The following is a 57,422-nucleotide window of genomic DNA, read 5'->3' on the forward strand; positions in this document are numbered from 1 at the left end:
CGCACGATGAGTACCGGACCGCTGCGCTACCTGGAAGCGCGGACGCGGCAAGGGCCGGCGGGCAACAATTGCGCCCGTTTGCCTATCGACATATTGACATAAAGATGTCTTTATGTGACCTGACGGCTTTGTCGCCGAAAGGACGTAAAATGTCGCAAAACGCCTCCTCCCTCGACGCCCTGTTTGGGGCCGTGTCCGCCAGGCCGGACGGTTCGGAGATGATGGCCGCGCTCAAGGCTGCGGCGCGCGAACGAATTCTCGTCCTTGATGGCGCGATGGGCACCCAGATCCAGGGATTGGGCTTCGATGAGGACCATTTCCGCGGCGACAAGTTCACCGGCTGCGCCTGCCACCAGCAGGGCAACAACGACCTTTTGATCCTGACCCAGCCCAAGGCGATCGAGGAAATCCACTACAAATACGCCAAGGCCGGCGCCGACATCATCGAGACCAACACGTTTTCGTCGACCTCGATCGCCCAGGCCGACTACGGCATGGAAGACATGGTCTACGAGCTCAACCGCGACGGCGCGCGGCTGGTGCGTCGTGCCGCGATCCGCGCCCAGCAGGAGGATGGCAAGCGCCGCTTCGTTGCCGGCGCGCTCGGGCCGACCAACCGCACCGCCTCGATTTCACCCGACGTCAACAATCCCGGTTATCGCGCCGTCAGCTTCGACGACCTGCGCATCGCCTATGGCGAGCAGCTGCGCGGCCTGATCGACGGCGGTGCCGACATCATCCTGATCGAGACGATCTTCGACACGCTCAACGCCAAGGCGGCGATCTTTGCCTGCGAGGAAATCTTTATCGAGAAGGGCGTCCGCCTGCCGGTGATGATCTCCGGTACGATCACCGATCTTTCCGGCCGCACGCTCTCGGGCCAGACGCCGACCGCCTTCTGGAACTCGATTCGCCACGCCAACCCCTTCACCGTCGGCCTCAACTGTGCGCTTGGCGCCAATGCCATGCGGCCGCATCTCTCCGAATTGTCCGACGTCGCCGAGACCTTCATCTGCGCCTATCCCAATGCCGGCCTGCCCAATGCCTTCGGCCAGTATGACGAGAGCCCGGAATTCATGGCCGCCCAGGTCGAGGAATTCGCGCGCGAGGGTCTGATCAACGTCGCCGGCGGCTGCTGCGGTTCGACGCCGGAGCATATCCGGGCCATCGCCGAAGCCGTAGCCAAGCATCCGCCGCGCCAGATACCGGAACTGAAGCCGCAGATGCGGCTGTCGGGCCTCGAGCCGTTCACGCTCACCGACGAGATCCCGTTCGTCAATGTCGGCGAGCGCACCAACGTCACCGGCTCGGCCAAGTTCCGCAAGCTGATCACGGCGGGAGACTATGCGGCCGCCCTCGAGGTGGCGCGCGACCAAGTCGCCAATGGCGCCCAGATCATCGACATCAACATGGACGAGGGCCTGATCGATTCGAAGAAGGCGATGGTCGAGTATCTCAACCTGATCGCCGCCGAGCCCGACATCGCGCGCGTGCCGGTGATGATCGACAGCTCCAAATGGGAGATCATCGAGGCCGGCCTGAAATGCGTGCAGGGCAAGGCGATCGTCAACTCGATCTCGATGAAGGAGGGCGAGGAAGCCTTCCTGCATCACGCCCGGCTCTGCCACGCTTATGGTGCTGCCGTTGTCGTCATGGCCTTCGACGAGCGGGGCCAGGCCGACACCAAGGCGCGCAAGGTCGAGATCTGCACCCGCGCCTACAAGCTGCTCACCGAGCAGGCTGGCTTCGCGCCTGAAGACATCATCTTCGATCCCAACATCTTTGCGGTCGCCACTGGCATCGAGGAGCACGACAATTATGGCGTCGACTTCATCGAGGCGACGCGAGAGATCACCCGCACCCTGCCGCACGTCCACATCTCGGGCGGCGTGTCCAACCTGTCCTTCTCGTTCCGCGGCAACGAGCCGGTGCGCGAGGCCATGCATGCCGTGTTCCTCTACCACGCCATCCAGGCGGGCATGGACATGGGCATCGTCAATGCCGGGCAGCTGGCGGTCTATGAATCGATCGATCCGGAGCTGCGCGAAGCCTGCGAGGACGTCGTTCTCAACCGCCTGCCCAAGGCCGGCGGCACCGCGACCGAACGCCTTCTCGAGCTGGCCGAGCGCTACAAGGGCACGGCCGGCAAGGAAGCCAAGGAGCGCGATCTCGCCTGGCGCGACTGGCCGGTCGAGCAGCGCATCAGCCACGCGCTGGTCAACGGCATCACTGAGTTCATCGACGCCGACACCGACGAGGCGCGGCTGAAGGCGGAACGTCCGCTGCATGTCATCGAAGGGCCGCTGATGGCCGGCATGAACGTCGTCGGCGACCTGTTCGGCGCCGGCAAGATGTTCCTGCCGCAGGTGGTGAAATCCGCCCGCGTCATGAAGCAGGCGGTTGCCGGGCTCCTGCCGCACATGGAGGCGGAGAAGGCTGCCAACGCCGCCAAGGGCATCGACGATGGCGAGCGCCAGACCGCCGGCAAGATATTGATGGCGACGGTCAAGGGCGACGTCCACGACATCGGCAAGAACATCGTCGGCGTCGTGCTCGCCTGCAACAACTATGAGATCATCGATCTCGGCGTCATGGTGCCGGCAACCAAGATCCTGCAGACCGCGCGGGAGCAGAATGTCGACATCATCGGCCTGTCCGGCCTGATCACGCCGTCGCTCGACGAGATGGCCCATGTCGCGGCCGAAATGGAGCGCGAGGGTTTTGACATCCCGCTGCTGATCGGCGGTGCCACCACCAGCCGCGTCCATACGGCGGTCAAGATCCACCCGCGCTACGAGCGCGGCCAGGCCGTCTATGTCACCGACGCCAGCCGCGCGGTCGGCGTGGTGTCCAACCTGTTGTCGGCCGAGGCGAAACAGGGTTACGTCGAAACCGTACAAGCGGAGTACAAGAAGGTCGCCGATGCGCACGCCCGCTCGGAGGCCGACAAGCAGCGACTGCCGCTGGCCAAGGCCCGCGCCAATGCGCACAAGGCCGACTGGACCGGCTACACGCCGCCGAAGCCGAGCTTCTTCGGCACGAAGGTGTTCGAAAACTGGGATCTCGCCGAGCTCGCCCGCTACATCGACTGGACGCCGTTTTTTCAGACCTGGGAGCTCAAGGGCCGCTACCCCAAGATCCTCGAGGACGAGAACCAGGGTGCGGCTGCGCGCCAGCTGTTCGAAGACGCCCAGGCGATGCTGAAGAAGATCATCGACGAGAAGTGGTTCGCGCCGAAGGCGGTGATCGGCTTCTGGCCGGCCAATACTGTCGGTGACGACATCAGGCTGTTCGCCGACGACAGCCGCTCGAAGGAACTCGCGAGCTTCTTCACCCTGCGCCAGCAATTGACCAAGCGCGACGGCAGGCCGAATGTCGCGCTGTCCGACTTCGTAGCCCCTCTCGACAGCGGCAAGGCCGACTATGTCGGCGGCTTCGTGGTAACCGCCGGCATCGAGGAGGTGGCGATCGCCGAGCGCTTCGAGCGCGCCAACGACGACTATTCCTCGATCATGGTCAAGGCGCTGGCCGACCGCTTCGCCGAGGCTTTCGCCGAGCGCATGCACGAGTGCGTCCGCAAGGAGTTCTGGGGTTATGCGACGGACGAAAGCCTGTCGGGCGACGAGCTGATCGGCGAGGCCTATCACGGCATCCGCCCGGCGCCCGGCTATCCGGCGCAGCCCGACCACACCGAAAAGACGACCTTGTTCCGCCTGCTCGACGCCGAGAACAATGCCGGCGTGACTTTGACGGAGAGCATGGCGATGTGGCCGGGCTCGTCGGTCTCGGGCCTCTATCTCTCGCATCCGGAAAGCTATTATTTCGGTGTCGCCAAGGTCGAGCGCGACCAGGTCGAGGACTATGCCAAGCGCAAGGGCATGTCGGTTGCAGAGACGGAGCGCTGGCTGGCACCGATCCTCAACTATGTGCCTGCCGCCTTCGCCGAGGCGGCGGAATAGTCGGAGCAGCTTTAGGCGCTTGACTTGTCAATGCGCGCCTATAGCTTGCCGCGTGGTTATGGTTCTCCCGCCTCTCGGCGGGAGCTAAGAGGGAATTCGGTAGAAGCCGAAGCTGCCCCGCAACTGTGAGCGGTCAGGGCATGGTCCCGAAAAGTGGTTTCCGCTTTTCGGAAACGATCATGCCCAATGGTGAATAGCCACATTGCCCACCACGTCACTGGCATGGAGCCGGGAAGACGGGCGATGAAGCAACGACCCGCGAGCCAGGAGACCTGCCTGACCAAGTGAGGTTCCGTGGGCGGGGTGTACCACAGGAGCGCGGATTGAAACGGTAGCCATCCGGCACCGGCTTTGGCCTGCGTTGCTGCAATCCCGCTACGGCTGGTCAGGGATTGCAGGTGTCGAACTCAAGCGAAAACAACTCCGCGCCGCAAAGGCATGTGCTGCTGGTCGCCAAGTCGGCCTTTGCCGCTGCGCCCTACAGGCAGATGCAGCGCCTTGCCGAGCTTGCGGCCACGCTGCCAGGTGTCGCCGGCGCCAGCTTCGGCTTCACCGAGCAGGGCACGCCGTCGCTGCGAGAGGCGCTCGGAGCCCTGCGTGAGGCCAGCGCCTCCGACATTCTCATCCTGCCGCTGATGCTGCCGATCGAGCCGAGCTTCACCGCCTGGCTCACCAAGTCGCTGCGTCGATGGCAGGCCGAGGATGGTGCGCAATGGCCCAATGTCCGCATCGCACAGGGCCTCGCCGAAAGCCCGCTCTTGGCAGCCCTCATGGCCGGGCTTGTCGAAACAGCAGAAGTCGCAGCCCCTGTTCCGCCTGCCGAAAAGCTGGCGCCGGAGGGGTCGCTGATCCCGGCCCAGAAGCGCCGCGTGCTGGTCTGCCAGGGCGGCCCGTGCAACGCCGCCGGCGCCGATCTCATCTGGGGCCACCTGCGCAACCAGCAGGACCGCCAGAAGCTGCGCACGACAGGCGACGGCACCATGAGCTGCAAGTCGACCTGCCTCGGCCCCTGCAACCTCGCCCCCGTCATCCAGGTCTTTCCCGAGGGGACCTATTACGGCGGCGTCACCGAGGCCGCCATCGACCGCATCGTTGCCGAGCACCTGCTCGGCGGCCGTGTGGTCGATGAGTTTGCCTACGAGCCAACCGGTCGCAAGCAGACGCTGCGCGCTGCCGCTCCTGTCAAACCCTCGCTGGCCAAATCCTAGCGGGACGTTCGTCAGGCCATTTCGTGCGTGGCGCGGCCCAAGCCGTGGCGCGCCTGTCGCGTCTCGCGCGGAAGCTCGCCGAATTCATGCCTGTATTCGGCGGCGAAGCGGCCGAAGTGGGTGAAGCCCCATTTCAGAGCGACATCGGTGACGGTGGCTTCGCTCGCCACCAGGTCGAAGCGGGCGCGGCGCATGCGTTCTCGCGTCAGCGCGCGCAGCGGCGAGATGCCAAAGGCATTCCTGTAGGCAAGTTGCAGCGTCCGGGGCGCGACACCAGCGGCGCCGGCGATCTCGTGCAGCCCGATGGGCAAGGCGGCATGGGCGCGGATGAACTCCTCGGCGCGCTTGAGATGGCGAGGTGCCGCACCTTGCCTCCGGTCGTCGAAGAACAGGCTCATGTTGCTGGGCTGGCTGCGCAGGAACAGTTCCAGGAGGTGCTGCTCGTACAGAACGTTCTGGATGCCCGATCCCGCTGAAGCCGTCTTCCTCTCCGCGGCTTGGAACAGTGAGTTGGCGAGGCGCCGCCACGCCTGCATCTCGGGCCTCGAAAAATCCACCAGCGGATCGAAGATCAGCGGCCCCGGTATGTCGCGGTCGAGCAGGCGCATGGCAAAGGCGTGCAGCGGCGCCTTGCGCACCTGGATGAGCAGTTGCGCGCAGCCCTGCCACCACTTCATCCTCGTCGCCAGGTCGGCGTTGAGCACGGAGGCGATGCTGCGGTTTGTGATGAATTCGCGCGAGCCGTTGCGGACGGTCGCCGTGCCCGAAACCGGCATCTGGATCAGATAGAAGTCGCCAAGTTCGCCGGGGTCGATCAGCACGTCGGCGCCATAGCTGATGTAATTCAGCGAGATCATCTCGCCGGGGGCATGATTGTGTGTGACACGAAAAGATTTTCGATCACCGATGATGTCCAGTCGGTGATTGCAGAACTTCTGGGCGACCCGCTCCCTGGCGCAGTCGAGATCGTTCGACTGAAACAAGACATGATCGGAAAGCGGTACCCTTCGAATGGACGCCTCTTCCATCAGCATCCGGCCAGACTAGCACCGATCCTCCTGCTGCCAACGAAAATGAACGGCAATGCATCCACCCTGCTGCATTTTTGCGTTTTCTGGATAGTCGCCGCGCATTCCGGCTAGTTCATTGACGATGTCTGCAGCACTCTTCGGGGTGGAACAAATGAAAGGGCCGCCATGGGCAGGTCCTTCGAACAGAGGGAGCTTATGATGAGCAAGGAACTCGCCAAGGGCATTACGCGCAAGGGCGACGGCTATGCCGGCAAGACCTGGAATATCCTTGGACAGGTCTATTTTCCGAAGGCGGTTTGCGATGCCACCTTCGCCTTCGAGACCAACAGCGAGCCGGGTCAGTTCGTGCCCGTGCACATCCATCCGACCCAGGAAGAGTTCATCCTCGTGCAGGAAGGCGAACTCGATCTCAAGCTCGACGGCGAATGGGTCAAGGCCAAGGCAGGCGACCTGGTGCGCATGCCCAGAGGCATCCCGCACGGCTACTTCAACAAGTCGGACAAGCCGACCAAGGCACTGTTCTGGGTGTCGCCGGCGGGCATGCTGGAAGAGCTGTTCAACAAGCTCGACAATCTCGCCGACCCGGCCGAGGTGGTGAAGGTCTCGGCCCAGCACGAGGTCAACTTCCTGCCGCCGGAAGCCAACGACTAAGCCGCCGGATCACACGCCGCTGACCGTCCTGGCGCACGCGACATCCGTCGCGTGCGAAGGCGAGCCTGCGTCCTGGCTGACAAGGAAAAGCAAATGGTCGACAAGAAGAAAGTCTGCGTCATCGGCGCTGGCGTGAGCGGGCTCGCGGCTGCTCATGCCTTCAGGCAACGCGGTCACGAGGTGCACATCGTCGAGCGCGGCAATGATCTGGGCGGGGTCTGGGAGCCGTCGCGCTCCTATCCCGAGGTGCAGACGCAAAGCCCGAAGGATCTCTATCGCTACACCTCGATGCCGATGCCGGACGACTATCCGGAATGGCCCAAGGGCACGCAGGTCCACGCCTATCTCAGGACCTATGCCGAGCGGACCGGGCTGGTGCCGCTCATCCGCTACGCCACCAAGGTCGTTTCCATGCAGCGACGGGAAGGGGCCAAAGGCTGGAGCGTCGAGCTTGCCAGCGACGGCAACGCAGTCAGCGAGGATTTTGACTTCGTTGCGGTCTGCACCGGAAATTTCAGCGAAAAACGCGAGCTCGTGCATCCGGGCCAGGATGATTTCACCGCGGCCGGCGGCCAGGTGCTTCATTCCTCGGAATACACCGATTCCGCAACCGTGAAGGGCAAGCGCGTCGTCGTGCTCGGCTTCTCGAAATCCGCCACCGACATCGCCGTCAATGCGGTCAATTCAGGCGCTGCCGACGTCAACATCGTCTATCTCGAGCCGGTCTGGCGCATACCGTATTTCATTGGCGGGCTGATCAATTTCAAGCGCATCCTCTATGTCCGCGCCCAGGAGGTGATGTTCCCCAACTGGGACCAGCCGCTGCTGGCGCGGCTCGCGCACACTGTCGCCAAGCCGTTCGTCTGGGCCAACTGGCGGGCGCTGGAAAGCCTGCTCTCGATCCAGCTCAAGTTGAAGAAGACAGGGCTCAGGCCGAGGAAGCCGATCGAAACCACGATCAACTGTTCGGTCCCGATCGTCACGCCGGGTTTCTTCGACATGGTGGCGGACGGACGCATCAAGGCGATCCAGGGCACCATCTCCGGCTACGAGCAGGGTACGGTGATTCTGTCGGGCGGCGAGCGGGTGGCGGCCGACATGGCTATCCTCGCGGTCGGCTGGAAATCCGGCGTGCCTTTCCTGCCGCAGGAATACCAGCGTAAGCTGGTCGAGCCGGACGGGCAGTACAGGCTCTACCGGGTCATCGCCAATCCCGACCTGCCCGACATGGGCTTTGTCGGTTTCAATTCGTCATTCTGCACGGTGCTGAGCGCTGAGCTGGCCGGTAACTGGCTGGTGCGCTACGCCGACGGCATGCTGGGCCGCCAGCCTTCGAGACAGGAAATGAACGACAACATCGACATGATGCTGTACTGGAAGCGCAACGAGCGCCCGGCGGCGGGCGTCTATGGTGGCCTGTGCGTGGCGCCGTATCATTTCAAGCATTTCGACGAGTTGCTGGCCGACATCGGCGCCAGGAAACGGCGACGCAATGCGCTGGCCGAAAACTTCGCGCCACCGAACGCCGATGCCTATGCGGGCTACCTGGCAAGCGCGCCGGACTATCGCGCGGCGTAGACCAGGAAAGGACCGCGCGGCTGCCGTGGTCGTCGATCGTAGTCGTATGGCCACGGGCGTCGTACTGGGGCCGATTTTATCTTGCGATATCAGGGAGTTCGGATGGTGGGCGTGACAGGGATTGAACCTGTGACCCCTGCAATGTCAATGCAGTGCTCTCCCGCTGAGCTACACGCCCATCCGATGGGGGCGGATACACCATTTTTGATCCGGCGCGTCAATAGCGTGTTTGGCGGAAAAATGCGCCGGATCATCAATTCCCTAGACGACGCTAGGGAAACGCCTCAGGCGGCGTGCAGCATCTTCTCGACCTCGTTGACGAGATCGCGCAGATGGAAGGGTTTCGACAGCACCTTGGCGTCGCGCGGTGCCTTCGAATCAGGGTTGAGCGCCACCGCGGCAAAGCCGGTGATGAACATCACCTTGAGATCGGGATCGATCTCGGTGGCGCGGCGCGCCAGCTCGATGCCGTCCATCTCCGGCATGACGATGTCGGTCAGCAGCAGCGAAAAGGGTTCCTCGCGCAGCCGCTCGTAAGCGCTCGCGCCATTGTCGAAGTCGCTCACCTGGTAGCCGGCGCGTTCCAGCGCCTTGACCAGGAAGCGGCGCATATCGTCGTCGTCTTCTGCCAGAAGAATGCGTGCCATCAGTTTCCCGTCCGAATTAGCGGTCGAAGCCGCCCCCCATCAGGGGCTTCGTTAACCATCTTGTATATGAGTTCGGGACGGTAAACATCAAGTGAATGCGCTGCCGGATTGGTGACGCAAAGGCACGATCGGGGCGGCTTTTCCACATTTCGAATGCTGGACACCAGCGGCCGCAGGTGGCACCTTCGAACAATGAGTGAGTGCATTTCGCAGGTCCGTCAACAAAGATGACGCCAGCCGAAGATTTCTCGGTGCTGCCGCCGTTCGAAGTCAGGACGAGCGCAGAGCAGCGCGTGCCGTTCGTATTCAACTCGCCGCATAGCGGGCGGTGCTATCCCGAACGCTTCCTCGCCATGACCCGGCTCGATTCGACGTCCATCCGGCGCTCCGAGGATTGCTACGTTGACGAGTTGTTCGGTGCTGCCGTCGCACTCGGCGCACCCATGCTGACGGCACATTTTCCGCGCGCCTATCTCGATGTGAACCGCGAGCCGTGGGAGCTCGACCCCAGGATGTTCGCGGAACCTGTGCCGCCTTTCGCCAACGTCCGCTCGGCCCGTGTCGCCGGCGGGCTCGGTACCGTGCCGAAGCTGGTGGGCGAGGGGCTGGACATCTATCCGGGCCGGTTGCCGCTGTCGGAGGCGGTCGACCGCATCGAATGCGTCTACAAACCCTACCACGAGACGCTGAAGCGGCTGGTCACGCGCACCCATGCGCGGTTCGGCTATGCCGTGCTGGTCGATTGCCATTCGATGCCGGCCTCCGTCCGCATCGGCGACAGCGGCATGCGGCCGGACTTCATCGTCGGCGACCGTTTTGGCACCTCGGCCGCGTCGGAGCTTTCCGAACGGGCCATCGGGCTATTGGCGGCGATGGGTTATACCGTGGCGCACAATAAACCTTATGCCGGCGGTTTCATCACCGAGCACTATGGCCGGCCGGCGCGCAAGCTGCATGCGCTGCAGATCGAGATCAATCGCGGGCTCTACATGGATGAGCGCACGTTCCAGAAATCGGCGGGATTTTATGCGCTGGCCGACGATCTGGCGCGGTTTTCCGCCGATCTGATGGCGGTTCCGGATCATCATTTCCTCGACCTGCCGCTGGCTGCGGAGTAGCAGCGCAGGCCGAGCAGGTTAAAAAAAGACCGCTCCGGAGAGCGGTCGAAGTCTAGGGAGGAAACGCCCAAGGAGGGCATGGACAGGAAACCCTGTCCGAAGTCGAGATTATTGTGCGCTGCACAAAAGTCAAGGCGCCTTGGGATTCTTTAAATCAAGTTGATGTGGTTATTGCCGGCGAGGGCCGCGGCGTGTCATCCACGCAACAGTCAGAGATGGGGTGAATGATGGTCGACGCCGAATTCATGCGACGGATCGCACGTGCTGCCGCAGCCGAAACGCTGCCTCGCTTCCGCCGGCAGGGTGCAGTCGCAAACAAGCTCGCTGGCGGTTTCGATCCCGTTACCGAGGCCGACCAGGAGGCCGAACGCGCCATCCGCGCGCTGATCAACGCCGAATTCCCCGGCCACGGCATCCTCGGCGAGGAGCATGGCAGCGAAAACATCTCCAACAGCCATGTCTGGGTGATCGATCCGATCGACGGCACGCGCGCCTTCATCTCCGGCCTGCCGGTCTGGGGCACGCTGGTGGGCTTGACCGTCGATGGCGACGCGGTGGCCGGGCTGATGTCGCAGCCCTTCACCGGCGAGTTGTTCTACGCCGACGGCAACGGCTCGCACTACGAAGGGCCGGGCGGTCCGCGCAAACTTTCGGTGCGCAAGACGACCAGCCTGTCGGACGCGACGATGTTCACCACCACGCCGGCGCTGTTCAAGGGCGAGATGCGCAAGCGCTATGACGAGCTTGAAAGCAAGGTGCAACTCGCCCGCTACGGCACCGACTGCTACGCCTTTGCCATGGTGGCGGCGGGGCAGGTCGACATCGTCGTCGATCCCGGCCTCAAGCCCTATGACATCGTGGCGCTGATCCCTGTCATCGAGCAGGCTGGCGGCATCGTCACCACCTTCGATGGCGGCCCGGCGGAGAATGGCGGCGACGTCATCGCGGCGGCGACGCCGGAACTGCACAAGGCGGCGATGGCCGTGCTGGCGGGATAGTCCTGCCTATGCGTCGGCGGTTGCCGGCGTTCCGGGCACGAAGGCGGTGAAGGCTGCGAGCAACTGCTCGCGGTAGATGTCCGCTTCCTGCAGGATTTCGTGACGCGCGCCGTCGATGGTCAAAAGCGATGCCACGCGGCATTGGCTGGCAAACTGCTCGACGTCGCGCGACGACACCACTTCGTCGGCACCGGCGTTGACGATCAGCATCGGCACCTTGAGCGCTGCCATGAATTGTGGCTCGCGCACGGCCTCGGACGCCTGCGCTGCGGCGCGCATCCAGGCGATGGTCGGCCCGCCGACGGACAGCTCGGGATAGGTCTCGTAGAGCAGCATGTTGCGGCGATAGCGGCGCTCGTCGCTGGTCAGCTTGTTGATTTCGAAAGGCGTGCCTTCCCTAGGCCGCGGGCCCCATGCGGCGTAGAGCCGGCCGAGGCCGAGCCAGCAGAGCAGGGTGCCGATGCGGCTGATCGCCTTCATCGACAGCGGCGCGCCGATGACCGACAGGAACGGCGCCACCAGCACCATGCGCTGGACGCGGTTGACCATCGAGGGTGCGGCGAGAAGGGCGATCAGCGCCCCGCTCGAATGGGCAAGCAGGAAGAAGGGGCCGCGGCAGTCGGGCAGCACGATCTGCTCGAAGAAGGCTTCGAGGTCGCGGACATAGTGGTCGAAGCTTCTGACGTAGCCGCGATGGCCGTCACGCAGCAGCCGCTCGGACGCGCCTTGGCCGCGCCAGTCGAAGGTGGCCACCGCATGGCCGCGCACGGTCAGGTCGCGGATGGTCTCGAAATATTTCTCGATGCACTCGTTGCGGCCGTTGAGCAGGATCACCGTGCCCTTGAAGGGATGGGAGGTCGCCGGAAACAGCGCATAGCGCAGGCGCTTGCCGTCATGGGCGACAAAGTCGCCGGAGGTGGCCCTCTCAGGAACCGGATTGCCGGGGATTTCGTGGAACAGGTCCGTCATCAGGCGCTTCGGCTTGGCACTCGCTGCCGTGGGATCAGGCGATACGAGGGTGATAGAAAGGCGGGCCGAGAAAATCAAAGGAATTTCGTGGGCGAGGCGGAATCGAATGAGGCCGGAGGCAGCTTGCGGGATGCCTCCGGCCTCTGTCGTTCCGGGAGGAAGGGACGTTACAACCCGGCTCGGCCTCGTCGGCGGCATTCTGTGGTGCCGCCTGTTCTTCAACTTGGGTGCACTCTAGACGGGGCGACCTGAACGGATGCCGAAGGCCCGGTTCATCTTCGGTTCATCGACGGGCCGGTGAAAAGCTATTGGGAAAACGTCTTGAAATGGCTTCGGGTGGCACCCAAATGTCTCCTTGCGGCGCCCAATATCGGGGCCGCTGATCACCGCCGGGGCGCCAGAATGGGCTTCGGCACAGATCATGCGCAAAACCTTGTTGCTCACTGGAGAACACCCATGCGTCACGTTGATTTTTCCTCGCTCCACCGCTCGACCGTCGGCTTCGACCGGCTGTTCAGCATGCTTGACGGCCTTGGCCAGCCCGAAGGCGGGCAGACGACCTATCCGCCCTACAACATCGAGCGCACCGGCGAGGACGCCTATCGCATCAGCATGGCGGTTGCCGGCTTCTCGGAAACCGAGATTTCGATCGAAGCCCATCGCAATGTGCTGACGGTCAAGGGCGAACGCGGCAATGAAGGCACCGGCGAAGGTTCGGAGCTGCTCTATCGCGGCATCGCTTCGCGCGCTTTCGAGCGCCGATTCCAGCTCGCCGACCATGTCGAGGTCGTGGGCGCGGCCCTCAAGAACGGCCTGTTGCACATCGATCTGAAGCGCAACATTCCTGAAGAGCACAAGCCGCGCAAGATCGAGATCTCCGCTGCGCCCGCCAAGGCCAAGCAGATCGAAGCCAACACCGTCAACTAAGACAACTCCTCCCAAGGAGAAAAGGCGGCGCCCTCGGGTGCCGCCTTTTTCATGTTCAGCTGCCGGCTTCAGCGCTTGATCGCCGGGATCAGGTCGGCAAGCGAGATATTGCCGTAGCTCGACATCACCCTTGTCTCGGCGTCATCGAGAATCGTGCCGAGCGCAGCATTTACCGAGCGTTCAACCGGACAGTCGGGATGATCCGCCGTGATGCCCAGCGCAAAGAGGGATGGGCTTCCCAGCGCCCGGTGCACGTCGAGGACGGTGATGTCCTCCAGCGGGCGCGCCAGTTTCCAGCCGCCGTTCGGTCCGCGAGCGGCTTCCACATAGCCCTGTTTTCTCAAACCGGCCATCATGCGCCGAACCACGACCGGGTTGGTGCCGAGCATCTGCGCGATGGTTTCGGACGTCGCCCTTCCGTCGTGCAGATCGATGTGGATCAGCATGTGGAGCATGCGGGATAGACGGCTGTCTTGCGTCATTGGCGGACCCGACCGAGCGTTTCAGGGGAAATCATAACAAGAGGGGTTACAATCTCTTGCCTTCTGATAGAATGTAACTTGAAGAGTTACCTTCTGCAAGCCAAGGCCATAAGCAGGCGAACCTTCGCCCGGCGTGTCGTTGCGCTGGCAGCGGCGACCATGTTCCCGCAGCGATCCCTTGCCGGATCACCAGGACCTGAGAAGGAGACTGCAATGCCGCAATTGCCCTATCGATTCCTCGACGTGAATGGCCTTCGCATGCGCATCGCCGATCAGGGCCAGGGCCAGGGCCCGCTGGTGCTGCTTTGTCACGGCTTCCCGGAAACCGCCTATTCCTGGCGCCACCAGATCGCCGCGCTGGCGGCTGCGAACCATCGTGTCGTAGCCCCCGATCTCCGTGGCTTCGGCGGCACTGACAGGCCAGCCGACTCGGCCCAATATTCGATCATGCATCTGGTCGCGGACATGGTCGGCCTGCTCGATGCGCTTGGCGAAGAGAGAGCGGTGATCGTCGGCAATGACTGGGGAGCGACCCTGGCCTGGCAAGCAGCCCTTCTGCGCCCCGACCGGTTTCATGCGGTTGCCGCCATCGGCGTTCCGATGATGGGACAGCCTCCCGTGCCGCCCACGCGCATCTTCCCGCAAACCGACGATGCCATCTTCTATACGCTCTATTTTCAGCAGCCCGGCGTGGCAGAAGCCGAGTTCGAACGGGACATCGGCCTGACGCTGCGCAAGATCCTGTATGCGGCTTCGGGCGATGCGGGCCCGAGGCTTGAAGGCGATGGAACGCCAAATCCCTTCGCCATGGTGAGCCGTGAACAGGGGCTGCTGGCGCCGCTGCCAACACCCGATGCCCTACCGTCCTGGCTGAGCGTGGCCGATCTCGACGCCTATGTCGGCGACTTTCAGGCCAGCGGGTTCCGGGGCGGGTTGAACCTCTACCGCAATCTAGACCGCAACTGGGAAATGCAGCATGCCTTTTCGGGGCTCAAGGTTGCGGTTCCGGCGCTCTTTCTTATCGGGGAGCGCGACGTCGGGCTGCAGATTCCGGGCATGCGCGACATCATTGCAGCAATGCCCAGCCTCGTGCCACTGCTACGTCAGCCGATCTACCTGCAGGGCAGCGGTCATTGGGCTCCGCAAGAGCGGCCGGACCTCGCGTCGGAGGCGCTGCTGTCGTTTCTCAAGACCCTGTGACACAGGCCATGCTTGCGAAGGCTGTAGAAGCGAACGGCGCACCTCGGCAAGCCGTCCGGTCACACGTCAACTCCGCAACAATTCACCGAAGCGACCGATCTCGTCGGCCGTCGTGGCAAAGCTGGTGACGAAGCGGTAGAGCGTTTCGTCCTCGCCCAACTGTCCGTCGAAGCCGGCCGGCGCGTGCCAGTCGTAGAAGGCAGCGCCCGCAGCCAGCGCCTTTTTCGCCACATCGGTCTTGATCACCGCAAAGACTTCATTGGCCTGCGGCTGCCAGGCGAGGCGAGCGACCGGCGAGCTTGCGATGGTCGCGGCCAACTCGGCCGTCATTTCATTGGCGTGGCGTGCCGTATCCAGCCACAGGCCGCCGTCGAAATAGGCGTCGAACTGGGCGGAGATGAAGCGCGACTTGGAAAACAGCTGGGCCGCGCGCTTGCGCAGGAAGGCCATTTCCTTGGCACGGTCGAGATCGAACAGCACAACCGCCTCGGCGCACCAGCAGCCATTCTTGGTGCCACCGAACGAGACGATGTCGACGCCGCGCTTCCAGGTCATCTCGGCCGGCGTGGTGTCGAGCGATACCAGCGCATTGGCGAAGCGGGCACCATCCATATGCAGCGGCAGCGAATACTGCCTGGCGATGGCGGAAATGGCCTTGATCTCGTCGAGGCCGTAGACGGTGCCGACCTCGGTCGACTGGGTCATCGAGATCGCCATCGGCCGGCCGGCATGGACGAATTCTGGCGCGAAACGGTCGACCGCGCGTTCGAGGGTCCTGACGTCCATGCGACCGAGCGCCCCGTCGATGGCATGCAGCCTGGAGCCGCCGGTAAAATATTCGGGCGCGCCGCATTCGTCTTCGATGATGTGAGACTCGCGATGGCCGAAGGAAATGCCGCCGGGGCGGTTGTAGGCGGCCAGCGCCAGCGAGTTCGCCGCGGTGCCGGTGGCGACGAAGAACACCGCCACCTCGCGTTCGAATATCTCGCTGAAACGCGCGTAGACAGCCTGGTCGAGATCGCCGTCGCCATAGGCCCGGCTGAAGCCTGCCGCGCTGGCGTGCAGCCGTTCGGCGATCTTGGGGTGCGCGCCGGCCCAATTGTCAGATGCGAAGAACATGTTATCCGTCCGTGATATGGCTGTCGAAGACTGCGTGGCAAGGATGGCCCGAGCTAGAGCGGGTTTTGCCGTTTTCGGCAAGTCCGGGGCCTGGAAATCGGTTGAGACAGGCGGGAAGAACGCTTTTGACCGGTTGTTCAAAAGTTACGCCAGGCATGAGTTCGACGAAACTTTCTGTCTTTGACGATGCGGAAAATTGGTGAATCGGTCTTGTGTGTATTCAAGAATTCTGTCATACGAAATTTAGGACAGCAGTGCTGTCTTATTTATCTGCCCAAAGCGAACCGGATATGGCGTATGATAATGCCACGTCCGTCTGCCGCCGCGAGCTAGGGTCAGAGGTCGTGCCGGAGTGCATTTGGCCTTGTCTGCCCCGACTGGCGGTTCGGTGCCGGCCAACGGCACTGTGCCGCACGCATATCGAAAGCATATCTGATCGTGAGCGGACCGGCACGTTGCCGTCCAAAATTGAACTGCCCGGATCGGGCCGTAGTGGAGAGAGAGACGATGACGGAGTTGACGCCATCTGTGACGACGGGTTTTGTGCCGGCCGCGCAGACGAAAGCGGCCAACAAGAAAACCGATCATCTCCGAACCACCACCGGCTATGCAGCGCATGGCCTCTACGATCCGCGCAACGAGCATGACGGCTGCGGCGTCGGCTTTATCGCCCAGATGAAGGGCATCAAGTCGCACCAGATCGTCAAGGACGGGCTGTTCATGCTCGAGAACCTGACGCATCGCGGTGCTGTGGGCGCGGACCCGCTGGTCGGCGACGGCGCCGGCGTGCTGGTGCAGATCCCCGATAGCTTTTTCCGCGAGGAACTGGCCAAGCAGGGCATCGAACTGCCGGCAGCAGGTCAGTACGGCGTCGGCCATTGGTTCATGCCGCAGGACGCGGCGATGCGCGACCACATCGACGACATCATCCGCGAATCGGCGCAGTCGGAAGGGCTGCCGCTGATCGGTTTCCGCGACGTGCCGGTCGACAATTCGTCGCTGTCGAAGGCGCCCGAGATCGTCGCTGCCGAACCTCATCACCGCCAGGTGTTCATCGGGCGCACGCCCGACATCGACGATGACGAGGAATACGAGGCCCGCCTTTATCTGCTGCGCAAGGTCATTTCCGGCCGCATCTATGCCGAGAACGCCAACAAGGACATTGGCGCCTACTGCGTGTCGCTGTCGGCGCGCACTATCGTCTACAAGGGCATGTTCCTGGCCAACCAGGTCGGCGTCTATTACAAGGACCTCAACGATCCGCGTTTCGAGACGGCGCTGATCCTCGTCCACCAGCGCTTTTCGACCAACACCTTCCCGTCGTGGAAGTTGGCTCACCCGTACCGCATGGTCGCCCACAACGGCGAAATCAACACGGTGCGTGGCAACAACAACTGGATGGCGGCGCGCCAGGCTTCGGTCGACAGCGAGCTGTTCGGCAATAACATCTCCAAGCTCTGGCCGATCTCCTATGAGGGGCAGTCGGACACGGCCTGCTTCGACAATGCGCTCGAGTTCCTGTTCCAGGGCGGCTACAAGCTTGCGCACGCCATGATGATGCTGATCCCGGAAGCCTGGGCCGGCAACAAGTCGATGGATGCCGACCGCAAGGCGTTCTACGAATACCACGCCGCGCTGATGGAGCCGTGGGACGGCCCGGCAGCGGTGTGCTTCACCGACGGCCGCCAGATCGGCGCCACGCTCGACCGCAACGGCTTGCGTCCGGCCCGCTACATCGTCACTGACGATGACCGGGTGATCCTGGCCTCGGAGGCCGGCGTGCTGCCGGTCGCCGAAAAGCACATCGTCAAGAAGTGGCGCCTGCAGCCCGGCAAGATGCTGCTGATCGACCTGGTCGAGGGCCGCATCATCTCGGACGAGGAGATCAAGTCCGAGATCGCCACCAAGCACCCTTACAAGAAGTGGCTGGCCAACACCCAGCTGATCCTTGAAGAGCTGAAGCCGGTCGAGCCGCGCGAGCTGCGCAAGGACGTCTCGCTGCTCGATCGCCAGCAGGCCTTCGGCTACACCCAGGAAGACACCAAGCTGCTGATGTCGCCGATGGCGACGACCGGACAGGAAGCTGTCGGCTCCATGGGCACCGACACGCCGATCTCGGCGATGTCGGACAAGGCCAAGCTGCTCTACACCTATTTCAAGCAGAACTTCGCCCAGGTCACCAACCCGCCGATCGATCCGATCCGCGAGGAGCTGGTGATGAGCCTGGTGTCGTTCATCGGCCCGCGCCCGAACATCTTCGACCTGGTCGGATCCTCGCGTCGCAAGCGGCTCGAGGTGCGCCAGCCGATCCTGACCAATGCCGATCTGGAGAAGATCCGCTCCATCGGCCACACCGAGGACCGGTTCGACACCAAGACGATCGACATCACCTATTCGGCGGCCGAAGGGGCTGCCGGCATGGCGGGTGCCATCGAGCGGCTGTGCGAGCGCGCGGAAGCTGCGGTCGCCGGCGGCTATAACATCATCATCCTGTCCGATCGGCAGATCGGGCCTGACCGCATCGACATCCCGACGCTGCTGGCAACCGCTGCCGTCCACCACCACCTGATCCGCAAGGGCCTGCGTACCTCGGTCGGCCTCGTGGTGGAATCGGGCGAGCCGCGCGAAGTGCATCACTTCTGCTGCCTGGCCGGCTACGGCGCCGAGGCGATCAACCCGTATCTCGCCTTCGACACGCTGACCGACATGCACAAGCGGGGCGAGTTCCCGCCTGAGGTCGACGGCTCGGAAGTCGTCGGCCGCTATATCAAGTCGATCGGCAAGGGCATCCTCAAGGTCATGTCCAAGATGGGCATCTCGACCTACCAGTCCTATTGCGGCGCTCAGATCTTCGACGCCATCGGCCTGAAGACCGACTTCGTCGAGAAGTACTTCACCGGCACCGCGACCAACATCGAGGGCGTCGGCCTGGAGGAAATCGCGGCCGAGACCGTCAGCCGCCACGAGGCTGCCTTCGGTCCCGACCCGGTGCTGCGCAATGCGCTGGAAGTCGGCGGGGAGTACATGTACCGCATGCGCGGCGAGGCCCACATGTGGTCGCCAGACGCGGTTGCATCGCTCCAGCATGCCGTTCGCTCAGGTTCGTGGTCGACCTTCAAGGAGTTCTCGGCCCAGATCGACAGCGAAACGGCGCGTGCCCAGGCCATCCGTGGCATGTTCCACATCAAGCCCGCGGAAGAGAGCGGGCGCAAGCCGGTTTCCATCGACGACGTCATGCCGGCAGCCGAGATCGTCAAGCGCTTCTCGACCGGGGCGATGTCCTTCGGCTCGATCAGCCGCGAGGCGCATTCGACGCTCGCCATCGCCATGAACCGGATCGGCGGCAAGTCGAACACCGGCGAAGGCGGCGAGGAGCCGGATCGTTATCTGCCGCTGCCCGACGGTTCGGTGAACCCGGAGCGTTCGGCGATCAAGCAGGTGGCCTCGGGCCGCTTCGGCGTGACGACCGAATATCTGGTCAACTCCGACATGATGCAGATCAAGGTCGCCCAGGGCGCCAAGCCCGGCGAGGGGGGCCAGCTGCCTGGCCACAAGGTTGACGCGACGATCGCCAAGACCCGCCATTCGACGCAAGGGGTCGGCCTGATCTCGCCGCCGCCGCACCACGACATCTATTCGATCGAAGATCTGGCGCAGCTGATCTACGACCTGAAGAACGTCAACCCGGCGGCCGACGTTTCGGTCAAGCTGGTGTCGGAAGTGGGCGTCGGCACGGTGGCGGCAGGTGTCGCCAAGGCGCGCGCCGACCACATCACGATCTCCGGCTATGATGGCGGCACGGGCGCTTCGCCGCTCACCTCGCTCAAGCATGCCGGCAGCCCGTGGGAAATGGGCCTTGCCGAGACGCACCAGACGCTGGTGCTGAACGGCCTGCGTTCGCGCGTCGCGCTCCAGGTCGACGGCGGCCTGCGTACCGGCCGCGACGTCGTCATCGGCGCGCTGCTTGGCGCCGACGAATTCGGCTTCTCGACCGCACCGCTGATCGCGGCTGGCTGCATCATGATGCGCAAGTGCCATCTCAACACCTGCCCGGTTGGCGTCGCCACCCAGGACCCGGTGCTGCGCAAGCGCTTCAAGGGCACGCCCGAGCACGTCATCAATTACTTCTTCTACGTGGCGGAAGAGGTGCGCGAGCTGCTGGCCAAGATGGGCTTCACCCATCTCGACCAGATCATCGGCGACGCGGACCTGCTTGAGAAGCGCGAGCTGATCAACCACTGGAAGTCGCGCGGGCTCGACTTCTCCAAGGTGTTCTACAAGCCGGACGCGTCGCGCGAGGCGTCGCACTGGACCGAACGCCAGAAGCACCCGATCGACGACGTGCTCGACCGCAGGCTGATCGCAGAAGCCAAGCCGGCGCTCGAAGCGCGTCAGCCGGTGAAGATCGAAGCCACGATCCGCAACGTCGACCGTTCGACCGGTGCGATGCTGTCGGGCGAGGTCGCCAAGCGCTTCAAGCACAAGGGCCTGCGCGAGGACACGATCTCGGTCAAGCTGACAGGCACCGCCGGCCAGTCCTTCGGCGCGTTCCTGGCACGCGGCATCTCTTTCGAACTCGTCGGTGACGGCAACGACTATGTCGGCAAGGGCCTGTCGGGTGGCCGCATCGTCATCCGGCCGTCCGAGGATTCCAAAATACTCGCCGAGGAGTCGATCATCGTTGGCAACACCGTGCTCTACGGTGCGACCGAGGGCGAGTGCTACTTCCGCGGCGTCGCCGGCGAACGTTTCGCCGTGCGCAACTCGGGCGCGGTCACCGTCGTCGAGGGCGTCGGCGACCATGGCTGCGAATACATGACCGGCGGCGTCGTCGTCGTCATCGGCAAGACCGGGCGCAACTTCGCGGCCGGCATGTCCGGTGGCGTGGCCTATGTGCTCGACGAGGACGGCGATTTCGCCGAACGCTGCAACATGGCGATGGTCGAGCTCGAACCGGTCCCCGAAGAGGACGACATGCTCGAAAAGCTCCACCATCATGGCGGCGACATCGCCCATATGGGCCGTGTCGACGTCTCGGGCGACATGACCCGCCATGACGAAGAGCGGCTGGTTCAGCTGATTTCGAACCACATGCACTACACCGGTTCGACCCGTGCCAAGCAGATCCTGGACGACTGGGCGAGCTACCGACCCAAATTCCGCAAGGTCATGCCGGTGGAGTACCGCCGCGCGCTGATCGAGATGGAGCGCATGAGGATGAACGTCGCGGCGGAGTGACCGCGACCGTCCGGCCGGCGCGGCGCCCGCAACGGGTGCTGCGCCATCGCATGCTTCATTTGAAGTGGTGGAATGAGACGCCCGCGCCGAGACGCTGGGCATGACTGACGAGAGTTACGATGGGCAAGGTTACAGGTTTTCTCGAGATCGACCGGCAGGTGCACAAGTACCAGCCGGCTTCCGACCGCATTCGGCATTTCCGTGAATTCACGCTGCCGATGTCGGACAAGGAAGTCGAAAAGCAGGCCGCGCGCTGCATGGATTGCGGCATCCCGTTCTGTCACGGCCCGACGGGCTGTCCAGTGCACAACCAAATCCCCGACTGGAACGATCTGGTCTACAATGGCGACTGGGACAATGCGATCCGCAACCTGCATTCGACCAACAACTTCCCCGAATTCACCGGCCGCATCTGCCCCGCGCCTTGCGAGGAAGCCTGCACGCTGAACCTCGAGGACATTCCGGTCGCCATCAAGACGGTCGAGCAGGCGATTGCCGACAAGGCCTACGAGACCGGCTACATCAGGCCCTATCCGCCGGAAAAGAAGACCGGAAAGAAGGTGGCTGTCATCGGCTCGGGTCCCGCCGGCATGGCGGCGGCCCAGCAACTCGGCCGCGCCGGCCATGACGTCCACGTCTATGAGCGCGAGAGCCGTCCCGGCGGCCTGCTGCGCTTCGGCATCCCGGACTTCAAGATGGAGAAGCACTATATCGACCGCCGCGTCGAGCAGATGGCGGGCGAGGGCGTCACCTTCCATTGCGGCGTCAATGTCGGCGTCGACAAGAAGGTCGGCGAATTGCTCGCCGAATTCGACGCCGTGCTCTATTGCGGCGGCTCCGAGACGCCGCGTCCGGCGGGTATCCCCGGCGACGATCTCCTGGGCGTGCATGACGCGATGCCTTATCTCGTCCAGCAGAACAAGCGCGTCGGCGGCGAGGACATCCAGTCGGTTGCCTGGCCGTCCGAGCCGATCGTCGCTGGCGGCCAGCACGTCGTCGTCGTCGGTGGCGGCGACACCGCATCCGACTGCGTCGGCACGGCGTTCCGCCAGGGCGCGGTCCGCGTCACCCAGCTCGACATCCGGCCGCAGCCGCCGGAAAAGGAAAACAAACTCGCCGTGTGGCCCTATTGGGCGACCAAGATGCGCACCTCGTCGTCGCAGGCCGAAGGCGCGCAGCGCGAGTTCCAGGTGGCGACGCTGGAGTTCATCGGCGAGGAAGGCCAGCTGACCGGCGTCAAGTGCTGCGAAGTCGACGACAAGCGCAAGCCGATCCCCGGTACCGAGTTCGTCATCCGCGCCGATCTCGCCTTCATCGCCATCGGCTTTGCCGGTCCGATTTCCGGCGGCCTGGTCAAGGAACTTGAAGGCAAGCTCGACATCGCCACCGACAGCCGCCGTTCGACCAACGTTTCGGCCAACGAGCAGGACTACAAGACCAATGTCGACAAGCTCTATGTCGCCGGCGACGTGCGCCGCGGCCAGTCGCTGGTCGTCTGGGCGATCCGCGAAGGTCGCCAGGCCGCGCAGTCGATCGACCTGGCGCTGATGGGCTCGAGCGTCCTGCCACGCTGACGACGGTTCGATCGAAACAAAAAGGCGCCGCGAGGCGCCTTTTTCATATCTGGGGATTTGCAAGCCTACCGCTTGATCGCGGTCGTCGTTTCAGTGCCCTGCGCTGTCGGCAGCGGCTTGGGCGGCCAGGAGAAATCATCGGCGCGTCCAGGCGGAGCCGCAGGCGCTATTCCCTGCACGGCGAGCTTCTCGCCGGGCGAGCGCGGATCGCCTTTGGGTGCCGCCTGCGCGCCCATCAACTCGGTGCCGCCATCGAGCTCGGGATCGGAAAGCGAGACCGGCACGGTGCGGTCGATGTTGACCGGCACGTTGAGCTCGCCGGGGGTCGCCTGCGGCAGGCTCGCCGGAACGACGGTCTCCGTCCCTTGCGGTGTGATGCCGAGCAGCTTGTTGAGCGGCTTTTCGGCAAAGAAGGCGAGCTTGCGCTTGCCGGCGCGGGTGACGTTGATGCCGTCGTCGGAACGCAGCCGCACCGGCTGGCCGTTGATGTCGGGTCCCGAGGTGACGAAAGCGCCGTTCTCATCGACGAAACCGTCCCAGACATCGACGAACTCGCTGCCGGCGGCCTCGGTCGCGGCACGGTAGATATCGTTGAAGGCCAGCATGTCGGTGCTCATCTTCGACGATTTGAACGCCGGCATGCCGACCCACAGGAACGGAACCTTGGTCTCGGCGATGGCCTTGGCGAGCTTTTCGGTGCGCGCGGTGTATTCCTTGGTCCAGCCCGGGCTCATCGGAGGCTCGCGATTGTCGGCGACCCGCATCTGCTGGCGGTCGTTGGAACCCATCATGACGATGACAGCGGCCGGCTTTTCCTGTTCGATCAGTGCCTTGGCCTGCTCGGGCCAGTTGTAGTGGTCCTCGCGCACGAAGCCCGACGACCCATTGGTCCTGTCGATAACGCGGATCTTGGCGTTCTCGGCAAAGACGGTGCCCAGTCCTTCGGCAAGACCGCCCCCGAGGAAGTCGCCGATGACCAGCACGACACGTGCGTCGGCTGCCTTCTCGATCACAGGCACGGCGGGCTCGGCAGGACGGCTGACATTGCCGACAGTTGCCTTCGGCTTGCGTGGCGTCTTGCGGATCTTCTTGCGCGGCTGGCCCTGCGGCTGCTCAAGGATGTACGGGTCGACGCGCGGCTCGCGGCGCGGCATGAACAGGTCGCGCAGCGACCAGCGCCGCAAGATGCCTTCCTGGGCAACGGCCGGGGAGGGCATCGTGCTCGCAATGGCGGTCAACGCGACCGCCACCGCGACCAGCGGCATCGTCAGGCGCAGAGCGAGTTTTCTCGAAAGACGCGACGATGCCAACAGCAACCTCCGATTGCTAATTCCGCCTCAGCCATTTGAGCACTTCCATGCTCGGATGGCCGTCCTGCGTCAAGCCCAGCTGTGCCTGGAAAGACTTGATCGCCGAGCGCGAACCCTCGCCGATCTTGCCGTCCGCCTTGCCGTCGTAATAGCCATGCGCCGACAGCCGCTTCTGCAACTCCTGCTTCTCTTCGAAGCTGAGCTTGGTGAAGGGGCGCTTCCAGTCCTGGACCAGACCGCCATAGCCGGCGATTTCGTCGGCAAGAAGGCCTACGGCCAAAGCATATTTGTCGGCGTTGTTGTAGCGCTTGATGACCGAAAAATTCTTGGTCATCAGGAAGGCTGGACCGCCGCGGCCGTCCGGCACCTTGAGGGTGGCGACATCCGACCCGCGCTTGAAGGCCTTGCCATTGGCGCGTTCGACGCCGAGCGAAGCCCACTTGTCGAGCGTCAGAGAGCCGGTCGGGAACTTGCGGCCCTCAGGCAGCACGACCTCGTAGCCCCAGGTCTTGCCACCCTGCCAGCCGTTCTTCTTCAACAGGTTGGCGGCGGTGGCGAGCGCGTCGGGTATCGAGTTCCAGATGTCACGCTTGCCGTTGCCATCGGCGTCGACGGCATAGGCCTGGTAACTGGTCGGAATGAACTGGGTGTGGCCCATGGCGCCGGCCCACGAGCCCACCAGGTGGCTTTCGTCGATGTCGCCGCGCTGAAGGATCTTGAGCGCCGCGATCAGCTGGGTCCGGGCGAACTTCGCGCGCCGCTGGTCGCCATAGGCGAGCGTCGAGAGCGAGCGCACGACATTGCGCATCACCTTGTCGTTCTTGAGAATCTCGCCGTAGTTCGATTCCATTGACCAGATGGCAAGCAGGATGTAGCGGTCGACGCCATAACTGGCCTCGATACGGTCGAGCCACGGCTTCCACTTGCGGGCCATCTCGCGGCCGACCGTAATCGATTGGTCATGGACGCGATTGTCGAAATAATCCCAGACGGGCGCGGTGAATTCGGGCTGGAAGCGGGCCTTTTCCAGCACTTCGGGGTCGGCCGAGGTCACGCCGCGAAAGGCGCGGTCGTAGGTCGAGCCGGAAATCCCGTTGTCTGCGGCGACGGAGCGGAAGCTCGCCACCCAGCGCTGGAAGCCGGCTTCGGCCGCCGCCGGGCCGGCAGGCAGCATCAACGCCAGCGAAAGGCCGGCGATTGCAGCGGCGCTGGCGAGGCCTTTGGCGGTCTTGCGAAGGGGCATTCTTTCCTCCTTGGAGAGATCAGAAATACGATTCATCGCCGATGCCGGTTATCAATCAGTTTACCATAGCCCCCTTGGGGAACGAAAAGCGGCTTTGGCGATTGTTTCCCGACTGGCTAGGACAATCAAGATCGCGTGATCGCTGCTCTTGTCCGCTGCCGGCGAATATGTGAACGCATTCAGTATTCATCAATTCGGGTGTGGCAGTATCCCTGCCCGATACTCGCAATCTTCCATCGGATGACCAAGCAATGAAAAGAGTTCGCAAGGCAGTTTTTCCGGTCGCGGGCCTCGGCACGCGTTTTCTGCCTGCCACCAAGTCGATTCCCAAGGAAATGCTGACGGTCGTCGATCGTCCAGTGATCCAATACGTGGTCGATGAGGCACGCGAGGCGGGAATTGAACACTTCATCTTCGTCACCGGCCGCAACAAGGCAGTTATCGAAGATCATTTCGACGTCCAGTTCGAACTTTATGACACGCTGGTACAGCGCGGCAAGAACGAGCAGCTGGAGCGCCTGCAGCGCCTGCAGCCAGGCCCTGGCCAGACCTCGTTCACCCGCCAGCAGGTGCCGCTCGGGCTTGGCCATGCGGTGTGGTGCGCGCGCGAGCTGGTCGGCGACGAGCCCTTCGCATTGCTTCTGCCCGACATGATCATGCAGTCGGAAAAGAGCTGCATGCGCGAGATGGTCGAGCTCTATGCCGAGACCGGCAACAACATCATCGCCGTGCAGGAATGCGACCCTGCCGAGGCGCACAAATATGGCATCGTCGGCAAGGGCAAGGCTGTCCACACCGGCTTCGAGATCGAAGGCATGGTGGAAAAGCCGAAGCAGGGGACGGCGCCTTCGAACCTCTTCATCAACGGCCGTTACATCCTGCAGCCGGAGATCTTCGACATCCTGGCCAAGCAGGAGCGCGGCGCCGGCGACGAGATCCAGCTTACCGATGCGATGCTCAAGCTCGAGAAGCAGCAGTCTTTCTACGGCTATCACTATCGTGGCCGCACCTTCGATTGCGGCTCACCGGAAGGATTCGTCGAGGCCAACGTCGCCTTTGCGCTGTCGCGCACGGATATCAACGAGCGCATGGCGGGTGTCATCGAGGGCCTGCTCAACGAGATGAAGCCGGGTCGCTGACTTCGCTTCAGATGTCGCCCGCGCGCCAGGTTTGGACGCGCGGGGCGATGGCCATCGGCGTCAGTGCCGTGTAGACATCTCCTGCCAGGTGCCCGCAGCGATGCGGGAGAATCGGGAACACGGTGAAAATCCGTGGCGTGCCCAACGCTGTAAGAGGGACCGCATCGGCAAAAGCCACTGTTCGTTGAACGGGAAGGCGCCGAAGGCGGGTTGAACTCGAGCCAGAAGACCGGCCCGGCAGAAATCGTCCATCGCATGGTCAAGCGGCGGAAACCGATTGCTCGCCAGGGGACACGCGATGCCGGCCGACCATACCCATGCCAGTTCAGGCTGTTTCGACACGGCAGCGCAGGATGCCGTCTACCGCGCCATCTTCACGAGGCGCGACGTGCGTAGCCATTTCCTGCCCGACCCGCTCGACGACGAGGTACTGGCGCGCCTGCTGATGGCAGCCCATCACGCGCCGTCGGTGGGTTTCATGCAGCCGTGGAACTTCATTGTCATCCGCGATCTTCAGCGCAGGCAGAAGGTCCGCGACCTGTTCCTGGCCGCACGCCAGCAGGAACTGCCCCATATCGCCGAGGAGCGGCAGGCGCTGTACCGCAAGCTCAAGCTCGAGGGCATCTGCGAGAGCCCGCTCAATCTCGTGGTCACCTGCGACCGCAGCCGCTCGCAGAACTCGCCGCTGGGGCGATGGCACAATCCCGAAATGGACCTCTACAGCACCGTCTGCGCGGTGCAGAATTTCTGGCTGGCGGCGCGGGCCGAAGGCGTCGGTGTCGGCTGGGTCAGCATCATCGACCGCGAGGCGCTCAAGCAGGTGCTAGCCATTCCCGAACATGTCGTGCCCGTCGCCTATCTCTGCGTCGGCCGGGTCAGCGAGTTTGCGCTGCGGCCTGATCTCGAACGGCATGGCTGGGGCAACCGGCTGCCGCTTGCGGAACTGGTCATGAGCGAGATCTTTGGCGGCGATGGCGAGAGCGGGTTGAAAGAAACCGTCACTGGCCTGTGCGCTGGTCGAACCGCCGCTTGACGTGGCTGGTGACGGCGGACCTCGATGCCCTCTTGCTGGCTCTCGACCGCTTCTGGCTTCTGTCGCGTCGCGGCATGGATTGCCGACACACTCTGCTCGTTCCTGGCTGGCGAGGTCGGAATGTCGGATTGCAGGAAGTGCTTTCGCAAGAGTCCGCATGGGATTCCCTTTGGCGAGTGCGCGTAGAGTGACCGCCCGCTTCAACGCACCGTCGGTTCAAGCTATTCTAAAAGAGCTGGGGGGGAGGATTTGCATCATGGCGAAGCTCGTTTTTGGAATGAACCAGTCCTTGGACGGCTACGTCGACCACATGGCGTTTGGGCCAAGCCCAACGCTTTTCCATCACTTCATCGAGCAGGCGCGCGACCAGGTGGGTAGCGTGTACGGTCGCCATTTGTACGAGGTCATGCGCTATTGGGACGAGGATCATCCCGAGTGGGACGCTGCGAGGCGCGACTTTGCGGCTGCCTGGCGGAGCCAGCCGAAGTGGGTCGTGTCGCGCTCTTTGAAGTCAGTCGGCCCCAACGCCACGCTTGTCGACAATGACATCGAGGCGACGATACGTGGGCTCAAGGCTCAGATCGTCGGGGAGATTCAAGTTGGCGGACCAGACTTGGCACGAAGCCTAACCGACCTTGGTCTTGTTGATGAGTATCGCATCTACCTCCACCCCGTCGTGCTCGGTCGCGGCAAGCCATTCTTCGCCGGCCCGCGGCCCCGGCTCCGCCTTGTGGCCAGCGATCCAATTGGCGAGGACGTGATCAGGTTGACGTACGTTCCTGCTTGACCTCGAGACGGACTGCGCCGATGCGTCAGGTCCGCTTTGGGTCGACGCACGTCATATCGCTGTTGGCTACCCAAACCTGTTGTTCGACAGGCTCACCATGAGGATTTTGGGTTGCATCCCGCCAGAGACGCGCAGCTCCTAGCGCTGCACCCTCAGCCCGACGAAGACGCTGTTGGTCTTGCTGTCGCGGCCGGACAAGGTGCTGTCGAAGGTTTCGTGGCGTAGCCTACCGGTGAGGCCGGCATAGCGGTTGAGCCACCAGGTCAGGCCCGCCTCGGCGCTCAGCCTCAGTTCATGGTCGTCCCTGCCGGCATAGTCTCGCCAGCCCATGCCGGCTGCGGCAAAGCCGGTGAGGTTGGCGCGGATCTGGCGTTCGACGCTGAGGCGACCGGAATAGAGCACCGAGCCGCTTTCGCCCGGTGTCGTCGAGCCTTCGACCAGGGTGGTTCCGTTGAGCGCGACGATGGTGCCGCGCATCGGCGACCAGCGGAGATCCGCGGCGATCGTCGCCGCCGAGATGGTTTCCAGCCGGTCATCGTCGAAATCCTCGGAGAGCCAGCCAGCGGAAATCTCGCCGCCGAATTTTTCGCCCATGTCGAGTTCGACGCCGGCACGGGCGCCGATCCGGTTCGAGGAGCGCTCGAAGCCGGCGGTGTCGAACCGGAGGTCGTGGACGCGGCGGCCATATTCGATTTCGCCGAAGGGCGTCAGCGCCGGCGAAATCTCGTAGCCGGCACGGAAACGCCCGGCATAGAGCGTAGAGTTCCTGTCTTCCTGTGAAAGCGTAGTGCCGTCCGACAATTCGGCGTCGCCGTAGCTTTCCCTGGTGGCTTCGCCTGTCACGGCGAAGCGGAATTTACCGACGTCCTTCTCCAGGCCGACGCTGCCGTCGATGGTGTGGCGCACCGGGCGCGAGGCGGTGTCGACGATCACCACCGGCGAACTCGCCGATTCCGGGCGGATGTCGTAGCCGAGGGAGGCTATGGCGCGGATATCGTCGGCAAAGTCGAGCTGCAGGCGGCCGTCGATGCCGGCTTCTGTGTCCTTGACCTCCTGGCCCGAGACGGATTTGCGGAAAATGCCGTAGGCGTCGATGGTCGCCGAGTGGTTGTCCCAGTCCGAGGCCGCGTTCAGGCGCAGCGTGGTTTCCGACAGCACTGCCGACTTGCCGTCCGAACTCGAATCGGCGTTGGAGGTGGCGGTGACGCCCTGTTCGAGACTCGGCTTGAGCACGAAGGTGCCGAAGCGGATGCCGGTCGGCTCGAACGGATTTTCGTCCGGCACCGGCCTGCGGCCCTCGATCGCTCCCTGGCGTTCCGATTCCGGTCCGTTTTCTTCCTCGGTCAGCGAATCGACGGTCCCTTGGCGCACCGTGCCGGTGGTCAGATCCTCGTCCGGCTCAGGCGTGGCCGTCCTTGGAGTAGCTGCCCGTCCGGGGGCGGCAAGCTTTTCGCGCGCGTCCCTGGCGCGCTGGAGCGCGGTCGTCGGCGGACGAATGGAAGATCTTGCGCCGGTAGCGGCCGCATCTGCGTTTGGCGGCTCGCTGAACAGTTCGTCCGAGATCGTCGGATCGTTCTGCTCCGGCAAGGCGCCCGGACTGATGGGCTGGTAGGTGGCGGCCTGGTCCTGGACTTCGGGCGTGGCCTGCTGGGCCGGTCGCGTGCGCAACAGGCCGGCGGTGTCGCCCTCGCTGATGGCGCCCCGCAGACCTGCTTCCTGGGCATGCACCGGCAGGGCGCAAAGCAGGGTTGCCGCGCTTGCCGTTGCCAGCAAGAAGCGCAATCCCGCACCGCTCATCCGCCTGTTTTGCCCTGCCCTGCCCTGCGCCATCTTCACCACTGCTTCGCCGACGCATGAGCGCCGCACTTACCAACTGGTAAATCGCCATGGTTAACGGAGCGTTTCCGGCTGCCGCCGCAGGCCGCCATGTCGGGCGGATAATCGTGGACAGGGGCCGTGCGACGCGCTAACGCATGCGCCATGCACGCTGGATCGCTGAAAAAAGAGCCGGACCGGCAGGCGTCGATCGCCTCCGCGCTCCGCACCGTCGCCACCGAGCAGGTCGGCATCGCCGCGCTTGCGGCCGCGCTCGAAGGGCCGCTGGCGGAGCCCTTCGCCCGGGCCGTGTCGATCCTCGGCCAGCTGAACGGCCGCGCCATCATCACCGGCGTCGGCAAGAGCGGCCATATCGGCTCCAAGGTGGCTGCAACCTTGGCATCCACCGGAACTCCAGCCTATTTCGTCCATCCTTCCGAAGCCATCCATGGCGATCTCGGCATGATCACCAAGGACGACGCCATCGTCGCCATCTCATGGTCGGGCGAGACGGCGGAACTCAAGGGCATCGTCGGCTATTCCCGGCGGTTCTCGATCCCGCTGATTGCTATCACTGCCGGCGACACGTCGGCACTGGCGCGTCAGGCCGATGTCGTGCTGTCGCTGCCGCGCACGCCGGAAGCCTGCCCGCACGGGCTTGCGCCCACCACCTCGACGCTGCTCCAGCTCGTCGTCGGCGATGCGCTGGCGGTGGCACTGCTGGAGGCACGCGGCTTCACCGCCGACCATTTCCGCACCTTCCATCCCGGTGGCCAGCTCGGCGCCAGCCTGATGCCGGTCGGCGACCTGATGCATAAGGGTGACGAAATGCCGATCGTCGCGATCGGCACCAAGATGCCCGAGGCGGTGAAGACGCTGTCCAAGAAGCGTTTCGGCTGCGTCGTCGTCGTCGACGAGCAGGGCAGGCTTGCCGGTATCGTCACCGATGGCGACCTGGCCCGCAATCTCGACCGCAATCTCGCCGAGACCAATGTCGAGGACATCATGACCCGACAGCCGAAGACGGTGCCGCCACAGATGCTGGCGGGCACGGCGACGGCGATGCTCAACGAGTACAACATCAGCGCCATCCCCGTGGTCGAAGGCGACAAGCCTGTCGGCATCGTCCACTTCCACGACCTTCTGAGGATCGGCGCGGCCTGAGCCGCGCCACCGCCTCACACAGGCTCGACGACAAGCTCCAGGTCGGTGTCGGCGGCAGCGGTGACGCGTACCTGCGTGCCCACGGGTAGGTCGGGGCCTGACACTCGCCACATCGTGTCGCCGAGCTTGATGCGGCCGCGCCCTTCCTTGATCGGCTCGGTCAATGTCGCGGTGCGGCCGATCATCTGGGCGCCGCGCCGGTTGAGCAGCGGCTGGTCGGAGGGGTCTTCGCGGTCGCGGACGATCTTCTTGCCGATGTAGGCAGAGGCGAGGGCGAGCACGAGGAAGACCAGGACCTGGACCTGCCAGCTCCAGAACGCCACATCCCAGAGCAGCAGCGAGGCCGAGCCGACGATCAGCGCGGCAATGCCGATCCACAGCAGGAACACGCCCGGGGCGAAAATCTCCAGGCACAGCAGGATGAAGCCGAGCAGCATCCAGTTCCAGGGACCGAGTTCGGCAACGATGCTTGCGATCATGTGCGGTTCCTCAATTCACCCAGGCCCGGCTTGCCGGCTCAGGTCTGCTCGGGCGGAATCCTGGGCGTGCGCGAGGCCTGGCGTTGAGCTCCGGCGGTGCCGCCGTCGCGGAACACCTCCTTGGCGATCTCGCCGATGCCGCCGAGCGTGCCGATCAGCGACGATGCCTCCATCGGCATCAACACCACCTTGCTGTTCGATGCCGAACCGATCTTGGCCAGCGCCTCGGTGTATTTCTGGGCGACGAAGTAGTTGATCGCCTGGACGTCGCCCTTGGCGATGGCTTCCGACACCACCTGGGTGGCGCGGGCTTCGGCTTCGGCGGCGCGCTCGCGGGCCTCGGCGTCGCGGAAGGCGGCTTCCTTGCGGCCCTCGGCTTCCAGCACCTGCGCCTGCTTCATGCCCTCGGCTTCGAGGATCTGGGCGCGCTTGTTGCGTTCCGCCATCATCTGTCGGCCCATCGACTCGATGAGGTTCGCCGGCGGGTTGATGTCCTTGATCTCGACGCGGGTGATCTTGATGCCCCAGGGGTGCGCCGCTTCGTCTACGACACGCAGCAGCCGCTCGTTGATGGCGTCGCGGTTCGACAAAAGCTCGTCGAGGTCCATCGAGCCCATCACGGTGCGGATGTTGGTCATCGTCAGGTTGAGGATGGCGTTCTGCAGGCCGGCCACCTGATAGGCGGCCTGCGGAGCGCTGAGCACCTGATAGAAGGCGACCCCGTCGACGGCGACCATCGCGTTGTCCTTGGTGATGATCTCTTGCGTCGGCACGTCGAGAACCTGCTCCATCATGTTCATCTTGGCGCCGATGCGGTCGATGAAGGGGATGATCAGGTTGAGGCCGGGCGTCAGCGTCTTGGTGTAGCGGCCGAAGCGCTCGACCGTGTAATTGTAACCTTGCGGGACGGTCTTGATGCCGGCAAACAGCAGCAACAGAACCAGTACGACAAGGACCGGAATGACCACGTCGAAGCCGCTGAAGTCCATTCGAAACACCCCCGCAAGTTGAGCGCGCGATTCACAAGTCGCGCCGCATGCGCAAAAAGACTTAAGGGCGTTTCGGCGGCGTTACAACAAGGGAACCGCTAAATGCTGCCCGGCTCAGCGCCGGAAGCCGAACAGGCCGGCGTCGGTATCTTCGTTGCCGCACAGGGCGGCGCTGACGATCTCGGCGGCAATGCGCGAATAGGTGATGCCATTGCCGCCATAGCCCATCACGGCGTGGATGCGCGGCTGCCGGGGAAGTGTCCCGATATAGGGTAGGCCTGTCGCGGTGGTGCCGAACGAGCCGGTCCAGGCGAATTCCGGCGTGGTGTCGAGTTGGGGCAGGAGCCGCTTCAGCTTGGCGGCGATGCGATCCGATTTTTCGGCGATCAGCGCATCGCGACGTGCCTCGTCGGTGAACTCCTCGTCCTCGCCGCCGCAGATCACCCGGCCGTCGGACGTCGCGCGCAGATAGAGGTACGGATCGGACGCTTCCCAGATGAAGGCGGCGCCCGGCCAGAGCGCGCGTTTCTGTGGCCGCGTGGCGATGGCCCAGGTCGAGATGATCTGGTGATCGGTCCCCGCCTGGAAGCCAGCGACGAGTTCGTAGCCAGTGGCGAGTACCGCATGGCTTGCGGTGATCGTCGGGCCGTCTCCGGTGGTGACCGTCACCTCGTCGCGGCTGGTGGCAATGCCGGTGGCCTCGGCCGGTGCGTAGAAGCGCGCCTTGCGTTGGCGTGCCGTCAACAGTAGGCCTGCGGTCAGCTTGCGCGGATCGAGCGCCAGATTGCCATGGCTCAGGATCGCGCCGTCGCGCGCGATGCCGAACCGTTCGCGCAACTCGGCCTTGGGCAGATAGGTCGCATGGATGCCGGCAAGCCGGCGCGCTGCCGCCTCGATGCGCAAGCTGTCCGCATCGAGCGTGTCGCCGGCAAGGTAGAGCGACTGCCTGGTCTCGACGTTGCATCGGATGCCGAGTTCGTCGATGCGCGCCTTGAGGTTCATCACCGCCAGCCGGGATCGCCGCCAGGCGCGCTCGGCGCGGTCCTTGCCGATGCGTTGCGCAAGCTTGGAGAGCGGCTGGTCGATCTCATATTGCACCAGCGCCGTGGTTGCCGAGGTCGAGCCCAACAGCGGGCCGCGGCGGTCGATGCAGACCACGGACATGCCGGCATCCGTCAGCGCTTCCGCCACCATGGCGCCGCTGATGCCCATGCCGACAATGGCGACGTCCGCCTTGATGTCGCGGACGAGCCTGCCGGTCGCAACCGTCGGCGCGCGGTAGGCGTACCAGACGGGCCGTCCGGTCCTGAGGTCGAGCTTGCGGGTCACGAGTAGCGGGTCTCCCTGGCCCGCGTTCAACGCCGCGCGCCGGTGGAGGTTCCGCCCTTTGCTGTCAGACCCAGCCCATCAGTTCGCGCCGGGTGATCGCCTCGATCACGGCCATGCCTTCGGCGCTGTCGTTGAGGCAGGGGATGTGGGAGAAGTTCTTGCCGCCGGCATGGTGGAAGATCTCGGCGTTCTCGCCGGCGATCTCCTCCAGCGTCTCGATGCAATCGGACGAGAAGCCTGGATTGACGATGGCGATCGACTTCACGCCTTCCTTGGCCAGCCGCTCGACCGTCTTGTCGGTGTAAGGCTGCAGCCATTCCTGCGCGCCGAAGCGCGACTGGAAGGTGGTCATCAGCTTCTTGTCGCTCATGCCGAGGCGTTCGCGCAGCAGCCGCGTCGTCTTCACGCAATGGCAGTGATAGGGGTCGCCGCGCTCGAAATACGGCTTCGGGATGCCGTGATAGGAGGCGAGGATCATCTCCGGCTCGAAGTCGAGCGAAGCAAGATGCTGTTCGATCGAGCGCGCCAGCGCCTCGATATAGACCGGCTCGTCGTAGTAGGCAGGCACGGTGCGCACCGACGGCATGGCGCGGATTTTCATCAGCGCTCGGAACAACTGGTCGCTGGCGGTCGCGGTCGTCGTCGCCGAGAACTGCGGATAGAGCGGGAACATGACGATGCGGTCGCAGCCCTGGGCGATCAGCTTGTTGACCGCGCTTTCGGTCGAGGGACTGCCGTAGCGCATTCCCCAGTCGACGACGACGTCGGGCAGGTCACGCAGGGCTTCGGAGAGCTTTTCCGCCTGGGCGCGGGTGTAGGTGCGCAGCGGAGATTCGTCGCGTTCGGTGTTCCAGATCTTCTTGTAGTTCTCACCCGATTTCTTCGGCCTCGTGTTGAGCACGATACCGTAGAGGATCGGGTACCACAGAACCTTGGGCATCTCGATGACGCGCGGATCGGACAGGAACTCGCGGAGATAGCGCCACATCGACTTCTTGTCGGTGCCGTCGGGGGTACCGAGGTTGACCAGGAGGACGCCGACCTTGCGCTTGAGCACCGACGGGTGGCCGTTGGGGAACGGGCCGGGCGCCTTGGCTGATTTTTCGTCGATGGTCGTGGTCAGGTTCATTCGGTGTCTCCGTTATGCGGGATACCTAGTTGAATGGTGCCGCTGTTCAATGTCGCGTCTGGCCGCACCCGGCAAAGGAGCGATTAGAGAATAGTGAGTAGGGAATAGAGGGGGGGTGAGCCAACAGGCTCGTGCGCGCCCAAGGGTACTGCCCGACTATTCGCTACTCACTATTCCCTATTCGCCAATCTCCAAAAGCGAAGCCCGCCCGGTTTGCCGGGCGGGCTTGTTGGGACAGGTCAGCCCTATCAGTTCGTCGACGGGATCGAAAGCGTTCCGCCGATGTGCAGATCCTTGGCCCGGGTATCGGGATTGGCGTCGGCGATCGCCTGCCACTTGGTGGGGTCGCCGAGATAGGTCTTGGCGAGATCCCAGAAAGTGTCGCCGGCGGCGATGGTGTGCGTCTTGCCACCTGCGGCGCCGGCTGCCGGTTCCGCCGCTGCGGGTGCTGTCGCCGCCGGTGCCGCTGCGGCGTCGGCGGGCTTGGCCGGCTCGGCTGCCGCAGGGGCAGGTTCGGCCGGCTTTGCCGGTTCGGCGGGGGCGGGTGCTGCGGCGACCGTCGCCGCGATCTCGGTGATGCGGCCGTCGAGCTTGGGCGTGAAGGGCCGGTTCTTGGCGAGATAGTCGGCGACTACCTGCTCCAGGCTCGGACCGTAGTCATAGGCGTTGGCGCCGTTGTCGGCGAACAGCTTGTAGCCGTCGCCGCCCTGGCGGACGTAGTTGTTGGTGGCAACCATGTAGACCTTGGCTTCGTCGATCGGCTTCCAGGCGCCCCCGTCCATCACCTCGACCGACTTGATGCGGCCGGCATTGGCCGCAACCGACTTGTCGAAGGAGTATTTCAGACCGGCGACCTGTGGGAACTTGCCCTTGCCTTCCTCGATCTCGCTGACGCCGGCCTCGAGCGAGGCGACGATGTCCTTGCCGGAAAGCTGGAAGGTGGCGAGCGTGTTCTGGAACGGCAGCACGGTCAGCACTTCGCCCATGGTGACGACGCCCTGGTCGATGGAGGCGCGGATGCCGCCGCCGTTCTGGAAGACGATGGTGACGCCTTGGTCCTTGACACGGTCGAGGATGGCGTCGGAGATCAGGTTGCCCATCTCGCATTCGCGGGCGCGGCAGCTTTCGCGGCTGCCGTCGATCATCGCGGTGGTCTCGGCGACCTCCTTGTTCTTCAACTCCTCGATCGGTGCGCCGAGCTCCTTGATGCGGGCAAGCACGGCCTCGTCGGGCTTGATCGAGTTGTCGAGATAGATCGGGTCGCCCTTGGCTTCCTTGACGACACCGTTGTCGTCGAAGGTGACGGTGAACTCGCCGAGGTATTTCGAGTAGGAGGCGGCCTGGGTGACCGGAACCTTGTAGCCCTCGGGGTTGTCGATCATCGTCGGGTAGGGCCCTTCGGCCTTGGCGTCGGTGTTCGACAGCAGCGAGTGCGAGTGGCCGCCGACGACCACGTCGACGCCGGGAATCTTGGCGATCATCTCCTTGTCACGGGGATAGCCGACATGGGTCAGCGCGATGATCTTGTTGACGCCCTCGGCCTTCAATTTCTCGACTTCGGCGGTGATGTTCTTGACGTCGTCCTCGATGGCGATGTTGGGGCCGGGAGAGGCGACTTCGGGCGTATCGTTGGTGACGGCGCCGACTATGCCGATCTTCTGGCCGCCGACTTCGAGCACCAGCGACGGCTTGATGCGGTCGCCGACCTTGGACTGCGCATTGGGATGCACGTTGGCGGAGAGCACCGGGAACTGGATCTTTTCCAGGAACGGCACCAGCGCCTCTTCGCCGTCGTCGAATTCGTGGTTGCCGACGGTCATGGCGTCGAACTTCATCTGGTTCAGGAATTCGGCTTCTGCCGCACCCTTGTAGGTGGTGTAGAATAGCGAGCCCTGGAAATTGTCGCCGCCGTTAAGCAGCAGGACGTTCTGGCCTTCGAGCTTCTTGCGCTGGTCGGCAATCGCCGTCACCAGGCGGGCGGCACCGCCGATGCACTCGCCCTTGCCCTCTTCCTCGGTCGAGCAGGTCGATTCAAACTTGTTGTTGCTCTCAATGCGGCTGTGCCAGTCATTGATATGCAGAATGGTCAACGTGTAGTCGGCAAATGACGGTGCGGCGGAATAACCGAACGCCGAAGCCGACAAAGCCGCAATGGCAGCCAATCTCTTCATGTTGAAATCTCCCGAATGACCCCCGCGAGACGTTTAGCGTCTTCGCTTGACCGGAATGTTACACATTCCTTGGCGCCATGTTCACATTCCGATTTTTCGGATGCAAGGGAGAATCGAAGGCTGCAAGCCGGCTCAACTGACTTGCCAATTGACATCGCTAGCCGATGAACTGTCGCGGGGTATTTGGCGAGCCGGAGCTTCAGGAGAAGCGTTGCGCCCGCCTTGACGGGCGCAACGTCTGAATCAGGCCGAGCGCCTGGTCAGGGTGAACTGCTGGCCGGCAGAGCTGGTGCAGTTGAGCTGGTTGGCCGAGATCAGCAGGCAGTTGAAGCTGATCGGCGACTGGCGGATCAGCGAAGTACCGTTGATCTGCACCGAGTTGGCGCCGGTCAGGATGTAGGTGCCATCGGAAAGCTTCTGGCCGGTGTCGGTGGCGACCGTCTGGAATGCGCCGCTGGCGAAGGTCGAAAGACCGGTGCCCTTGGCGTCCAGCCATGCGCCTTCCACGCCGGACGGCGCTGGCCTGGAGCCCCCGCCCGAACCGCCGCCGCTGGTCGAACAGCCGGCAATCGCGGCCGCAAGCAGGGCAAGCACTCCGGCCGAAGCAATTTTGCGCGAAGTCGTCATCAAGTAATCCTCTCCTCAGTCCGCCTGACTTCAATCGCCCGATTTGGCGATGAAGGCAAGGGCAGGGCGGTAGGGAGTAAGGCAGTAGGAGAATATGGCAGCAGGTTCCTTGGTGCCCTACTGCCTTATTCCCCTACCGCTCTATTCCCGTATTCCTTACCGGACCAGCACGTTGCGGAACTGCCAGGGATCATCCTTGTCGAGATCCTCCTCGAACAGGCCGGGGCGGCCTTCGAGCGGCGTCCAGTCGGTGTAGTAGCCCTTGACCGGTCCGAGATAGGGCAACTGCACTTCAAGGCAGCGCCTGTAGTCGGTTTCGTCGGCCTCGACGATGCCGGCTTCGGGGTTCTCGAACGCCCAGACCATGCCGGCGAGCACCGCCGACGAGACCTGCAGGCCGGTCGCGTTCTGGTAGGGCGCCAGCTTGCGCGCCTGCTCCAGCGACAGCTGCGAGCCGAACCAGTAGGCATTCTTGTCGTGGCCGTAGAGCAGGACGCCGAGTTCATCGATGCCGTCGACCAGTTCGTCCTCGTCGAGGACGTGGTGGACAGGCTGGGGCTTGCCGGCGGCGCCGAACATCTCGTGCATCGACAGCACCGCGTCGTTGCATGGATGATAGGCATAGTGGCAGGTCGGCCGGTAGGTCACCTTGCCCTTCTTCGAGCGCACGGTGAAGAAGTCGGAGATCGAGATCGCCTCATTGTGGGTGACCAGGAAGCCGTATTGTGCGCCCGGCGTCGGGCACCAGGTGCGGACGCGGGTGTTGGCGCCTGGCTGTTCGAGATAGATCGCGCCCTTGTTGCCGTGCTTGAACTTCTTGGCGTTCTTGGGCTTCCACTTCTCGTGTGTGCCCCAGCCGAGTTCGGACGGCTGCAGGCCTTCGGAGATGAAGCCCTCGACCGACCAGGTGTTCCAGAACACGTTCATCGGCTTGGGGTTCTTGGTGCGCTGGGTGTCGCGCTCGGCGATGTGGATGCCCTTGACGCCGGCCTTCTTCATCAGCGCGGCCCAGCCTTCGCGGTCGTGCTGCTCCGGCTCCTCGAACTCGATGCCGAGGTCCCTGGAGAGGTTGACCAGCGCCTGCTTGACGAACCACGAGACCATGCCTGGGTTGGCGCCGCAGGTGGAGACCGCAGTCGTGCCGCCAGGATGCTTGCGCCGTTCTGCCAGAAGCGTCTCGCGCAGCGCATAGTTGGTGCGCTCGTCATTGCCGGCGTTGTTGTCGAAGTAGAAGCCGAGCCATGGCTCGATCACTGTGTCGACATAGAGCACGCCAAGCTTGCGGCAGAGATGCATGAGGTCCACCGAGCCGGTGTCGACCGACAGGTTGACGCAGAAGCCCTGGCCGCCGCCATTGGTCAGCAGGGGCGTCAGCAGGTCCTTGTAATTGTCCTTGGTTACCGCCTCCTGGATGAATTTGATGCCGCGCTCATCCGCGAGCTTACGGTTTTCGTCGCTGGGATCGATGATCACCATGCGCGACTTGTCGAACTTGAAATGGCGTTCGATGAGGGGGAGCGTTCCGCGACCGATCGAGCCGAAGCCGATCATCACAACAGGGCCAGTAATCTCACCATAAACGGGCCATTTTTCATTCGCCATTTTTTATGGCACTCCTTCTCACACTAAAAGAGCCGGGCCCCGATTGACCCGGCTTCAACGGCTAAACCATACATGCTTGTCACAATAAAGCGAATCCCCCGGCCCCAGATGCTGTAGGAGCCGGACGTTATGCCGCTATTAGCCGGCTTTTTTCATCTCGGAGAGAAAGCCGACGAGCCTGTCGCGGTCGGCCACCAGGCCCTTGTAGTCGAGCTGTTGGCGGTCGAGGCTCATCAGCTGATCGGCGAATGAGGCGGCCAGCCGGGGGCGGTCCTCGTGGCGGGCCAGCACTGCCAGCGGGTCGAGATGGATGCGGATGGTGAACAGGATGTCGCCCGAGACCGGCAGCTTGCGCAAGGTTTGCCGCTCGACGCGGATAAAGGCGTGAGCGACATCGGCGCCGGGAAACGTCGATTCCGTCTCGGCCGAGCGGGCGAGACGCTGGCGGTCGGAAAGCGGGTGATAGAGCGAGCCATCTGCCTGGATCGACCAGTTGAAACGTTCCACAAGCACGGCAAGCTTGTCGAACATGCGCGCGATCAGCTCGGCCATGCGTGTGCCAGGCCCGAAATCGGGCACGGGGCCATGTATCTTGTCGATCGGCTGCCCGAATTTTTCCGTCAGCCTCCACGACGAAGGAAAGCACAGAGAACCCGCGGCGAGCCGCCAGCCATCGTCGCCGCGCCGCATCAGGATCAGGTCTTCCTGGACGAGCTTCGAGGCAGCGACCAGCGGGCTGTCACCAGGATTCTGGACGTCGATGGAGCGGCCCGTGCCGGCAATGCTGCAGCGGCCTTCCTCGATGCGATAGGTCTCGGGAAAGCGCTCGGTCAGATGCGCCACCAGGAGGTCCAGCACTTCCCTTTGAGACTGCTTCGTGCCGGGCTCGGCGACGAACACCTTGTCCGGGATCTCGGCGTAGAGCCGGTCCTTCTCGGCCAGATAAGCTTCGAGATGGCCGTCGAGCTCGATCCAGTCGCGCGGCTCCGCCTGCTTGAGACCGATGGCGAAGGGTTTCGAGCTGCCGTCATAGGGCGTGTGGGTGGGGTCGGTCATGGCGATTTGTCGGACTGGGCTGATATGCTGTGACTTAACCTGCGCCCGGTTTGCCGATAATGTCGCGTCATTGGACTAGCCTTGCCGCAATCAGCCCACGCAGCGAATTGCCGATCCAGATTTGCGCCGCGCGGCGAAGGTCTTCAGCCGCCAGCACCGCCTCCACCGCCTCGCCCTTGTCGATCAACTCCCCGCGCAGCACGCCGGCGAGCAGACCGCAGGCGAGGGGTGGCGTCTTCAGCGGGCCGCGGTCGCCCATGTCGACGAAGATGTTGGTGATGGTGCCTTCGCAGACCTCGCTTGCCTCGTTGAGCAGGATCACCTCGTCGGCAGCCTCGCGCGGGAATTCGGCGCGGGCGCGGTCGTAAGCCTCGCGGCGCGTCGTCTTGTGGCGAAGCAAGTTGTTCGAGGAATCGAGCTTCGTGGCCGCGATGCGCAGCGTCCAGACGGCATCCGATGCCAGCGGCACGAACGATTGGCTTGTTACTTCGCGGCTACCGTCCGGAGCGAGAGCAAGCCGGACTCTGAGCGGCATGTCGGCGCCTGCAGCCTGCGCCAAAGCCTGCTCGATCGCCGCCCTGTCGAACCCGAACCCGAGCGCCTCGGCTGACGCCTTGAGCCGTGCCAGATGTCGGCCGCCGCGCAGCAAACCGCTTTGCGGCTCCCAGCGCATGGTCTCGATCAGCTCGAAGCCGGCACCGTGCCCGTGGCGAAACGCGCTTTCAGAAGACATTCGGCATACTCCGCTTCGGCAGTCGAATCGAAGACGACGCCGCCGCCGACATTGTAGACGGCCTCGCCGTCGGGAAAGAGCGTGATGGTGCGGATCGCCACGTTGAAGCGCATGGTGCCGCCCGGGGCGATCCAGCCAATGGCGCCGCAATAGACGTCGCGCGGGGTGCCTTCGAGGTCACGCAGGATCTCCATCGCCCGGATCTTGGGGGCGCCGGTGATCGAGCCGCAGGGGAAGAGGGCGGCAAATACCTGCTCGATGGTCAATCCGGGCAACAGCCTGGCGCGCACGCGGCTGACCATCTGGTGCACCGTCGGATAGCTTTCGATGCGGAAAAGCTCAGGCACGTCGAGCGTGCCGACCTCGCTGATCAGCGAGATGTCGTTGCGCAGGAGATCGACGATCATGCGGTTTTCCGCCTGGTTCTTCTCGTCGTTGCGCAGGAATTCCCTGAGGGCTGCGTCCTCCTCCGGCGTCTTGCCGCGCGGGGCGGTGCCCTTCATCGGGTGTGTCTCGATCCAGCCCTCGCTGTCGATGTCGAAGAACAGTTCGGGCGAACGCGACAGCACGACCGGCCCGCCGAGCGAGACCAGCGAACCGTATTTCACCGGCTGACGGGCGATCAGCGCGTCGAAGGCGTCGAGCGCTTCGCCGGACCATTGGGCATGCACGGGAAAGGTCAGGTTGGCCTGGTAGCAGTCGCCCTGGCGCAAATGCTGGTGCAGCGTCTTGAACCGGCGCTCATAGTCGGCCTGCGACCACGTCGCCCGCGCATCGAATATCGGCCCGTTGGTTGCGGGCTCGCGCGACGGGGGGCGGTCCCTGTCCGATGGCTGGTCGAACACGCCGAGGCAGACCAGCGGCGTGCGCCGTCCCTCGGGAAGCAGCGGCCTGAGCTTCGGCTCGAGCAGATAACCGGCCTCGTAGGAGAAATAGCCGGCAAGCCATTTGCCCTGTTCATGCGCCTTCTGGGCTGCCTGCAAGGCCGGGAAGAAATCCGCCGCATCATGCGCGACGATGATCTCGCGGGGTGCTTCAAACAGCACCTCGCGACCGGCGGGGTCGTCCCTGAACAGGACGAATGGGGATGTGGGACCAGTCATGATGTCAGCGTGCTTGCGATAGAACCGGGCTCAGTCCAGCGCTTCCAGTTCGTCGATGAGGTTGCTGATCACGGCAAGCCCCTTCTGCCAGAAGGCGGGATCGGTGGCGTCGAGCCCGAACGGCTTCAGGAGTTCGGAATGATGCTTGGTGCCGCCGGCGCGCAGCATCTCGAAATACTTGTCCTGAAAGCCGCGTTCGGCGTTCTGGTAGACCGCGTAGAGCGAGTTCACCAGGCAATCGCCGAAGGCGTAGGCATAAACGTAGAAGGGCGAATGGATGAAGTGCGGGATGTAGGACCAGAACACCTCGTAGCCCTCGCGCAGCTTGATCGCGGGGCCCAGGCTCTCGGCCTGTACTTCGAGCCAGAACTGGCCGAGCTGGTCGGATGTCAGTTCGCCGTTCTTGCGCTCGGAGTGCACCTTGCGTTCGAACTCGTAGAAGGCGATCTGGCGCACGACCGTGTTGATCATGTCCTCGACCTTCTGGGCCAGCATCGCCTTGCGCTCGCGCTTGTCGGTGGTGCGGTCGAGCAGCGAGCGGAAGGTCAGCATCTCGCCGAACACGCTTGCCGTCTCGGCCAGCGTCAGCGGCGTCGAGGCCATCAGCGCGCCCTGGCCGCCGGCCAGCACCTGGTGCACGCCATGGCCGAGCTCGTGGGCGAGGGTCATGACGTCGCGCGGCTTGCCCATGTAGTTGAGCAGCACGTAAGGATGCGCCGAGGGTACCGTCGGATGGGCAAACGCTCCCGGCGCCTTGCCGGGACGCACCGGCGCGTCGATCCAGCGGCGGTCGAAGAAGTCGCGAGCGATCTCGGCCATTTCAGGCGAGAAGCTCTGATAGGCGGTCAGCACCGTGTCCTTGGCCTCGTCCCAGCCAATCGTCGCCTGGGGCGTCTCGGGCAGCGGCGCGTTGCGATCCCAGTGGTTCATCACCTCCATGCCGAGCCACTTGGCCTTCATCGCGTAATAGCGGTGCGACAGGCGCGGATAGGCCTCGCGGACGGCGGCGGCCAGCGCGTCGACGACCTCGCGCTCGACCCGGTTGGCGAGGTGGCGGGAATCGGCGATGTCCTCGAAGGCGCGCCAACGGTCTGAAATCTCCTTGTCCTTGGACAGGGTATTGGTGATCAGCGTGAAGACCCGCAGGTTCTTGCGGAAGGTCGCGGCCAGCGCCTCGGAGGCTGCCTTGCGCACCTCGCCGTCGGGGTCCTGCAGCTTGTTCAGCGCTGGCTCCAGCGTCAGTTCCTCGCCGCCGATGTCGAAGCGCAGGTCGGTCATCGTTTCGTCGAACAGCCGGTTCCAGGCGCCGCGCCCGGTGATCGACTTTTCGTGGAACAGCTGCTCGACGCGGTCCTCGAGCTGGTAGGGCTTGTCCTTCCTGAGGTCGAGCACCCAGGGGCGGTAGTGGCCGAATTCAGGATCGGCATCGAGCGCCTTGAGGATCAACGCGTCATCGACAAGATTGAGCTCGAGCGCGAAGAACAGAAGATGCGCGCTGGCATCGGTCATCTTTTCCTGGACGTCGCCGTACAGCTTGGCACGCTTGGGGTCGGAGGTGTCGCCGGCATAGACAAGCCCGGCATAGGAGACAACGCGCCCGACCAGTTCCTCCAGTGCCTCATAGGTCTGCATGGCCTGGCCGAGCTTGCCGGCCGCACCGCGTTCGGCCTCGATGGCAAGGGTGCCTTTCCAGCGGGCTTCGAAAGCGACCGCATCGATCGAGGCCTTTTCGAGATCGCGCGCCAACTCGGGCGCGTCCATGGCGGCATACAGGTCGGCGAGATCCCATTCGGGCAACTCGCCAAACCCTGCCGCGCCCCTGGCGGAGGCGGTGGCTGACATCTCTTGCCCGGAATTCCAACGCATTGCGTCTTCCTTTTCACTTCCCTCGGCCAGTCGATTCAAATCCTAAGGGATTCGTTCACCGGCTTTTTTGAAACCTTATTTAGAACCCTGTGCCAGGATGATCCACATCCAATAAGCAACTACGGGCATATTCCGGACATTCATGGCAGGTTCGATTCTCATAGTCGATGACGATCCCGTCCAACGTCGCCTCGTCGACGCTGCGGTGACGAAATTCGGCCACACCGCGATCGCCGTCGACGGCGGCGAGGCGGCCCTGCGCATGCTCGACGGACCGCGCGGCGGCGAGATCGGTGTGCTCATCCTCGACCTGTCCATGCCCGGGCTGGACGGTATCGGCGTGCTCAAGGCGATGCGCGAGCGCGGCATCACGCTTCCGGTCATCGTGCAGACCGCACAAGGCGGCATCGACACGGTGGTGTCGGCGATGCGCAACGGTGCCTTCGACTTCGTCGTCAAGCCGGCGTCCCCGGAGAAACTCCTGGCGGCCATCGCCAACGCGCTCAAGGTGGAAGCGGTCGAGAATACGGTCCGGCGCACGGCGCGCCGCAGCGGCGGGCTGCTTACCTTCCGTGACATGATCACCAGAAGCCCTGCCATGGACCGGGTCATCCGGCTTGGCCAGAAGGCGTCGGCGTCGAACATCCCGATCCTGATCGAAGGCGAATCCGGAGTCGGCAAGGAACTCGTCGCCCGCGCCATCCAGGGATCGGGCGACCGGCGCTCGAAACCCTTCGTCACCGTCAATTGCGGCGCCATTCCCGACAATCTCGTCGAGAGCATCCTGTTCGGCCACGAGAAGGGCTCGTTCACCGGCGCCACGGAAAAGCACCCAGGCAAGTTCGTCGAGGCCAACAACGGCACGCTTTTCCTCGACGAGATCGGCGACCTGCCGCTCGACGTGCAGGTCAAGCTGCTGCGTGCCGTGCAGGAGGGCGAGGTCGACCCGGTTGGTGGCCGCTCCACCGTCAAGGTCGACATCCGCCTGATCTCGGCGACGCACCGCAACCTCCTGCAGCAGGTCAAGGACGGCAAGTTCCGCGAGGATCTGTTTTATCGCCTCAACGTCTATCCCATCTTCGTGCCGCCGCTGCGCGACCGCCGCGAAGACATTCCGCTGCTGGTCAGCCACTTCATTTCTCGTGTCGCGCCGGCAAGCGCGCATGGCCGGATCCCGATGATTTCGGAAAATGCGCTGGCGCTACTTCAGGCCCATGACTGGCCGGGCAACATCCGCCAGCTCGAAAACGCCGTCTTCCGCGCCTGCGTGCTTTGCGAAGGCGACGTACTGACTGAAGACGAGTTCCCGCAGATCCGCGCCCAGGTGGAAGGGGTGGTCGACCTCGGCGGCGAGGCGAAGCAGGAGCTTGCGGACACATCCGCTGAAAAGGCGGTTGCGGCTGCGCCGTTGTCATCCGCGCCGGAACGGACCCGTCCCGGCATGCTGCGGGCGCTCGACGAGCGCGGCAATGTGCGCCCGCTGGCCGACGTCGAATTCGAGATGATCCGGCTCGCCATCGAGCACTACAACGGCCAGATGAGCGAAGTGGCGCGACGGCTGGGGATCGGCCGCTCGACGCTCTACCGCAAGCTCAAGGAATACGGAATCGATCCGGAAACCGGGCGCGTCGAGCGACTCGCGTCCTGATATTTTCTCCGCCGATCTGGAATTAAAGCTTGCGTGTCGCTTGCGGGACGCATCCAATTGTGGCCGAAGGCTCAATTGTTCAGCGCCATTTTTGTCGTATAAACCAGCGGTTTACCATGAAATTCTGAGATTCCCTTTTGCTGGGATATCGCCATGGTGTTACCGCATTTGGCCTTCAATAAGCAGTGATTAACCATTAGGATCGATATTCGGACACGAATCCGTAACAGTGTCCGGGCTTCAAATCCGGGGACAGATGGCAGCCTAACAGGGCCTTTTGATTTGAACAGGATCGAGAACACCGAAGGGCGTCGCTCGAAATCGAATGTTTGGCAAAAGTGGCTTACCGCCGCGATGCTGACCTTTGGTTTCCTGACAGCTTCTCAGGCGACAGCCTCCGCCGAAACGCGGACCCTCAAGCTTTATTACACCCACACGGGCGAAAGGGCTGAGATCACGTTCAAGCGCAACGGCAGATACGATGCTGCCGGACTCAAGAAACTCAATCAGTTCCTGCGCGACTGGCGCCGCAACGAGCCGACCAAAATGGACCCGCGTCTGTTCGACGTGGTCTGGGAGGCTTATCGTTCTGCTGGCGGCCGCGACTATATCCATGTCGTGTCGGCCTATCGTTCGCCGGCGACCAATTCGCTGCTGCGCAGCCGTTCGAGCGGCGTTGCCGAAAAAAGCCAGCATATGCTCGGCAAGGCGATGGATTTCTTCATTCCCGGCGTGCCGCTGAAGAAGCTGCGTGACTCGGGCCTGCGCGTCCAGGCCGGCGGCGTCGGCTACTATCCGCGCTCCGGTTCGCCCTTCATTCACATGGACGTCGGCAATGTCCGCCACTGGCCGCGCATGAGCCGCCGCGAACTGGTAGCCGTGTTCCCGTCCGGCAAGACCCTGCACGTGCCAAGCGACGGCAAGCCGCTGCCCGGTTTCGAGCAGGCGCTCGCTTCCTATCAGTCGCGCAAGAAGAGCGGCGAGATGGTCCTTGCCAGCGCTGGGGCGCCGGCAAAGCGGAGCGGTGGCCTGTTTGCAGCACTGTTTGGTGGCGGCGGTGCAGACGAGGAAGAGGATACCGGCGAAATCGCAGTGGCAGCCGTTGCGCCCAAGAGGGCGCCGGCCAAGGCAATTGCCGAGGCGCCTGCCGCCAAGTCGCTGCCCGGCATCCAGATCGTAGCGCCCGAGAATGCGCAGCGCGCTGAGCTGCCGCAGGTCGCCGACGAGGAACCGGCCGATCAGGCGCCGGAGACCATTCTCGCGGCACTTCCCGCCCGCAGCGTGCCGCTTCCGGGCATCGCGCCGCGGCCGCAGGCCGAGATCGGCGTGGCGACCGCGGAGACCGTGCCGTTCGGCGCGGCATCGGCGCCGCTGGCCGAAGGCGAGCAGCCGACCGCAGTTGAACAGCAGATCGCAGCCAATGTTCCGCTGCCGACCCGGCGTCCGAACTACAACCCGCCAGCCGAACTCACGCCCGAGAACCAGAATGTCCTGATGGCGCTGGCCTCCAGCGATGACATGCCGGCTGTCGCAGGCAATGCACCTGTGCCTTCGTCGCGTCCGCAGGACATGACGGTGGAAGCGGCACTTGCAGCGGCGGACGACATTCCAGCCGAAGAAGCGGCCGACGACGAGTTCGAGGTTGCGGCTCTCGCGCCGGTGCCGGAGCAGCGCTCCGTGTTCGACCAGCCCGAGGCCGTGGCCACTGCCGCGCCCAAGGCTGCGACGCCGAAGAACGCCATTGCCTCGCTTTCGGCGGGCCAGGACCCGGCCGCCGCGATCGGCGGCAGCGTCAAGACCACCCGCAAGTCGGCCCGTCCGGTTGCCGAGGAAGCCAAGCCCGAGCCCAAGGCCGTCGTGGTTGCCGCAGCGCCCGACGCCGCACGCTGGGCCCTGCGCAGCGGCGAGCAGGTGACGACGGTCACGACCAATACCAAGGCGCCGGGCTTTGCCTACAACATCGTCCGCACCGCGCCGAAGGAGGTCTACACGGCCGGTTTCCAGCAGGGCAGCCAGGCGGCAGATGCCAATCGCTTCTCCGGCAGTGCCGTGAAGTTCCTGTCGGTCGCTCGTTTCGAGAATAACTGACCGACGAACAGGACAATAAAAAAAGCCGCGCTGGCTGCCAGCGCGGCTTTTTTGTTGGGTTGGCCAGATCCTGACTTCTCCGACAAGGGGAGAAGGCAAGATTCTCAGTTCTTGCGCAGCTTGTTTGCTTCGGCGGCCAGCGCCTCGATGCCGGCCCAGTCGCCTGCCTTGACCATGTCGTCGGGGGCGACCCACGAGCCGCCGACACAGACGACGTTCGGCAGGCTGAGATAATCCCTGGCGTTCTTGGCCGAGATGCCGCCGGTGGGGCAGAACTTGACGTCGGCGATGGGCGAGGCGAGGGCCTTGAGGAAAGGCGCGCCGCCGGCCTGCTCGGCGGGGAAGAATTTCAGGAAGTCGAGACCGGCTTCGCGCGCGGCCATGATTTCGCCGGGAGTGATGGTGCCCGGCAGCAGCGGCACATCGCTGGTCGCGGCATGCACGATCAGTTCGCGGGTCAGGCCGGGGCTGACGATGAACTTCGAGCCGGCGGCCACCGCCTCGTCGAAGTGGCGGGCGTTGAGGATCGTGCCGGCGCCGACGATGCAGTCCTCGACCTCGGCGGCAACGCGGCGGATGCATTCCAGCGCTTCGTCCGTCCTCAGGGTGATTTCGATCGCCCTGAGGCCGCCGCGGGCGAGGGCACGGGCCAGCGGCACAGCATCGACCGCACGTTCGATCTTCAGCACCGGAATGACCGGCTGGCCATCCAGCAGCGCAAGCAGTTTCTGGGTTTTGCTGGTCATGGCACTCGCTCCATCGTTACTTTTCAACCGATTTAACAGACCGTGCAGAACGAGTCCACGAAGCCTGCAGCGACATGGTGATGCGGCCCGCATGTCAGCTGGAAAACCGGACCGCCTTGCGTGCCTGCATAGCGCTCCGGCGCGTCAAGATCGACCGAAAATACCGGCGAGCCAGGACTTCAATGCTGACCACAGCCCGCCTGCTCCAGGCTGCAACGCCCGGCGTATCGCGGCTTGGGTTCGTTCACCGGCGATGCCATCAACGGCAAGGCCGTGCTCGGCCTGGAACTTCCTGACCGCGGACGCCGTGCCCGGGCCGTAGATGCCATCTGTGTCGACGGGATAGCCAAGTGCCACGAGCGCTTCCTGCAGTTCGGTGACCAGCTCGCCGCGCGAGCCGACCTGCATCGTCCGGTCGCCGGGGGCTGGGCCGTCGATCTGCCTTCGATAGGCATCGGCCAGCTTGGTATGGTAGCTGTTCTTGCGGAAGCCCGGGCCGTTATAGCCGTGTCCGACCGCTTCCCAGTCATGACCGTTGAGTGCCTCCTTGAGGCCGGCCTTGTCGATGTAGCGTGCCATCAGCCGTGCCTGGCCGGCAGCGCCGGAGCGCGCCTCGGCGACGAGCCCGTCGACATTGTCGAAACCGAGCCACAGCCAGTGCGACCCCATCACCTGCCCGAGGCCCCACGACGTCGATTCATAGGCGGCCTGGTGGTCGATGTCAGCCGCCTGTTCGAGCATTTGCCAGCGCGCCGCCTGGCCGCGCGGGTTGGCGACGGCACCCGTCGTCGGCGAGGCAAGGCCTGCCGCGCGCGCCCTTGCCTGTTTGTCGCCCGAAAGCCTGCGGTCGAAATAGTGCCCTTCGAAGCGGATCAACGGTTCGTTGCGTCCGTCGATCCTGGCGAAGACCTGGCCGGCGCTCTCGATCTCGGCAATGGCGAGCAGGGCGGCCGGCTCCAGCCCGAATTCGCGCGCCGCCCTCTCGATTTCATCGGCCGTTTGCTTGCTGAACATGCGCGACACTCTCCGTTTCGTCGCAACCATTGTCGCCGGAATTCCGCAGGCGTGGAGAAGATACCCCGGGAAATCGGCCGTCTTTCTCCGGTGCGAGACCGACCCGAATCAGGAACTGCCTGTAATCGCTCCACTTTCAGCTGCACGTTGAAAAAAATGAGGCGAAGCGCTAGTGGCTCACGCCATGAATCTTTCCACACCCGCATCCCAGTTCCGCGTCGCCGCCCTCTACCGCTTCTGCCGGCTGGAGCGCTTCGAGGACCTGCGCGCGCCGCTTGCCGCCTTCTGCTGCGGCCGCGGCATCAAGGGCACGCTGCTGCTTGCCCGCGAGGGCATCAACGGCACGGTCGCCGGCACCGGAGAGGCGATCGCCGAACTGATCGCGCATCTTGAAGCCATGCCGGAACTCGCCGGCCTTGAAGTCAAGTACAGCGCGGCAACCGAGATGCCGTTCCACCGCATGAAGGTGCGGCTGAAGAGCGAGATCGTCACCATGGGCGTCGAGGGCATCGACCCGCTCGCCAGCGTCGGCGCCTATGTCGAGCCTCACGACTGGAATGCGCTGATTTCCGATCCCGACACGATCGTCGTCGACACGCGCAACGACTATGAGGTTTCGATCGGCACGTTCTCCGGGGCGGTCGATCCGCAGACCAAAAGCTTCCGCGAATTCCCCGGCTGGGTCGAGGGCCATCGCAGCGAGCTCGAGGGCCGCAAGGTCGCGATGTTCTGCACCGGCGGCATCCGCTGCGAAAAGGCGACGGCCTATGTGAAGTCGCTCGGCATCGACGAGGTGTTCCACCTCAAGGGCGGCATCCTCAAATACCTCGAAGAGGTGCCTGCGGAGCAGAGCCTGTGGCAAGGAGAGTGCTTTGTCTTCGACGAGCGCGTTTCGGTGTCGCACGGGCTTGCCGTGGGCGAGGCCGAACTGTGCCGTGCCTGCCGGCATCCGCTGATGCCCGAGGAGTTGCTGTCGCCCAAGTTCGAGGCTGGCGTGTCCTGTCCGCACTGCCATGATACCCGCACTACCGAGGACCGTGCCCGCTACGCGGAGCGCCATCGCCAAGTAGAGCTGGCAGAACAACGCGGCGACGCCCCCCACATCGGCAGTTGAACGGCTGTATCGGATTGCCTCGCCAAATTGACCGGCGTCATTGTAATGTCGCGATCGTCCGCCTACCTCACGGCGACAGACATTCCTAACCGGAGGCATTCATGTTCGACCCCAAGAAGCTGCTCGACGATCTCCTCGGCTCCAAGATCCCAGGCACCGGCTCCACCGTGCGGGACAAGGCCGGGCAGGCGACCCAGCTCGCCAAGGACAATCCGCTGGCCGCAGGCGCGCTGGTCGCCGTGCTGCTCGGAACCGGTGCCGGCCGTCAGGTCACGGGCACGGCGCTGAAGGTCGGCGGCCTCGCGGCCATCGGCGGCCTCGCCTACAAGGCCTACCAGAACTACAAGGCCGGCAACGCCCCCGAGCAGACTGCCGCTGCCCCACAAGCCGAGCCGCAGCTCCTGCCGCCGCCGGCCGACAATTCCTTCCATCCCTCCCAGGCGCCCCAGGGCGAGACCGAATTCGCGCTGACCCTGATCCGCGCCATGATCGCTGCCGCCAAGGCTGATGGCCATATCGACGACGAGGAGCGCAAGAAGATCGGCGACAAGCTCAGCCTGTCCGGCATCGGTTCCGAGGCAGAGCAGTTCCTGATGGCCGAGCTCGATGCGCCGCTGGACCTCGATTCGATCGTCGCCGCGGCCCAGACCGACGCACAGAAGGTCGAGCTCTACACCGCTTCGCGCCTGGCGATCGATCCCGACACGCGCGCCGAGCGCGGCTATCTCGACCTTCTCGCCGGCCGGCTGAAGCTGCCGGACGCGCTGGTCGACCATGTCGAGGCGACGGTGTCGAGCGTCAAGGTGCCGATCGAGGCTTCGGCCAATCCACAGGTCAATCCACGCTGGTAGGTCTCTCTCGGGAGGCTCGCGAAAAGCAGCTAAAAGGCCGCTTTTCGCGTTAAGGATTTGTTAACCGAGCAGGCGCATCCTTTTCTTACTCGGATCGGCTCTCCTCCTCCCAAGCACGGTTCGATGAAAAACTGGGCGGTCGCCAATGACCGCCCTTTTTCTGTGGCCGATTTCCTTCGCTCCATCGCTACAATCAAGACAGCCGATCTGGTTTTGCTTGGGTCGGCGCTCTAGATTGTTGACGCTACAATGATCGTCCGCCGGCGATTGGTCATGCGCATGGAGGAGCTTCATCATGGCGAGCAACAGGGTCGCAGTGGTTACCGGTGCCGGCAAGGGCATCGGCAAGGCGGTGGCGACTGCGCTGCTGAGGGATGGCTGGAACACCGTCTTTTGCGGCCGCAGCAAGACGTCGCTCGACGCGGCGATAGCAGATGCCGGCAAGACCGACGCCAAGGCCCTGGCCGTGGTCTGCGACGTCACCAGGCCCGATCAGGTCGACGACATGTTCGAGACCATCACCGAGGCGTTCGGGCGGGTCGACCTGCTCTTCAACAATGCCGGCATGGGCTACAAGGCCTCCACCATCGACGAAATTCCCGTCGAGGCGTGGAACGATGTCGTGGCGGTCAACCTGACCGGCACATTTCTGTGCTCGCGCGCTGCCTTTGCGGCGATGCGCCGGCAAGAGCCGATGGGCGGCCGCATCATCAATAACGGTTCCGTCTCGGCCCATGCGCCGCGCCCCGGTTCGGTGCCCTACACCGCGACCAAGCACGCCATCACCGGCCTGACCAAGACGCTGGCGCTCGACGGCCGTCCTTACGACATCGCCTGCGGCCAGATCGACATCGGCAATGCCTTGACCGAGATGGCGGTGCCGATGACGGTGGGCGTGCAACAGGCGGACGGCTCGATTGCCGCCGAAGCGGTGATGGACGTCGAGCGCGTCGCCGAGGCGGTGGTCTACATGGCTGGCCTGCCGCTCGACGCCAACGTGCTGTTCATGACCGTGATGGCAACCAAGATGCCCTATGTCGGGCGGGGGTGATGTCCGTCAGGCGCTTCGGCTGCGCCAGTGAGTCAGGCGCCGGACGAAGTGGCGGTAGGATGAGCGCCGTAGCGGATAGGTCAGTTGCCCGATGAGGCCATTGCCCATCGGCTGGGGAACGCCCAGGGCAGTGTCGCATGCGCCGGGGACCCTGAACGTCCCGAAGGCCCAGTCGAACACCGAGAACACAGAGGCGAAGTTAGTGTTGTAGGCGATCGGCTCGGCTGAGTGATGCCAACGGTGCATTGCCGGCGAAACGAAGATGCGACCGAACGGACCGTAAGTCCAAGGCAGGTCGGCGTGGATGAAAGCGCCGTAGTAATGCCTCACGAGCCAGTTCACGAGGATAGCGTAGGCTGGCAGTCCCATCGACAGGATGAAGGCGAAATCGATCGCCACTGTCGTCAGGCGATTGATCGGATGGAACCTGAAGATCGCCAGCCAGGTCATCTCCGTGTCGCTGTGGTGGACGGCGTGCGACGGCCAAAGCAAGGCCGAATGCTCGATCCGATGACGCCAATAGCCGATGAAATCGCCGAGGAAGACGGCTGCGAGGCCGACCAATGCCGGGTGCAGTCCCTCCCACATGGTGGCGGGGACGAGGGCGAGGTCGTAGGTCTCGAACGCCTGCTTCATGAACAGTGCCAGGGCGACCAGTATCGGTGCGACCAGCAGCACGTCGATAAAGTGGATCAGCAGGTTGATCTTGGCCTGGGGAACGGCCTTCAAGATGTCGCCGACGAACCGCTCTCGCTTGACGACAAGCGCCAGCAGCACGAAGAACGGCAATGGCAGATAGATCGCGCGCCAGAAATCGTGCGCAGCGTTTGCCAAGTGCTCGAACGGTAGGTCAGGCAAGCAACATCCCCAATGCCACTGTTGGTACCATTGTGAGATGTGAATAAATCGAAATGGTTAACTTTGCGCGGCCCTGCGGCTATTTCGCCAGGAACGCCTCGATCCGCTCCAGCGCGCGCAGGATGTTTTCTTCCGAGTTGGCATAGGACAGCCTGATGTAGCCTTCGCCGAGGATGCCGAAGTCCGGGCCGCCGATCAGGGCAACGCCGGCTTCTTCGAGCAGCGCCGAGGCGAGCTTCTTGGCCTTCCAGCCGGTCTTTTCGACATTGGCGAAGGCATAGAAGGCGCCCTTCGGCGAGATGCAGGAAATGCCCTCGATGGCGTTCAGCCCTTCGACGACGATGCGGCGGCGGCTGTCGAAGGCGCGCATCATCCTGTCGACGTCGTCCTGCGGGCCGTCGATTGCGGCAATGCCGGCATATTGGCTCGGCGCGTTGACACATGACCAGCAATTGACCGCGAGCTTGCGTACCTTGTCGTAGAGTTGGCCGCTCCCCACTCCGTTCGGCCAGATCGACCAGCCCATGCGCCACCCGGTCATCGCCCAGGTCTTGGACCAGCCGTTGAGGATGATCAGCCGGTCGCGAATCTCCGGGAAGGCGAGCAGCGAGCTGTGGCGCTCGCCGTCATAAGTCATGACGTCGTAGATCTCGTCGGACATGATGGCGACGTGCGGATGAGCCTCCAGACCCTTGACCAGCTTGGCGATCTCGGTGCGCGGCGTCACCCCGCCCGTCGGGTTAGCCGGCGAATTGAGGATCAAAAGCCGCGTCTTCGGGGTGATCAGCGACAGCGTCTCCTCGGCGGAGAAGGCAAAGCCATTGGCCTCGCGCATCGGCACCGGCACCGGGGTCGCTCCGGTGAACTCGATCATCGAGCGGTAGATCGGGAAGCCGGGGTCGGGGTAGAGGATTTCCGTGCCCGGCTCGCCGAACATCAGGATCGCCGCGAACATCGTCGGCTTGCCGCCGGGCATGATCATGACGTTTTCGGGCGAGACTTCGACGCCCGTGGTTGCCAGAGTACGCCGCACCACCGCCTCGCGCGTGGCCAGCAGGCCGTTGGCCGGGGTGTAGCCGTGATGGCCGTCGCGCAGCGCCTTGATGGCGGCTTCGACGATATGCTCGGGCGTGCGGAAATCGGGCTGGCCGATACCGAGATTGACGATGTCGCGACCCTCGTGCAGTAGCGCCGTGGCGCGCGCGAGCACGGCGAAGGCATTTTCCTCGCCAAGGCGTTCAAAGGCGGAAATCGTGTGGAGCATTGCGGGCACTCGTCTGGTTCTGTCGATGTCCCTGGATTTTTGCGAGACTCGTGGCAGCCATGTCAAACGAATTGGAGAGATCGTTGACCGAGAACCTGCAGGACTGGAAGCCGAGGCCGCGCCCCGAGCGCATCGTGCTCGACGGAAATTATGTCCGGCTGGAGCCGCTCGACGCGGCAATGCATGGCGAACGGCTGTTCGATATGGCGACCGCCGAGGATGCCGAAGGCCGCTTCCGCTGGCTTTTCGACACCAAGCCGCAGACCCGCGCCGACTTCCAGCCCTGGCTCGACAAGTCGGCGGCAAGCAACGATCCGCTGTTCTTCGTCGTCATCGACAAGGCAAGCGGCAAGATGGCCGGCCGCCAGACGCTGATGCGCATCGATCCGGCTCATGGCGTCATCGAGATCGGCAACATCTACTGGAGCGACATCGTCTCCCGGCGACCGGCGGCGACCGAAGCGCAGTTCCTGTTTACGCGCTACATCTTCGAACTCGGCTACCGCCGCTACGAATGGAAGTGCAACAACCACAACGAGCCCTCCAAGCGCGCCGCCGAACGGTTCGGCTTCAAGTTCGAGGGCATCTTCCGCCAGCACATGGTCGCCAAGGGCGAGAACCGCGACACCGCCTGGTATTCGATCATCGACACCGAATGGCCGGCGCTGCGACGGGCCTATGAGGCCTGGCTCGACCCGGCCAATTTCGATGCCGCGGGCCAGCAGAAGCGGCGCCTTGAGGATTTCCGCACCGAATTCGGCGCCTGAGACGACCCGCGCCAACGATCCGCGGGCTTGCCATGCGACAATGGAACCGGCCATGGCGCGTTGGCTGATGCGCCGGCGGGCGCTATGAGGTTAAGTCACGCCGGGTACCGCACCCGGCAACATCCGGAACCCTGGGGCCGATAGCCGATGGATACCAAGACGCGCAATTCCGCCATCGCCGCCGCCATTTTCCTGGGCGGCTTCGGCCTGTTTGCATATTTCCTGCCCAAGATCATGCTCGCTGTCGGCGACTATTCGACAGTGGCCGCCGGCGTGATCGCGGTCATCTTCGTGCTGGCCTTCTTCGGTGTGTTCTGGCTGCGCGGGCGCAGCCAGCGCAACAAGGGCCTCTAGCCGAGGTCAGGCGCTCAGGCTGGCTGCCAGCAGCATGATGCCGATCAGCATGACGAGGGCGGCGCCGCCGATCTCGATTGTATTGTGAACGCGGTTGCCGGCGCGCCCGTCGCCGGCGATGGCGACGGCCCAGTTCTTCGCCGTCACCGCAAGCACGGCGAGCGCTGACACGGTGATTGCCGTTCCCAATGCCATGGCAAAGACCGAAAGGATGCCGCCGGCCCAAAGGCCGTTGAGGAAGGCGAAGCTGAGCACGATCAGGGCGCCGGAGCAGGGGCGGATGCCGACGGCGGCGACCGCTGACCACGCCGTCCGCCAGTCGAAATGCTTGCCTTCCAGCATCTTCGGATCGGGCGCGTGCGAATGGCCGCAGGTCGAGCAGACTTCACCCTCGGCGTGATGGTGCGCATGGCCGTGGTGATCGTGATGCGCGTGGCCATGAGCGTCGTGGGCATGATCGTGGCCGCAATCGCCATGGTCATGGTCGTGACCGTGTGTGTGGCCGGCATGCGCTGCCGACAGGCTGTGGCCCGCGGTCGCGCCGGCCAGGCCGAAGGCCATCGGCCGGAGCTTCTTCCACAAAAGCCAGGCGCCGAAAGCGGCGATCAGCGCGTAGCTTATGGTTTCCAGGAACCAGGTCGCGTTGGTCATCGACACCGAGGTGCCGCGCAGCACGAGGAACAGCAGCGTCATCAGCACGATCGCCGTCAGGCCCTGAAGGAACGCCGAGACGAATGACAGCATGATGCCGCGCTTCAGCGCCACCTCGTTGGCCAGCATGTAGGACGAGATCACCGCCTTGCCATGGCCGGGGCCGGCGGCGTGGAAGATGCCATAGGCGAAGGACAGGCCGACGAGCAGCCAGATGCCGCTGCCTTCGCCGTCGCGCATTGCCTTCAGCGAGCCGGTCAGCGATCGGTAGAATTGCTGCTGGTGGACATTGATCCAGTTGAGCAGGCCCGCAAACAGCCCGGTCGACGGAACGATGGCCTCATTGGTGCCGATGCCGAGCGAGCTCTGGGCATGGGCGTGGCCGGTGAAAAAATGGCTGAGCACGTAGCTGATCAACAGAAGGGCGAAGATCGCGCGGATGGTCATCTTCTTCACGGGATCACCCCTTGGCCTGGCAGTTCAGTTCGAGGCGGGTGGCGAAGATCTTGCTCATGTCGGTGCCGGTCGGGTCGTTGAAGAAGGCGTCGGTCAGGTTGGCCTGGTTCTGCGCGATCACTTCGTCGGGATCGGGCCGGATCACCTGGCGCGTACAGGACGAGGGCAGGTCGGCGACGTTGAGGTTGGTGTCTTCGGTGAAATCGATCGCCGTATAGAAGGTCGGATCGTAGACGCCGAAATCGATCTTTCCGGAGAGCTTCAGCGGCTCCTTCGGCTCCGCCTC

At 63.9% G+C, this 57,422-nt stretch carries 46 protein-coding genes, 1 tRNA gene and 2 riboswitches (1 of these 49 cut by a window edge); of the genes, 21 read left to right on the forward strand and 26 right to left on the reverse strand.

Annotation, left to right across the window (positions count from 1 at the left end; translation table 11 throughout):
- The first annotated feature begins 149 nt into the window (after nt 1-149).
- Complete coding sequence (gene metH / locus GGQ99_RS22310; protein ID WP_183264220.1) at nt 150-3,959, forward strand: methionine synthase; 3,810 nt, start codon at nt 150-152, stop codon at nt 3,957-3,959.
- Between the two features lie 41 nt (nt 3,960-4,000).
- Nucleotides 4,001-4,253: riboswitch (cobalamin riboswitch) on the forward strand.
- Between the two features lie 104 nt (nt 4,254-4,357).
- Complete coding sequence (locus GGQ99_RS22315) at nt 4,358-5,167, forward strand: (2Fe-2S) ferredoxin domain-containing protein (RefSeq protein WP_318763819.1); 810 nt, start codon at nt 4,358-4,360, stop codon at nt 5,165-5,167.
- A gap of 11 nt (nt 5,168-5,178) precedes the next feature.
- Here GGQ99_RS22315 and GGQ99_RS22320 read toward each other — a convergent pair whose 3' ends face one another.
- Nucleotides 5,179-6,150, reverse strand: a complete 972-nt coding sequence (locus GGQ99_RS22320; RefSeq protein ID WP_246389702.1) for an AraC family transcriptional regulator — start codon at nt 6,148-6,150, stop codon at nt 5,179-5,181.
- Between the two features lie 246 nt (nt 6,151-6,396).
- Here GGQ99_RS22320 and GGQ99_RS22325 point away from each other — a divergent pair, with 246 nt between their 5' ends.
- Together GGQ99_RS22325 and GGQ99_RS22330 are read left to right on the forward strand one after the other, a co-directional pair.
- Complete coding sequence (locus GGQ99_RS22325) at nt 6,397-6,849, forward strand: cupin domain-containing protein (protein WP_183264222.1); 453 nt, start codon at nt 6,397-6,399, stop codon at nt 6,847-6,849.
- Nucleotides 6,850-6,900: 51 nt separating this feature from the next.
- Nucleotides 6,901-8,427 carry a flavin-containing monooxygenase gene (locus tag GGQ99_RS22330; RefSeq protein WP_343061767.1) on the forward strand — a complete coding sequence of 509 codons (1,527 nt, stop codon included), beginning with the start codon at nt 6,901-6,903 and terminating at the stop codon, nt 8,425-8,427.
- Nucleotides 8,428-8,530: 103 nt separating this feature from the next.
- Here GGQ99_RS22330 and GGQ99_RS22335 read toward each other — a convergent pair.
- Together GGQ99_RS22335 and cpdR are read right to left on the reverse strand one after the other, a co-directional pair.
- Nucleotides 8,531-8,605 (reverse strand) — tRNA-Val (locus GGQ99_RS22335).
- A 106-nt stretch (nt 8,606-8,711) separates the two neighbouring features.
- Nucleotides 8,712-9,074, reverse strand: a complete 363-nt coding sequence (gene cpdR, locus GGQ99_RS22340) for a cell cycle two-component system response regulator CpdR (RefSeq protein WP_018429348.1) — start codon at nt 9,072-9,074, stop codon at nt 8,712-8,714.
- 227 nt (nt 9,075-9,301) lie between these two features.
- Between cpdR and GGQ99_RS22345 the strand changes: the two genes are divergently transcribed.
- Both GGQ99_RS22345 and hisN read left to right on the forward strand, forming a co-directional pair.
- Nucleotides 9,302-10,192, forward strand: coding sequence for an N-formylglutamate amidohydrolase (locus GGQ99_RS22345; RefSeq protein WP_108607074.1), 891 nt, complete (start codon nt 9,302-9,304; stop codon nt 10,190-10,192).
- Between the two features lie 224 nt (nt 10,193-10,416).
- A complete protein-coding gene (gene hisN, locus GGQ99_RS22350) occupies nt 10,417-11,190 on the forward strand; it encodes a histidinol-phosphatase (RefSeq protein WP_108607075.1) in 774 nt (257 codons plus the stop codon).
- A 6-nt stretch (nt 11,191-11,196) separates the two neighbouring features.
- Here hisN and GGQ99_RS22355 read toward each other — a convergent pair whose 3' ends face one another.
- Nucleotides 11,197-12,159, reverse strand: a complete 963-nt coding sequence (locus tag GGQ99_RS22355; protein ID WP_183264224.1) for an alpha/beta fold hydrolase — start codon at nt 12,157-12,159, stop codon at nt 11,197-11,199.
- A gap of 456 nt (nt 12,160-12,615) precedes the next feature.
- Between GGQ99_RS22355 and GGQ99_RS22360 the strand changes: the two genes are divergently transcribed.
- Nucleotides 12,616-13,086, forward strand: coding sequence for an Hsp20 family protein (locus tag GGQ99_RS22360; protein WP_183264225.1), 471 nt, complete (start codon nt 12,616-12,618; stop codon nt 13,084-13,086).
- Between the two features lie 68 nt (nt 13,087-13,154).
- Here GGQ99_RS22360 and GGQ99_RS22365 read toward each other — a convergent pair whose 3' ends face one another.
- Nucleotides 13,155-13,532 carry an Rrf2 family transcriptional regulator gene (locus GGQ99_RS22365; RefSeq protein WP_484477023.1) on the reverse strand — a complete coding sequence of 126 codons (378 nt, stop codon included), beginning with the start codon at nt 13,530-13,532 and terminating at the stop codon, nt 13,155-13,157.
- A gap of 258 nt (nt 13,533-13,790) precedes the next feature.
- Here GGQ99_RS22365 and GGQ99_RS22370 point away from each other — a divergent pair, with 258 nt between their 5' ends.
- Complete coding sequence (locus GGQ99_RS22370; protein WP_210307993.1) at nt 13,791-14,768, forward strand: alpha/beta fold hydrolase; 978 nt, start codon at nt 13,791-13,793, stop codon at nt 14,766-14,768.
- 66 nt (nt 14,769-14,834) lie between these two features.
- On the opposite strand, the gene GGQ99_RS22375 is transcribed toward GGQ99_RS22370, so the two are convergent.
- Nucleotides 14,835-15,887 carry a threonine aldolase family protein gene (locus GGQ99_RS22375; RefSeq protein WP_183264228.1) on the reverse strand — a complete coding sequence of 351 codons (1,053 nt, stop codon included), beginning with the start codon at nt 15,885-15,887 and terminating at the stop codon, nt 14,835-14,837.
- Nucleotides 15,888-16,394: 507 nt separating this feature from the next.
- On the opposite strand from GGQ99_RS22375, the gene gltB reads away from it, so the two are divergent.
- Together gltB and GGQ99_RS22385 are read left to right on the forward strand one after the other, a co-directional pair.
- On the forward strand, nt 16,395-21,125 hold the full coding sequence (gltB, locus tag GGQ99_RS22380; protein ID WP_183264229.1) for a glutamate synthase large subunit: 4,731 nt from the start codon (nt 16,395-16,397) through the stop codon (nt 21,123-21,125).
- A gap of 119 nt (nt 21,126-21,244) precedes the next feature.
- Nucleotides 21,245-22,699: a glutamate synthase subunit beta gene (locus tag GGQ99_RS22385; RefSeq protein ID WP_108607081.1), complete on the forward strand. Its 1,455-nt coding sequence runs from the start codon at nt 21,245-21,247 to the stop codon at nt 22,697-22,699.
- A gap of 65 nt (nt 22,700-22,764) precedes the next feature.
- On the opposite strand, the gene GGQ99_RS22390 is transcribed toward GGQ99_RS22385, so the two are convergent.
- Nucleotides 22,765-24,009: an SGNH/GDSL hydrolase family protein gene (locus GGQ99_RS22390; protein WP_404801262.1), complete on the reverse strand. Its 1,245-nt coding sequence runs from the start codon at nt 24,007-24,009 to the stop codon at nt 22,765-22,767.
- 16 nt (nt 24,010-24,025) lie between these two features.
- Nucleotides 24,026-25,252 (reverse strand): lytic murein transglycosylase, encoded by a 1,227-nt coding sequence (locus GGQ99_RS22395; RefSeq protein WP_183264230.1) that lies wholly within the window; start codon nt 25,250-25,252, stop codon nt 24,026-24,028.
- A gap of 251 nt (nt 25,253-25,503) precedes the next feature.
- Between GGQ99_RS22395 and galU the strand changes: the two genes are divergently transcribed.
- From galU to GGQ99_RS22410, 3 genes are all read left to right on the forward strand, one after another.
- Nucleotides 25,504-26,391 (forward strand): UTP--glucose-1-phosphate uridylyltransferase GalU, encoded by an 888-nt coding sequence (gene galU / locus GGQ99_RS22400; protein WP_108607083.1) that lies wholly within the window; start codon nt 25,504-25,506, stop codon nt 26,389-26,391.
- 69 nt (nt 26,392-26,460) lie between these two features.
- Nucleotides 26,461-26,643: riboswitch (cobalamin riboswitch) on the forward strand.
- Nucleotides 26,644-26,689: 46 nt separating this feature from the next.
- The gene (gene bluB / locus GGQ99_RS22405; protein ID WP_183264231.1) at nt 26,690-27,424 is read left to right on the forward strand and encodes a 5,6-dimethylbenzimidazole synthase; all 735 of its coding nucleotides are present in this window, start codon (nt 26,690-26,692) and stop codon (nt 27,422-27,424) included.
- Nucleotides 27,425-27,680: 256 nt separating this feature from the next.
- Nucleotides 27,681-28,211, forward strand: a complete 531-nt coding sequence (locus tag GGQ99_RS22410) for a dihydrofolate reductase family protein (protein ID WP_183264232.1) — start codon at nt 27,681-27,683, stop codon at nt 28,209-28,211.
- A gap of 138 nt (nt 28,212-28,349) precedes the next feature.
- Here GGQ99_RS22410 and GGQ99_RS22415 read toward each other — a convergent pair whose 3' ends face one another.
- Nucleotides 28,350-29,984 carry an outer membrane beta-barrel protein gene (locus GGQ99_RS22415; RefSeq protein WP_343061768.1) on the reverse strand — a complete coding sequence of 545 codons (1,635 nt, stop codon included), beginning with the start codon at nt 29,982-29,984 and terminating at the stop codon, nt 28,350-28,352.
- A 207-nt stretch (nt 29,985-30,191) separates the two neighbouring features.
- Between GGQ99_RS22415 and GGQ99_RS22420 the strand changes: the two genes are divergently transcribed.
- Nucleotides 30,192-31,190, forward strand: coding sequence for a KpsF/GutQ family sugar-phosphate isomerase (locus tag GGQ99_RS22420; RefSeq protein WP_183264234.1), 999 nt, complete (start codon nt 30,192-30,194; stop codon nt 31,188-31,190).
- Between the two features lie 14 nt (nt 31,191-31,204).
- Here the strand turns inward: GGQ99_RS22420 and GGQ99_RS22425 are convergent, their stop codons facing one another.
- From GGQ99_RS22425 to GGQ99_RS22475, 11 genes are all read right to left on the reverse strand, one after another.
- Complete coding sequence (locus tag GGQ99_RS22425) at nt 31,205-31,669, reverse strand: NfeD family protein (RefSeq protein WP_183264235.1); 465 nt, start codon at nt 31,667-31,669, stop codon at nt 31,205-31,207.
- A 38-nt stretch (nt 31,670-31,707) separates the two neighbouring features.
- On the reverse strand, nt 31,708-32,658 hold the full coding sequence (locus GGQ99_RS22430; RefSeq protein WP_183264236.1) for an SPFH domain-containing protein: 951 nt from the start codon (nt 32,656-32,658) through the stop codon (nt 31,708-31,710).
- 114 nt (nt 32,659-32,772) lie between these two features.
- A complete protein-coding gene (locus GGQ99_RS22435; RefSeq protein ID WP_183264237.1) occupies nt 32,773-33,987 on the reverse strand; it encodes an FAD-dependent oxidoreductase in 1,215 nt (404 codons plus the stop codon).
- A 64-nt stretch (nt 33,988-34,051) separates the two neighbouring features.
- Nucleotides 34,052-35,116, reverse strand: coding sequence for a ferrochelatase (hemH, locus tag GGQ99_RS22440; protein ID WP_183264238.1), 1,065 nt, complete (start codon nt 35,114-35,116; stop codon nt 34,052-34,054).
- Nucleotides 35,117-35,364: 248 nt separating this feature from the next.
- On the reverse strand, nt 35,365-37,287 hold the full coding sequence (locus GGQ99_RS22445) for a 5'-nucleotidase C-terminal domain-containing protein (RefSeq protein ID WP_183264239.1): 1,923 nt from the start codon (nt 37,285-37,287) through the stop codon (nt 35,365-35,367).
- 243 nt (nt 37,288-37,530) lie between these two features.
- Entirely contained in the window at nt 37,531-37,914 is a 384-nt protein-coding gene (omp10, locus tag GGQ99_RS22450; RefSeq protein ID WP_183264240.1) for an outer membrane lipoprotein Omp10, read from the reverse strand.
- A 156-nt stretch (nt 37,915-38,070) separates the two neighbouring features.
- Nucleotides 38,071-39,516: a homospermidine synthase gene (locus GGQ99_RS22455; RefSeq protein WP_183264241.1), complete on the reverse strand. Its 1,446-nt coding sequence runs from the start codon at nt 39,514-39,516 to the stop codon at nt 38,071-38,073.
- A gap of 138 nt (nt 39,517-39,654) precedes the next feature.
- On the reverse strand, nt 39,655-40,572 hold the full coding sequence (locus tag GGQ99_RS22460; RefSeq protein ID WP_183264242.1) for a heme-dependent oxidative N-demethylase family protein: 918 nt from the start codon (nt 40,570-40,572) through the stop codon (nt 39,655-39,657).
- Nucleotides 40,573-40,639: 67 nt separating this feature from the next.
- Nucleotides 40,640-41,305, reverse strand: a complete 666-nt coding sequence (locus GGQ99_RS22465) for an aminotransferase class IV family protein (protein WP_108607094.1) — start codon at nt 41,303-41,305, stop codon at nt 40,640-40,642.
- On the reverse strand, nt 41,254-42,408 hold the full coding sequence (locus GGQ99_RS22470; RefSeq protein WP_108607095.1) for an aminodeoxychorismate synthase component I: 1,155 nt from the start codon (nt 42,406-42,408) through the stop codon (nt 41,254-41,256). The genes GGQ99_RS22465 and GGQ99_RS22470 overlap by 52 nt, the downstream gene beginning before the upstream one ends.
- A 30-nt stretch (nt 42,409-42,438) precedes the next feature.
- Nucleotides 42,439-44,250 carry a M3 family oligoendopeptidase gene (locus GGQ99_RS22475; RefSeq protein ID WP_425486851.1) on the reverse strand — a complete coding sequence of 604 codons (1,812 nt, stop codon included), beginning with the start codon at nt 44,248-44,250 and terminating at the stop codon, nt 42,439-42,441.
- Nucleotides 44,251-44,416: 166 nt separating this feature from the next.
- Here GGQ99_RS22475 and GGQ99_RS22480 point away from each other — a divergent pair, with 166 nt between their 5' ends.
- A complete protein-coding gene (locus tag GGQ99_RS22480; RefSeq protein WP_183264244.1) occupies nt 44,417-45,922 on the forward strand; it encodes a sigma-54-dependent transcriptional regulator in 1,506 nt (501 codons plus the stop codon).
- A gap of 354 nt (nt 45,923-46,276) precedes the next feature.
- On the forward strand, nt 46,277-48,010 hold the full coding sequence (locus GGQ99_RS22485; protein ID WP_183264245.1) for a peptidoglycan L,D-endopeptidase MepK: 1,734 nt from the start codon (nt 46,277-46,279) through the stop codon (nt 48,008-48,010).
- Nucleotides 48,011-48,114: 104 nt separating this feature from the next.
- Here GGQ99_RS22485 and GGQ99_RS22490 read toward each other — a convergent pair whose 3' ends face one another.
- Complete coding sequence (locus GGQ99_RS22490) at nt 48,115-48,756, reverse strand: 2-dehydro-3-deoxy-phosphogluconate aldolase (protein ID WP_183264246.1); 642 nt, start codon at nt 48,754-48,756, stop codon at nt 48,115-48,117.
- A gap of 144 nt (nt 48,757-48,900) precedes the next feature.
- Nucleotides 48,901-49,770, reverse strand: a complete 870-nt coding sequence (locus tag GGQ99_RS22495) for an N-acetylmuramidase domain-containing protein (RefSeq protein ID WP_183264247.1) — start codon at nt 49,768-49,770, stop codon at nt 48,901-48,903.
- A gap of 184 nt (nt 49,771-49,954) precedes the next feature.
- On the opposite strand from GGQ99_RS22495, the gene trhO reads away from it, so the two are divergent.
- From trhO to GGQ99_RS22510, 3 genes are all read left to right on the forward strand, one after another.
- Nucleotides 49,955-50,884 (forward strand): oxygen-dependent tRNA uridine(34) hydroxylase TrhO, encoded by a 930-nt coding sequence (gene trhO / locus GGQ99_RS22500; protein WP_183264248.1) that lies wholly within the window; start codon nt 49,955-49,957, stop codon nt 50,882-50,884.
- A 101-nt stretch (nt 50,885-50,985) separates the two neighbouring features.
- The gene (locus tag GGQ99_RS22505; protein WP_108607101.1) at nt 50,986-51,735 is read left to right on the forward strand and encodes a tellurite resistance TerB family protein; all 750 of its coding nucleotides are present in this window, start codon (nt 50,986-50,988) and stop codon (nt 51,733-51,735) included.
- Nucleotides 51,736-52,030: 295 nt separating this feature from the next.
- Nucleotides 52,031-52,786: an SDR family oxidoreductase gene (locus GGQ99_RS22510; protein ID WP_183264249.1), complete on the forward strand. Its 756-nt coding sequence runs from the start codon at nt 52,031-52,033 to the stop codon at nt 52,784-52,786.
- A 6-nt stretch (nt 52,787-52,792) separates the two neighbouring features.
- On the opposite strand, the gene GGQ99_RS22515 is transcribed toward GGQ99_RS22510, so the two are convergent.
- Both GGQ99_RS22515 and GGQ99_RS22520 read right to left on the reverse strand, forming a co-directional pair.
- Nucleotides 52,793-53,644: a sterol desaturase family protein gene (locus GGQ99_RS22515; RefSeq protein ID WP_210307989.1), complete on the reverse strand. Its 852-nt coding sequence runs from the start codon at nt 53,642-53,644 to the stop codon at nt 52,793-52,795.
- A gap of 79 nt (nt 53,645-53,723) precedes the next feature.
- Nucleotides 53,724-54,908: a pyridoxal phosphate-dependent aminotransferase gene (locus tag GGQ99_RS22520; protein WP_183264250.1), complete on the reverse strand. Its 1,185-nt coding sequence runs from the start codon at nt 54,906-54,908 to the stop codon at nt 53,724-53,726.
- 83 nt (nt 54,909-54,991) lie between these two features.
- Here GGQ99_RS22520 and GGQ99_RS22525 point away from each other — a divergent pair, with 83 nt between their 5' ends.
- Together GGQ99_RS22525 and GGQ99_RS22530 are read left to right on the forward strand one after the other, a co-directional pair.
- Nucleotides 54,992-55,675, forward strand: coding sequence for a GNAT family N-acetyltransferase (locus GGQ99_RS22525; RefSeq protein WP_183264251.1), 684 nt, complete (start codon nt 54,992-54,994; stop codon nt 55,673-55,675).
- 147 nt (nt 55,676-55,822) lie between these two features.
- Nucleotides 55,823-56,029 (forward strand): hypothetical protein, encoded by a 207-nt coding sequence (locus GGQ99_RS22530; protein WP_183264252.1) that lies wholly within the window; start codon nt 55,823-55,825, stop codon nt 56,027-56,029.
- Between the two features lie 6 nt (nt 56,030-56,035).
- Here the strand turns inward: GGQ99_RS22530 and GGQ99_RS22535 are convergent, their stop codons facing one another.
- Together GGQ99_RS22535 and GGQ99_RS22540 are read right to left on the reverse strand one after the other, a co-directional pair.
- Nucleotides 56,036-57,127, reverse strand: a complete 1,092-nt coding sequence (locus GGQ99_RS22535; RefSeq protein WP_183264305.1) for a nickel/cobalt transporter — start codon at nt 57,125-57,127, stop codon at nt 56,036-56,038.
- Between the two features lie 13 nt (nt 57,128-57,140).
- Nucleotides 57,141-57,422: the 3' portion of a DUF1007 family protein gene (locus GGQ99_RS22540; protein WP_183264253.1), read on the reverse strand. 384 nt of this gene lie beyond the right edge of the window; 282 of the gene's 666 nt are visible here — the last part of the coding sequence; its start codon lies off the right edge, out of view — the gene reads right to left on this strand; the stop codon is at nt 57,141-57,143.

This window comes from Aminobacter niigataensis (assembly GCF_014200015.1).
In the GTDB taxonomy this organism is placed as follows: domain Bacteria; phylum Pseudomonadota; class Alphaproteobacteria; order Rhizobiales; family Rhizobiaceae; genus Aminobacter; species Aminobacter niigataensis.

Excerpts from the sequence above, each read along its gene's own strand:
- metH (WP_183264220.1), top strand. The coding sequence starts at position 150 with ATGTCGCAAAACGCCTCCTCCCTCGACGCCCTGTTTGGGGCCGTGTCC.
- GGQ99_RS22325 (WP_183264222.1), top strand. The coding sequence starts at position 6,397 with ATGAGCAAGGAACTCGCCAAGGGCATTACGCGCAAGGGCGACGGCTAT.
- cpdR (WP_018429348.1), bottom strand. The coding sequence starts at position 9,074 with ATGGCACGCATTCTTCTGGCAGAAGACGACGACGATATGCGCCGCTTC.
- GGQ99_RS22345 (WP_108607074.1), top strand. The coding sequence starts at position 9,302 with ATGACGCCAGCCGAAGATTTCTCGGTGCTGCCGCCGTTCGAAGTCAGG.
- hisN (WP_108607075.1), top strand. The coding sequence starts at position 10,417 with ATGATGGTCGACGCCGAATTCATGCGACGGATCGCACGTGCTGCCGCA.
- GGQ99_RS22355 (WP_183264224.1), bottom strand. The coding sequence starts at position 12,159 with ATGACGGACCTGTTCCACGAAATCCCCGGCAATCCGGTTCCTGAGAGG.
- GGQ99_RS22360 (WP_183264225.1), top strand. The coding sequence starts at position 12,616 with ATGCGTCACGTTGATTTTTCCTCGCTCCACCGCTCGACCGTCGGCTTC.
- GGQ99_RS22365 (WP_484477023.1), bottom strand. The coding sequence starts at position 13,532 with ATGCTGATCCACATCGATCTGCACGACGGAAGGGCGACGTCCGAAACC.
- GGQ99_RS22375 (WP_183264228.1), bottom strand. The coding sequence starts at position 15,887 with ATGTTCTTCGCATCTGACAATTGGGCCGGCGCGCACCCCAAGATCGCC.
- gltB (WP_183264229.1), top strand. The coding sequence starts at position 16,395 with ATGACGGAGTTGACGCCATCTGTGACGACGGGTTTTGTGCCGGCCGCG.
- GGQ99_RS22385 (WP_108607081.1), top strand. The coding sequence starts at position 21,245 with ATGGGCAAGGTTACAGGTTTTCTCGAGATCGACCGGCAGGTGCACAAG.
- GGQ99_RS22395 (WP_183264230.1), bottom strand. The coding sequence starts at position 25,252 with ATGCCCCTTCGCAAGACCGCCAAAGGCCTCGCCAGCGCCGCTGCAATC.
- galU (WP_108607083.1), top strand. The coding sequence starts at position 25,504 with ATGAAAAGAGTTCGCAAGGCAGTTTTTCCGGTCGCGGGCCTCGGCACG.
- bluB (WP_183264231.1), top strand. The coding sequence starts at position 26,690 with ATGCCGGCCGACCATACCCATGCCAGTTCAGGCTGTTTCGACACGGCA.
- GGQ99_RS22410 (WP_183264232.1), top strand. The coding sequence starts at position 27,681 with ATGGCGAAGCTCGTTTTTGGAATGAACCAGTCCTTGGACGGCTACGTC.
- GGQ99_RS22420 (WP_183264234.1), top strand. The coding sequence starts at position 30,192 with ATGCACGCTGGATCGCTGAAAAAAGAGCCGGACCGGCAGGCGTCGATC.
- GGQ99_RS22425 (WP_183264235.1), bottom strand. The coding sequence starts at position 31,669 with ATGATCGCAAGCATCGTTGCCGAACTCGGTCCCTGGAACTGGATGCTG.
- GGQ99_RS22430 (WP_183264236.1), bottom strand. The coding sequence starts at position 32,658 with ATGGACTTCAGCGGCTTCGACGTGGTCATTCCGGTCCTTGTCGTACTG.
- hemH (WP_183264238.1), bottom strand. The coding sequence starts at position 35,116 with ATGAACCTGACCACGACCATCGACGAAAAATCAGCCAAGGCGCCCGGC.
- GGQ99_RS22445 (WP_183264239.1), bottom strand. The coding sequence starts at position 37,287 with ATGAAGAGATTGGCTGCCATTGCGGCTTTGTCGGCTTCGGCGTTCGGT.
- omp10 (WP_183264240.1), bottom strand. The coding sequence starts at position 37,914 with ATGACGACTTCGCGCAAAATTGCTTCGGCCGGAGTGCTTGCCCTGCTT.
- GGQ99_RS22455 (WP_183264241.1), bottom strand. The coding sequence starts at position 39,516 with ATGGCGAATGAAAAATGGCCCGTTTATGGTGAGATTACTGGCCCTGTT.
- GGQ99_RS22460 (WP_183264242.1), bottom strand. The coding sequence starts at position 40,572 with ATGACCGACCCCACCCACACGCCCTATGACGGCAGCTCGAAACCCTTC.
- GGQ99_RS22465 (WP_108607094.1), bottom strand. The coding sequence starts at position 41,305 with ATGTCTTCTGAAAGCGCGTTTCGCCACGGGCACGGTGCCGGCTTCGAG.
- GGQ99_RS22470 (WP_108607095.1), bottom strand. The coding sequence starts at position 42,408 with ATGACTGGTCCCACATCCCCATTCGTCCTGTTCAGGGACGACCCCGCC.
- GGQ99_RS22475 (WP_425486851.1), bottom strand. The coding sequence starts at position 44,250 with ATGTCAGCCACCGCCTCCGCCAGGGGCGCGGCAGGGTTTGGCGAGTTG.
- GGQ99_RS22480 (WP_183264244.1), top strand. The coding sequence starts at position 44,417 with ATGGCAGGTTCGATTCTCATAGTCGATGACGATCCCGTCCAACGTCGC.
- GGQ99_RS22485 (WP_183264245.1), top strand. The coding sequence starts at position 46,277 with ATGCTGACCTTTGGTTTCCTGACAGCTTCTCAGGCGACAGCCTCCGCC.
- GGQ99_RS22490 (WP_183264246.1), bottom strand. The coding sequence starts at position 48,756 with ATGACCAGCAAAACCCAGAAACTGCTTGCGCTGCTGGATGGCCAGCCG.
- GGQ99_RS22495 (WP_183264247.1), bottom strand. The coding sequence starts at position 49,770 with ATGTTCAGCAAGCAAACGGCCGATGAAATCGAGAGGGCGGCGCGCGAA.
- trhO (WP_183264248.1), top strand. The coding sequence starts at position 49,955 with ATGAATCTTTCCACACCCGCATCCCAGTTCCGCGTCGCCGCCCTCTAC.
- GGQ99_RS22505 (WP_108607101.1), top strand. The coding sequence starts at position 50,986 with ATGTTCGACCCCAAGAAGCTGCTCGACGATCTCCTCGGCTCCAAGATC.
- GGQ99_RS22510 (WP_183264249.1), top strand. The coding sequence starts at position 52,031 with ATGGCGAGCAACAGGGTCGCAGTGGTTACCGGTGCCGGCAAGGGCATC.
- GGQ99_RS22520 (WP_183264250.1), bottom strand. The coding sequence starts at position 54,908 with ATGCTCCACACGATTTCCGCCTTTGAACGCCTTGGCGAGGAAAATGCC.
- GGQ99_RS22530 (WP_183264252.1), top strand. The coding sequence starts at position 55,823 with ATGGATACCAAGACGCGCAATTCCGCCATCGCCGCCGCCATTTTCCTG.
- GGQ99_RS22535 (WP_183264305.1), bottom strand. The coding sequence starts at position 57,127 with ATGACCATCCGCGCGATCTTCGCCCTTCTGTTGATCAGCTACGTGCTC.